Origin of the sequence: uncultured Serinicoccus sp. (assembly GCF_947487915.1) — a bacterium.
In the GTDB taxonomy this organism is placed as follows: Bacteria; Actinomycetota; Actinomycetes; order Actinomycetales; family Dermatophilaceae; genus Ornithinicoccus.
Genome location: NZ_CANKYH010000009.1, coordinates 227,612 through 275,176, shown reverse-complemented (window position 1 = coordinate 275,176; position 47,565 = coordinate 227,612). Strand labels below are relative to the sequence as shown.

Annotated in this window: 43 protein-coding genes and 1 other RNA gene (1 of these 44 running past the window's edge); 13 read left to right on the top strand and 31 right to left on the bottom strand. The window is 72.6% G+C overall.

What is annotated here, in order from left to right:
* The first annotated feature begins 12 nt into the window (after positions 1-12).
* Positions 13-243, top strand: coding sequence for an excisionase family DNA-binding protein (locus tag Q0795_RS14005; protein WP_298890619.1), 231 nt, complete (start codon positions 13-15; stop codon positions 241-243).
* Here the strand turns inward: Q0795_RS14005 and Q0795_RS14000 are convergent.
* Positions 240-1,319, bottom strand: a complete 1,080-nt coding sequence (locus Q0795_RS14000) for a tyrosine-type recombinase/integrase (RefSeq protein ID WP_298890599.1) — start codon at positions 1,317-1,319, stop codon at positions 240-242. The two genes, Q0795_RS14005 and Q0795_RS14000, sit on opposite strands and share 4 nt — an antisense overlap.
* 275 nt (positions 1,320-1,594) lie before the next feature.
* Positions 1,595-1,961, bottom strand: a transfer-messenger RNA (tmRNA) gene (ssrA, locus tag Q0795_RS13995).
* Positions 1,962-2,085: 124 nt separating this feature from the next.
* Here ssrA and Q0795_RS13990 point away from each other — a divergent pair.
* Entirely contained in the window at positions 2,086-2,520 is a 435-nt protein-coding gene (locus Q0795_RS13990; RefSeq protein WP_298890597.1) for a hypothetical protein, read from the top strand.
* On the opposite strand, the gene smpB is transcribed toward Q0795_RS13990, so the two are convergent.
* Positions 2,504-2,980 (bottom strand): SsrA-binding protein SmpB, encoded by a 477-nt coding sequence (smpB, locus tag Q0795_RS13985; RefSeq protein ID WP_298890595.1) that lies wholly within the window; start codon positions 2,978-2,980, stop codon positions 2,504-2,506. The genes Q0795_RS13990 and smpB overlap by 17 nt on opposite strands.
* Positions 2,981-3,106: 126 nt before the next feature.
* Here smpB and Q0795_RS13980 point away from each other — a divergent pair, with 126 nt between their 5' ends.
* Positions 3,107-3,526, top strand: coding sequence for a CBS domain-containing protein (locus Q0795_RS13980; RefSeq protein ID WP_298890593.1), 420 nt, complete (start codon positions 3,107-3,109; stop codon positions 3,524-3,526).
* Positions 3,527-3,536: 10 nt separating this feature from the next.
* Here Q0795_RS13980 and Q0795_RS13975 read toward each other — a convergent pair whose 3' ends face one another.
* The 3 genes from Q0795_RS13975 to ftsE are packed head-to-tail and all read right to left on the bottom strand — an operon-like array spanning position 3,537 to position 6,892.
* On the bottom strand, positions 3,537-5,261 hold the full coding sequence (locus Q0795_RS13975; protein ID WP_298890591.1) for a M23 family metallopeptidase: 1,725 nt from the start codon (positions 5,259-5,261) through the stop codon (positions 3,537-3,539).
* A gap of 15 nt (positions 5,262-5,276) precedes the next feature.
* Complete coding sequence (gene ftsX, locus Q0795_RS13970) at positions 5,277-6,200, bottom strand: permease-like cell division protein FtsX (RefSeq protein WP_298890590.1); 924 nt, start codon at positions 6,198-6,200, stop codon at positions 5,277-5,279.
* Positions 6,197-6,892, bottom strand: coding sequence for a cell division ATP-binding protein FtsE (ftsE, locus tag Q0795_RS13965; protein ID WP_298890589.1), 696 nt, complete (start codon positions 6,890-6,892; stop codon positions 6,197-6,199). The genes ftsX and ftsE overlap by 4 nt, the downstream gene beginning before the upstream one ends.
* Before the next feature lie 262 nt (positions 6,893-7,154).
* On the opposite strand from ftsE, the gene Q0795_RS13960 reads away from it, so the two are divergent.
* Complete coding sequence (locus Q0795_RS13960; RefSeq protein ID WP_298890588.1) at positions 7,155-9,578, top strand: ExeM/NucH family extracellular endonuclease; 2,424 nt, start codon at positions 7,155-7,157, stop codon at positions 9,576-9,578.
* 77 nt (positions 9,579-9,655) lie between these two features.
* Here Q0795_RS13960 and prfB read toward each other — a convergent pair whose 3' ends face one another.
* The 12 genes from prfB to Q0795_RS13900 all read right to left on the bottom strand — a co-directional run bounded on the left by prfB (position 9,656) and on the right by Q0795_RS13900 (position 20,546).
* The gene (gene prfB, locus Q0795_RS13955) at positions 9,656-10,768 is read right to left on the bottom strand and encodes a peptide chain release factor 2 (RefSeq protein WP_298890586.1); all 1,113 of its coding nucleotides are present in this window, start codon (positions 10,766-10,768) and stop codon (positions 9,656-9,658) included.
* A 111-nt stretch (positions 10,769-10,879) separates the two neighbouring features.
* Positions 10,880-11,437 carry a DinB family protein gene (locus tag Q0795_RS13950; protein ID WP_298890583.1) on the bottom strand — a complete coding sequence of 186 codons (558 nt, stop codon included), beginning with the start codon at positions 11,435-11,437 and terminating at the stop codon, positions 10,880-10,882.
* A gap of 69 nt (positions 11,438-11,506) precedes the next feature.
* Complete coding sequence (locus tag Q0795_RS13945) at positions 11,507-12,829, bottom strand: MFS transporter (protein ID WP_298890581.1); 1,323 nt, start codon at positions 12,827-12,829, stop codon at positions 11,507-11,509.
* Positions 12,830-12,946: 117 nt separating this feature from the next.
* Positions 12,947-14,455 (bottom strand): nitronate monooxygenase, encoded by a 1,509-nt coding sequence (locus Q0795_RS13940; RefSeq protein WP_298890579.1) that lies wholly within the window; start codon positions 14,453-14,455, stop codon positions 12,947-12,949.
* 554 nt (positions 14,456-15,009) lie between these two features.
* Positions 15,010-15,669 carry an HAD-IA family hydrolase gene (locus Q0795_RS13935; RefSeq protein WP_298890577.1) on the bottom strand — a complete coding sequence of 220 codons (660 nt, stop codon included), beginning with the start codon at positions 15,667-15,669 and terminating at the stop codon, positions 15,010-15,012.
* A 218-nt stretch (positions 15,670-15,887) separates the two neighbouring features.
* Entirely contained in the window at positions 15,888-16,310 is a 423-nt protein-coding gene (locus Q0795_RS13930) for a hypothetical protein (protein ID WP_298890575.1), read from the bottom strand.
* Between the two features lie 158 nt (positions 16,311-16,468).
* Positions 16,469-16,909: a pilus assembly protein gene (locus Q0795_RS13925; protein WP_298890572.1), complete on the bottom strand. Its 441-nt coding sequence runs from the start codon at positions 16,907-16,909 to the stop codon at positions 16,469-16,471.
* Complete coding sequence (locus Q0795_RS13920) at positions 16,906-17,292, bottom strand: TadE/TadG family type IV pilus assembly protein (RefSeq protein WP_298890570.1); 387 nt, start codon at positions 17,290-17,292, stop codon at positions 16,906-16,908. The genes Q0795_RS13925 and Q0795_RS13920 overlap by 4 nt, the downstream gene beginning before the upstream one ends.
* 1 nt (position 17,293) lies before the next feature.
* The gene (locus Q0795_RS13915; RefSeq protein ID WP_298890568.1) at positions 17,294-17,497 is read right to left on the bottom strand and encodes a hypothetical protein; all 204 of its coding nucleotides are present in this window, start codon (positions 17,495-17,497) and stop codon (positions 17,294-17,296) included.
* A gap of 24 nt (positions 17,498-17,521) precedes the next feature.
* Positions 17,522-18,451, bottom strand: a complete 930-nt coding sequence (locus Q0795_RS13910; RefSeq protein ID WP_298890566.1) for a type II secretion system F family protein — start codon at positions 18,449-18,451, stop codon at positions 17,522-17,524.
* Entirely contained in the window at positions 18,448-19,314 is an 867-nt protein-coding gene (locus Q0795_RS13905) for a type II secretion system F family protein (protein WP_298890617.1), read from the bottom strand. The genes Q0795_RS13910 and Q0795_RS13905 overlap by 4 nt, the downstream gene beginning before the upstream one ends.
* Positions 19,314-20,546, bottom strand: a complete 1,233-nt coding sequence (locus tag Q0795_RS13900; protein ID WP_298890564.1) for an ATPase, T2SS/T4P/T4SS family — start codon at positions 20,544-20,546, stop codon at positions 19,314-19,316. Before Q0795_RS13900 ends, Q0795_RS13905 begins: the two co-directional genes overlap by 1 nt.
* Before the next feature lie 208 nt (positions 20,547-20,754).
* Between Q0795_RS13900 and Q0795_RS13895 the strand changes: the two genes are divergently transcribed.
* A complete protein-coding gene (locus Q0795_RS13895; RefSeq protein ID WP_298890562.1) occupies positions 20,755-24,513 on the top strand; it encodes an FtsK/SpoIIIE domain-containing protein in 3,759 nt (1,252 codons plus the stop codon).
* Between the two features lie 6 nt (positions 24,514-24,519).
* Here the strand turns inward: Q0795_RS13895 and Q0795_RS13890 are convergent, their stop codons facing one another.
* The gene (locus Q0795_RS13890) at positions 24,520-24,747 is read right to left on the bottom strand and encodes a hypothetical protein (RefSeq protein WP_298890615.1); all 228 of its coding nucleotides are present in this window, start codon (positions 24,745-24,747) and stop codon (positions 24,520-24,522) included.
* Positions 24,748-24,841: 94 nt separating this feature from the next.
* Here Q0795_RS13890 and Q0795_RS13885 point away from each other — a divergent pair, with 94 nt between their 5' ends.
* On the top strand, positions 24,842-25,699 hold the full coding sequence (locus Q0795_RS13885; RefSeq protein WP_298890561.1) for a sigma-70 family RNA polymerase sigma factor: 858 nt from the start codon (positions 24,842-24,844) through the stop codon (positions 25,697-25,699).
* Positions 25,700-25,922: 223 nt separating this feature from the next.
* Here the strand turns inward: Q0795_RS13885 and Q0795_RS13880 are convergent, their stop codons facing one another.
* Entirely contained in the window at positions 25,923-26,360 is a 438-nt protein-coding gene (locus Q0795_RS13880) for a hypothetical protein (RefSeq protein WP_298890559.1), read from the bottom strand.
* Between the two features lie 106 nt (positions 26,361-26,466).
* A complete protein-coding gene (locus tag Q0795_RS13875) occupies positions 26,467-27,264 on the bottom strand; it encodes an N-acetyltransferase (protein ID WP_298890556.1) in 798 nt (265 codons plus the stop codon).
* A gap of 119 nt (positions 27,265-27,383) precedes the next feature.
* Between Q0795_RS13875 and Q0795_RS13870 the strand changes: the two genes are divergently transcribed.
* Positions 27,384-27,989, top strand: a complete 606-nt coding sequence (locus Q0795_RS13870) for a PGPGW domain-containing protein (protein WP_298890555.1) — start codon at positions 27,384-27,386, stop codon at positions 27,987-27,989.
* Between the two features lie 4 nt (positions 27,990-27,993).
* On the opposite strand, the gene miaB is transcribed toward Q0795_RS13870, so the two are convergent.
* Together miaB and Q0795_RS13860 are read right to left on the bottom strand one after the other, a co-directional pair.
* On the bottom strand, positions 27,994-29,541 hold the full coding sequence (gene miaB / locus Q0795_RS13865; protein WP_298890554.1) for a tRNA (N6-isopentenyl adenosine(37)-C2)-methylthiotransferase MiaB: 1,548 nt from the start codon (positions 29,539-29,541) through the stop codon (positions 27,994-27,996).
* Positions 29,542-29,569: 28 nt separating this feature from the next.
* Positions 29,570-30,316, bottom strand: coding sequence for a sulfite exporter TauE/SafE family protein (locus Q0795_RS13860; RefSeq protein WP_298890553.1), 747 nt, complete (start codon positions 30,314-30,316; stop codon positions 29,570-29,572).
* Between the two features lie 111 nt (positions 30,317-30,427).
* On the opposite strand from Q0795_RS13860, the gene Q0795_RS13855 reads away from it, so the two are divergent.
* On the top strand, positions 30,428-30,838 hold the full coding sequence (locus Q0795_RS13855) for a hypothetical protein (protein ID WP_298890552.1): 411 nt from the start codon (positions 30,428-30,430) through the stop codon (positions 30,836-30,838).
* A gap of 136 nt (positions 30,839-30,974) precedes the next feature.
* Here Q0795_RS13855 and Q0795_RS13850 read toward each other — a convergent pair whose 3' ends face one another.
* From Q0795_RS13850 to Q0795_RS13840, 3 genes are all read right to left on the bottom strand, one after another.
* Positions 30,975-31,604, bottom strand: a complete 630-nt coding sequence (locus tag Q0795_RS13850; RefSeq protein ID WP_298890551.1) for a regulatory protein RecX — start codon at positions 31,602-31,604, stop codon at positions 30,975-30,977.
* A complete protein-coding gene (gene recA, locus Q0795_RS13845; protein ID WP_298890550.1) occupies positions 31,604-32,698 on the bottom strand; it encodes a recombinase RecA in 1,095 nt (364 codons plus the stop codon). Before recA ends, Q0795_RS13850 begins: the two co-directional genes overlap by 1 nt.
* 247 nt (positions 32,699-32,945) lie before the next feature.
* Positions 32,946-34,043 (bottom strand): NYN domain-containing protein, encoded by a 1,098-nt coding sequence (locus Q0795_RS13840; protein ID WP_298890548.1) that lies wholly within the window; start codon positions 34,041-34,043, stop codon positions 32,946-32,948.
* A gap of 279 nt (positions 34,044-34,322) precedes the next feature.
* On the opposite strand from Q0795_RS13840, the gene Q0795_RS13835 reads away from it, so the two are divergent.
* Entirely contained in the window at positions 34,323-35,594 is a 1,272-nt protein-coding gene (locus tag Q0795_RS13835) for an aspartate kinase (protein ID WP_298890546.1), read from the top strand.
* Positions 35,591-36,727, top strand: a complete 1,137-nt coding sequence (locus Q0795_RS13830; protein ID WP_298890544.1) for an aspartate-semialdehyde dehydrogenase — start codon at positions 35,591-35,593, stop codon at positions 36,725-36,727. Before Q0795_RS13835 ends, Q0795_RS13830 begins: the two co-directional genes overlap by 4 nt.
* A gap of 558 nt (positions 36,728-37,285) precedes the next feature.
* On the opposite strand, the gene Q0795_RS13825 is transcribed toward Q0795_RS13830, so the two are convergent.
* The 3 genes from Q0795_RS13825 to Q0795_RS13815 form a co-directional block, all read right to left on the bottom strand.
* Positions 37,286-37,936, bottom strand: coding sequence for a bifunctional 2-polyprenyl-6-hydroxyphenol methylase/3-demethylubiquinol 3-O-methyltransferase UbiG (locus Q0795_RS13825; RefSeq protein WP_298890542.1), 651 nt, complete (start codon positions 37,934-37,936; stop codon positions 37,286-37,288).
* 95 nt (positions 37,937-38,031) lie between these two features.
* On the bottom strand, positions 38,032-38,259 hold the full coding sequence (locus tag Q0795_RS13820) for a DUF3046 domain-containing protein (protein WP_298890540.1): 228 nt from the start codon (positions 38,257-38,259) through the stop codon (positions 38,032-38,034).
* A gap of 14 nt (positions 38,260-38,273) precedes the next feature.
* Entirely contained in the window at positions 38,274-39,194 is a 921-nt protein-coding gene (locus Q0795_RS13815; RefSeq protein WP_298890538.1) for an AEC family transporter, read from the bottom strand.
* A gap of 63 nt (positions 39,195-39,257) precedes the next feature.
* Here Q0795_RS13815 and Q0795_RS13810 point away from each other — a divergent pair, with 63 nt between their 5' ends.
* Positions 39,258-41,222 (top strand): carboxyl transferase domain-containing protein, encoded by a 1,965-nt coding sequence (locus Q0795_RS13810; RefSeq protein WP_298890536.1) that lies wholly within the window; start codon positions 39,258-39,260, stop codon positions 41,220-41,222.
* A gap of 60 nt (positions 41,223-41,282) precedes the next feature.
* On the opposite strand, the gene Q0795_RS13805 is transcribed toward Q0795_RS13810, so the two are convergent.
* Together Q0795_RS13805 and Q0795_RS13800 are read right to left on the bottom strand one after the other, a co-directional pair.
* The gene (locus Q0795_RS13805; RefSeq protein ID WP_298890534.1) at positions 41,283-43,232 is read right to left on the bottom strand and encodes an ABC transporter ATP-binding protein; all 1,950 of its coding nucleotides are present in this window, start codon (positions 43,230-43,232) and stop codon (positions 41,283-41,285) included.
* On the bottom strand, positions 43,229-45,208 hold the full coding sequence (locus tag Q0795_RS13800) for an ABC transporter ATP-binding protein (protein ID WP_298890532.1): 1,980 nt from the start codon (positions 45,206-45,208) through the stop codon (positions 43,229-43,231). The genes Q0795_RS13805 and Q0795_RS13800 overlap by 4 nt, the downstream gene beginning before the upstream one ends.
* 184 nt (positions 45,209-45,392) lie before the next feature.
* On the opposite strand from Q0795_RS13800, the gene Q0795_RS13795 reads away from it, so the two are divergent.
* Both Q0795_RS13795 and Q0795_RS13790 read left to right on the top strand, forming a co-directional pair.
* Positions 45,393-45,614, top strand: coding sequence for a hypothetical protein (locus Q0795_RS13795; RefSeq protein WP_298750414.1), 222 nt, complete (start codon positions 45,393-45,395; stop codon positions 45,612-45,614).
* Between the two features lie 42 nt (positions 45,615-45,656).
* On the top strand, positions 45,657-47,565 hold the 5' portion of the coding sequence (locus Q0795_RS13790; RefSeq protein WP_298890531.1) for a DEAD/DEAH box helicase. It continues 3,266 nt past the right edge of the window; the window shows 1,909 of its 5,175 coding nt (coding positions 1-1,909); the start codon lies at positions 45,657-45,659; its stop codon lies beyond the right edge, outside the window.

The window sequence follows — 47,565 nt, the reverse complement described above, 5'->3', positions numbered from 1 at the left end:
TGTACTTCCTCGGTGCTGGCATGGTGCTCATCATCCTTCCCAGGGTTGAGAGCCTCCATCAGACCCGGGGCGATTCACGCCGAGGCCGCCGAACGGACAGGGCTAAGCACCTGCACACTGCGCCGCCGGATCGCCGACGGTCTGTTACCTGCCTACCGGAGTGGAGCGCGCATCATCCGAGTAGACCCGGATGACGTCGACAAGCTGCTCACGCGTATGCAGACGGTACTGAGGCAGGGTTAGAGGGCGATCTGCCTGCTCAGTCGCTCGGTCAGCGCCCTGTCCCGCGCTGCCGTCGCGTGCTGGTAACGCAGAGCCACGGTCACGTCAGTGTGGCCACCCCTGTGGAGCAGCTCGGCCAGGGTCGCCCCTTGCACGGCATACGCGCTCAGACCGGTATGCCGGAGGTTGTGAAAGTGGAAGCCTGGACGTCCGGCCTCGGCTCGGGCGGCTCGCCAGTGCCGGTCCAGTGTGGTCTGCGAGATGCGCTGGCCCGATGGCCCGGCCAGAACGGGGCCGGTTCGAGCGGCGGGCGTGTATGCATCCAGGTGCTGACGCAGAGCGGGCAGCAACGCCGCAGGGATGGCGATGGTCCGGGCGCTGTCGGCCTTCGGCGGGGTGAGCGTGTTCGCCTTGACGTTGAACTGCCGGCGGACATGCAGAACCGCCTTCTCGGGGTCGTCAAGGTGCTCGAGGTCCCGACGTTCCAGCCCAAGGACCTCCCCCAGCCTCAGGGCGCACCACGCCGCGAGGGGTACAGCGATGCGCAGGCGGTCGGGCATGGCCTCAGTCATGGCCCGGACCTCTTCGGGAGTGGCGACGTCTCCGTGCTCGTCCTCGGGGCGGACCCGACGGTGCTTAGGCGCCTCGGGGAAGGTAAATGACTCCAGGCCTCCTGCCTTGGCCTTGACGGCGGCGTTGATGCAGGAGCGGAGTGCGATCACCACGTTGGGTGTCACACCATTGACCCTGGCTCGGGGGTGACGTTTGCTGGGGCGGCTCGCAAGAAGCCCCAGGTGGTCCGCGACCTGCTGCGTCGTCAGATCCCGCAGACGAACTTCTCCCAGCTCGGGCCAGACGTGGTTCTTCATCACCGAGCGGTATGACAGCACTGTGGCGCGGGATCTCTCAGGGTTGGCCTCCAGCCGCGCCAACCAGACCTCCGACCACTCCCTAAGGGTGACCGCCTCGGCGTCCGCCTTTTCTTCGTTCGCTCGCTTGACCGCGCGACGTTCCGCCGGCGGGACGAAGACGCCCCGAGCCGCATCAGCCTTGGCGATGCTGAGAGCCGCCTTGGCATCCGTGATGGTGTCGAACACCCCGAGGGAGTGGGTCTTCCCTTGGTAGTCCATCCGGACGCGGTACCGGTCGCGGAACCTGACGATCCCCCGCGGGAGCGGCCTGCCGGGTTCTTTGACGCGCAAGTTACCCATCCATCGAGCCTTCCGACTGCTGTGTCAGCTATGTGTCAGTTTGACTGCTGGAAAGAGCCTACATCTGCTCACACGTGCTCACATGACAAACCCCCGGAATCCGCGTGGTTGTGCGGAATCCGGGGGCTGATGTGCGACAACTCGCACAGCGTGAGACACATTCGTGGAGGTGGCGGGAATCGAACCCGCGTCCGTTACCGGGAAATCAGGGCTTCTCCGGGTGCAGTGCGCTATGGATTTTCTCGGCCCCAGGGCTCGCGCGCACACGTTCCCTGACAGGCCCAGTCGAGTAAGAGTCCCACGTGATCCCTCGACATGATCACGCAGCAAGTCACCTAGCTGATGCCAGGCACTGAGTCGGTGACGCGCTCAGGCTGACAGACTTCGGGCTCGCTCAGGCGGCGAGGGCGAAGTCGCTGCGCTTGGAATTGGCAGCTATTGGTTTCGCAAGGAGCGTTGACGAGATGACCTTGCATCCTCGACCCGCTTCCCCTGAAGTGCCGTGCAACGTCGAAACCGATCACCCCCATGGGGTGCCTCACGCTGTGCAGTTGTCAACCAACCCGGGCGACCGGGCGACTCCGACGAGTCTACGTGGTCCAACGGCTCGACCACCACGGAGATTCCCGAGGACCGTGAGAGGCTGCCCCGCATGAGCTTCTCCGGGGCCTCGGCCGATGATCAGCACCGCGACGCACTGCGACCGCTGGCCGTCGTCGTCGCCGCGATGGCGGGCGGGCTCGTCATGCTTGCCGTGGTCCTGGTGCTCATCGGGGCCCGCCTGGAGACCCCCGCCACCTGGCAGCTGCTCGTCGTGGGACTGGCGACCCTGGGCGCCTGGGGACTGGCCATGGCAGCGCCCCTCCCCCGGCAGAGCGGTATGCCGCTGCTCGCCCAGGTGCAGCCGTTCGTGGTGCTGCGCGCCGCAGTCATCGAGGCGCCCGCGATGATCGGGCTCGTCCTGGCCTTCGTCAGCCAACCCATGAACCTGTTGATCTACCTGCTACCCGCCGTGTTCTCCCTGGCCGGGCTGTGGCTGTTCGCGCGCCCGTCCGTGGTGGTGCGTCGCCTCAGCCGTGCCTCTTGAGGTGCGCTGACATCGCCCGATCCGCCTCGCGGCGGTCCTGACGCTCGCGGAGGGTCTGCCGCTTGTCGTGCAGCTTCTTTCCCTTGGCGAGGGCGATCTCGACCTTGGCCCGTCCGTCGACGAAGTAGAGCGAGAGCGGCACGATGGTGTGGCCGGCCTGCTCGGCCTTGGCGACCAGCTTGTCGATCTGCTCGCGGTGCAGCAGCAGCTTGCGTCGCCGCCGCGCCGCGTGGTTGGTCCACGTCCCCTGGGTGTACTCCGGGATGTGCACCCCCTCCAGCCACAGCTCGCCCTGGTACTGCGTGGCGTATCCGTCGACGAGGCTGGCCCGCCCCATCCGCAACGACTTCACCTCGGTACCGGTCAGGACGAGGCCGGCCTCGACGGTGTCCTCGATGAGGTACTCGTATCGGGCCTTCTTGTTGCTGGCGATCAGCTTGCGTCCGGTCTCCTTGGGCATGGCCGGTCAAGTGTAGGCGACCAGCGCCGCGCGTACATCCGGCTTTCCGGGCACCGCCCGGAGTTGCCGCCTCGTCGAGCCCCGGGCAGGGTGGGCGCAGACAGACACGACCTCGAGGAGTGCGGTATGACGACAGCGCGCGACATCATGACGCCCCAGGCATACACGGTGCAGGAGAGCGCCTCCTTGGTGGAGGCAGCCACGCTGATGCGCGAGCACGGCGTGGGCGCCCTCCCCGTCGTCTCGACCGACGGGGTGCTGGTCGGGATCGTGACGGACCGCGACATCGTCGTGCACGGCGTAGCCGCCCTGCCCGACATGGGGGCCGTCAGCGTCACCAGCATCACCAGCGGCATCGTCTCGACCGTCCAGCCCGACGAGGAGGTCGAGCGCGTCGTCGACGTCATGGGCGACCAGCAGATCAAGCGGCTCGTCGTGGTCGAGGGGCACGAGATCCTCGGCGTCATCAGCGAGTCGGACCTGGCCCGGCACGTCGACGAGGACAAGGTCGTCGACTTCGTCCAGCGGGTCTACGGCCGGGGCTGAGCGACCCGGCTCAGAGCCACGTGCGCGGGTTCACCGGGGTGCCGTTCTCCCGGGTCTCGAAGTGCAGGTGGCAGCCCGTGGACGACCCGGTCGTGCCGACATACCCGAGCAGCTGACCGCGGCTCACCGCCTGACCGGGTGACACCACCGCGGCGCTCTGCAGGTGCAGGTAGCTCGACGTGAGGTTCACCCCGCGCAGGACCCCGTGGTCGACGATGACCATGTTGCCCCCGCCCGCATCGAAGCCGGCGGTGTAGACGACGCCGTCGGCCGCCGCGGTGACCGGGGTCCCGCAGCCCGGACCGAAATCGATCCCGGCGTGCAGCCGCCAGGTCTGGAAGACCGGGTGGAACCGGTCACCGAACTCGCTGGTGACCGGGCCGCTGGTGGGGGCGGACAGGATGCCGCTGGACGCCGCCGCCGCGGCCTGGCGCTCCTCCTCGGCCTGACGCGAGGCGCGCTCCTCCGCGGCCTGACGCTCGGCAGCCTCCCGGGCTGCAGCCTCCTGGGCCGCCTGGGCGGCGGCCGCCGCCTCCGCCTCGGCGGCCTCGGCCCGCCGCGCCGCCTCCGCGGCAGCTGCCTCGTCGCGCAGCCGCTGCGCCTCGGCCTCGGCCTCGCGCTGGCGCTGAGCCTCCCGCTCGGCCGCCCGCTGCCGGGCGGCCTCCTCCTGCGCGGCCCGCTTCGCCGCGGCCTCCGCGGCCGCCTGCCGCCGGGCCTCCTCCTCCGCCTTGCGCCGCGCCTCTTCCTCGGCCTGGCGCCGGGCCTCCTCGATGCGCTCGAGCTCGGCCTCCTCCTGCTCCTTCAGTCCGTCCTTGGTCCGCGCCAGCTCGGCCAGCTCCTGCTCCAGGGCCTGCGCGCGCTCCTCCTCGGCCGCCAACGACTCCTCGACCTTGGCCTTCTCGGTCTCCAGGTCGGCCTTGGCCTGCTCCTGCTCGGCCTCCCGCTGCTCGAGCTCGGCCTTGGCGGCGTCCGCCGCGGCGCGCGCCTGCTCCTTGGCGACGACATTGGCCTCCGCCTTGGCGAGCAGGTAGGCGATGTCGGAGCGCACCCCGGCGAGCCGGTCCTGCTCGGCGACCTGCTCGGCGGCCTGCGTGGCCAGCTGCCGGATCTGCTGGTCCTGCACCCGCAGGACCGTCCGGGCCATCGACATCTGGTCGACCGCGTCCGCCTCGCCGGACAGCAGCTCCAGCGTGGTGGCGAGCGAACCCATACCGCCCTGCTTGTAGCTCTGTCTCGCGATCGCCCCGACCGTCGCCGACGTGTCCGCCCGGTCGTCCGCGACCTGCTGCAGCGAGTCCTCGATCTGCGCCTCGTTCTCCCGCGCCAGCGCCAGCTCGCCCTCGATCCGTGCGGTCTCGGCCTCGGCGTCGGCGAGGTCGAGCTCGGCCTCCTCCAGCACGACGCGCGCCTGGTCGACCTGGGCGGTGGTCTCCTGCAGCCGCTGGTCGGCAGCCACCAGCTCGGCGCTGGTGTGCTCCAGCTCCTCGCCGAGCTCCTGCACCTGCTCGGCCGAGCTGTCCCGGTCCGTGCTGGCCCGCTGCCGCTCGTCCTCGACGCTGCTCAGCCGGTCGCGGATGTCGTCCAGCTCACCGGAGGCGAGCGCCGGGGTGGCCACGCCGATCGCGCCGACGAGGGCGAGCGCCAGGGCACGGCGCACGCGCGGCCGGTATGCCGTGACGCGCCGCACCGGCGCCGCGCCGTCTCGCCCGGATCCGGGTCGGGGGGTTCTCACCATGGTGTCTTCTCCTTGTCAGACCCTGACGTGGCGCCGCAGCGCGGTCCAGGCGGTCACGACGGCGAGCAGCACTGCCCCACCGACGAGGAACGGGGTGATCAGCCACAGGTCGCGCTCCCCGACCAGGCTGACCAGGCCGCTCTCCCCCGCGAGCAGCTCGGACAGGAAGCCGCTGATCCCGAAGCGCACAGTCGCCCAGAGCAGGGCCACGGCCAGCGCGGCGCCGAGCAGGGCGGCCACGACGGTCTCGAGGATGAACGGCAGCCGGATGGAGAAGGCCGAGGCCCCCACCATCCGTTGGATCGCGGTCTCCTTGCGACGGGTCCAGGCGGTGAGCCGGATCGTCGTCGAGATGAGCAGGACCGCGCAGACGACCATCGCCACGGCGAGCGCGAGCGCTCCCCAGCTCAGGGCGCCGAGGAAGGCGAAGAGTCGGTCGACGACCTCCCGCTGGTCCTCGACGCTGTCCACCCCCGGCGCCTGCTCGAAGGCGGCGCGGATGACGTCATACCGCGACGGGTCGGACAGGTTGACCCGGAAGGAGGCCGGGATGGACTCCTGCGGCACCGACTCCAGCGCCGAGGAGTTCCGGAACTGCTCGGTGAACCGCTCGTAGGCCTCGGCGTTCGACTCGTAGAAGTACTCGGTGACCAGCGGTTCGAGACCCTGCAGGTCGCTCTCGATCTGGTCCCGCTGCTCAGGCGTCACGGCACCGGCCGTGCAGCCGGGTGCGTCCGTCGAGTCGGGGGTGCACAGGAAGATCGAGACCTGGACCCGGTCGTACCACTCGCCCTTGGCGGTGCTGACCTGGGCCTGGGCGAGCAGGCCCACCCCGAGGAAGAAGAGGGAGACCATGGTCACCAGCACCACGGAGACGAACATGGAGAAGTTGCGGCGCAGCCCGTTGCCGACCTCCCCGAGGAGGAAGCCGGGCCTCACGGCAGCACCGCCTGGCGGTAGCCGCCCTCGGCCTGGTCGCGGACGACCTGGCCGTCCTGCAGCTGGACGACCCGCTTGCGGAAGTGGTCGACGATCGTCGTGTCGTGGGTGGCCATCACCACGGTCGTCCCGGCGCGGTTGATCCGGTCGAGGATGGCGACGATCTCCTCGCTGGTGTCCGGGTCCAGGTTGCCGGTGGGCTCGTCGGCGAGCAGGATCGGCGGCTTGTTGACCATCGCCCGGGCGATGGCGACCCGCTGCTGCTCCCCGCCGGACAGCTCGTGCGGCAGCCTCCTGCCCTTGCCCTTCAGGCCCACCAGGTCCAGGGTCTCCGGCACCCGCTGCCGGATCTCGTGCCGGCTCGCCCCGAGGACCTGCAGCACGTAGGCGACGTTCTGGTGGACGGTCTTGCCCGAGAGCAGGCGGAAGTCCTGGAAGACGGTCCCGATCTGCCGGCGCAGCAGATGGACGCGGCGGGGGGCCAGCTCGCCCAGGTCGTGGCCGGCGACGAGGACCCGCCCGCGGCTGGGTCGCTGCTCCAGGATGACCAGGCGCAGGAGGGAGGACTTGCCCGACCCGGACTCCCCCACGACGAAGCAGAACTCGCCGCGCCGCACATCCAGGTCGACCTCGTCCAGCGCCCAGGGGTCAGCCTTGGCGTAGCGCAGGCTGACGCGCTCCATGGTGATCATCCGGGCGGGACTCCAGAGGTGTGTGGGACGGCTGTGGCGAGTGGGTGAGGAGTTTCGACCGCGACACACGGTAGCCGACGTGTAGGTGGGGTCAAGGTCTCCCACGCCGCGAGCACCCGGATCGTGGGAGCCGGGCGAACTCGGGGTGACAACTGGGGCCGCGCACGCGGGTCGGGGCGCGTCTGTCGGCCCCACGGGCTACGGTCGTGGAGCCGTCACAGCGGCACACGCCAACCGTCCCTTGCCCATTGGAGTGCACCACATGCAGAACGTCCCCAGGCGCGCCGTGGCCGCCGCGTCGACGGCAGCCCTGGCCGTCACCGGCCTCGTCGCCCTCTCCCCCGCGGTCCAGGCCGCCGGCCCCGGCCTCGTCGTCAACGAGGTGTACGGCGGCGGCGGCAACAACGGCGCGGTCTACACCCACGACTTCGTCGAGCTCGTCAACTCGACCGACGCCCCGGTCGACCTCGACGGGTATGCCGTCTCCTACTACTCATCGTCCGGCAACCTGGGCAACGAGTGCTTGCTGTCCGGCACGCTCGAGGCGGGCGCCTCCTACGTCATCCAGCAGAACCCCGGCTCCGGCGGCACCACCCCCCTGCCCGACCCCGACCTCGAGTGCGGCGCCTCCATGTCCGGCTCCAACGGCATCGTCGAGCTGACCCTCGACGGCGAGGTCGTCGACCTCGTCGGCTACGGCTCGGCCTCCCGCTTCGAAGGCAGCGGCGCGGCTCCGGGGCTGTCCAACACGACCTCGGCCAGCCGCAGCGACGCGGTCGACACCGACGACAATTCCGCCGACTTCACCCGGGGTGAGCCCACGCCGACCGGGAGCGGCGGGGGCACCGACCCCGAGCCGGAGCCCGACCCGGAGCCGGTCGATGCGACGATCGCGCAGATCCAGGGCACCGGCGCCACCTCCCCCCTGGAGGGCCAGCCGGTGAACACCAGAGGCGTCGTGACCGCGGCCTACCCGACCGGCGGCTTCAACGGCGTCTACCTGCAGACACCCGGCTCCGGCGGCGCGCCCAAGGCACCGGGAGAGGCCTCGGACGGCGTCTTCCTCTACAGCTCCTGGGCGGCCGACAACCTGGAGATCGGCAACTGCGTGGAGGTCGAGGACAGCGAGGTCGTCGAGTACAACGGCCTCACCGAGATCTCCGGCGGCTTCGTGACCGTCGTCGACGGCTGCGACGCGGTCTCCCCGACCGCGCTGAGCACGCTGCCGGTGACGGAGGAGGAGAAGGAGGTCTACGAGGGCATGCTGGTGCAGCCCGAGGGGACCTACACCATCACCAACAACTACCAGCTCAACCAGTACGGCCAGCTCGGGCTGGCGGTCGGTGACGAGCCGCTCTACCAGGCGACCGACCAGGTCCTCCCCGGCCCGGAGGCAGAGGCCTACGAGGCGGCGAACCAGGACAAGTACATCACCCTGGACGACGGCTCCAGCTGGGACTACCTCCGCAACAGCACCGCCCAGGACTCGCCGCTGCCCTACCTGTCGGCGCAGGAGCCGCACCGCACCGGCTCGCAGGTCACCTTCAGCTCCCCGGTGATCCTCGACTACCGGTTCCAGTGGAACTACCAGCCGGTGGGCCAGGTGGTCGGTTCGGACAGCCCCGTCGACCCGATCAGCAGCGAGAACGACCGCGAGTATGCCGCGCCCGAGGTGGGCGGCAACATCCAGATCGGTGCGTTCAACGTCCTCAACTACTTCTCCGACCTCGGTCAGGACGAGGAGGGCTGCGACTTCTACGCCGACCGCTTCGGCAACCCGGTCGGGACGGACTTCTGCGAGGTCCGCGGTGCCTGGTCCGAGCAGGCCTTCGCCGACCAGCAGGCCAAGCTGGTGACCGCCATCAACGGCACCGACGCCGAGGTGCTGGCCCTCATGGAGATCGAGAACTCTGCGGCGCTGTCCTACATCGACCACCCGCGCGACAAGGCGCTCGCCGACCTCGTGGCGGCGCTCAACGCCGAGGCCGGTGAGCAGCGCTGGGCCTTCGCCCCGTCGCCGACGGTGACGCCGCCCAACGAGGACGTCATCCGCACCGCCTTCATCTACGACCCGGAGCAGGTCCAGCTCCTGGGGCCGTCGTTGATCCAGCTGGACGACGCCTTCGCCAACGCCCGTTACCCGCTGGCCCAGAAGTTCAAGGCCAGGGGCACGGGTAAGCCCTTCGTCGCCGTCGCCAACCATTTCAAGTCCAAGGGTTCGGGCGAGGACGACGGCACCGGCCAGGGCAACGCCAACCCCTCGCGCATCGCGCAGGCCGAGGCGTTGACCGCCTGGTCGGAGGAGATGTTCGAGGACGAGGCGATCTTCCTCATGGGCGACTTCAACGCCTACAGCCGGGAGGACCCGGTCCGGATCATCGAGGACGAGGGCTACACCAACCTGGCCCGGGCCGACGAGCCGGACTCGATGACCTACCAGTTCAGCGGCCGGCTCGGCTCCCTGGACCACGTCTTCGCCAACGAGCAGGCGCGGCGCCTGGTCACCGGTGCGGGCGTGTGGGACATCAACGCCGACGAGTCGATCGCGTTCCAGTACAGCCGGCGCAACTACAACGTCGTCGACTTCCACAGCGACGACCAGTTCGCCAGCTCCGACCACGACCCCGTCCTGGTCGGCCTCGACACCGGCAACCGGGGCAAGGGCAAGGGCAAGGGCAAGAACTGACCGGCGCACGCCCCTGACGTGAGCGGGCGGCATACCTCATCGCGAGGTATGCCGCCCGTTCCGCGTGCGAGGTGCGCTCAGGCGTCCTGGCGGTCGGCGGAACGCTTCCAGCGGATGCCGGCGTCGATGAAGTCGTCGATGTCGCCGTCGAGGACCGCTGCGGTGGAGCCGACCTCGTGCCCGGTGCGCAGGTCCTTGACCATCTGGTAGGGGTGCAGGACGTAGGAGCGCATCTGGTCGCCCCAGGACGCCTTGACGTCGCCGGCCATCTCCTTGCGCGCGGCGTCCTCCTCGGCCTTCTTGAGCAGCAGCAGCCGCGACTGCAGGACCCGCAGGGCGGCGGCGCGGTTCTGGATCTGGCTCTTCTCGTTCTGCATCGAGACGACGGTGCCGGTCGGGAGGTGCGTCATCCGCACGGCGGAGTCCGTGGTGTTGACCGACTGCCCGCCGGGGCCGCTGGAGCGGAAGACGTCGATCTTGAGGTCAGCCTCGGGGATCTCGATGGTGTCCGTGCTCTCGATGAGCGGCACCACCTCGACGGCGGCGAAGCTGGTCTGCCGCCTGCCCTGGTTGTCGAAGGGGCTGATCCGCACGAGGCGGTGCGTGCCGGCCTCGACGGCGAGGGTGCCGAAGGCGTACGGCACCTTGACCTCGAAGGTCGCCGACTTCAGCCCGGCCTCCTCCGCGTAGGAGGTGTCGAGGACGGACGTGGGGTAGTCGTGCCGCTCGGCCCAGCGGAGGTACATCCGCAGGAGCATCTCGGCGAAGTCGGCGGCGTCGACCCCGCCGGCGCCGGAGCGGATGGTGACGACCGCCTCGCGGACGTCGTACTCCCCGTTGAGCAGGGTGCGGACCTCCAGCAGCTGGACCGCCTTGCGCAGCCCGGTGAGCTCCTTCTCCGCCTCCTGCATCGTCTCGGCGTCGTTCTCCTCCCGGCCCAGCTCCACGAGGGCCTCCAGGTCGCCGATCCGCGCGTCCATGCCGGTGACCTTGTCGTGCTCGGCCTTGGCCCGGGAGAGCGCGGAGGTGAGCTTCTGCGCCCGCTCGACGTCGTCCCAGAGGTCGGGCGCGCTGGCCTCGGTCTCGAGGTCGGTGATCTGGGCGCCCAGCCGCTCGAGGTCGGTCACCTCCCGCACCGACGCCATGGTCGTGCGGAGCTGCTTGATCTCGGTCTCGAAGTCGACTGCCACGATCCACCAGCCTACGCCAGGGGCGCACCTACCCGGGCCGTGCCCGCAGGGCGCACCTACCCCGGCCGCGCCTGCAGGGGCGCACCTACCCCGGCCGCGCCTGCAGGGGCGCTACTCCCCCGTCTGCCCGTCGACCAGCTCGCGCAGCACGTCCGCGTGTCCGTTGTGCCGGGCATACTCCTCCACCATGTGGGCGAGCACCCACCGCACCGACACCTCTGCCTGGCCGCCCCAGGCCGGGTGCGTCGACCCGAGCGGGTCGGCGACGTCGGCGGCCAGCGCCTCGGTGAGCGCCGCGCGGGACCGTTCGACCGACCGGACCCAGATCTGCCGAAGCGCCGCCGGATCGTCGTCAGCGGCGCTGGACCACTCCCAGTCCTCGTCGGCGGGCCAGTCCACGGTGTCCCAGGGGGCGGGCATGGGGGCGTGGGAGAGCACCTGGGTGAACCAGTGGTCCTCCACCCACGCCAGGTGCTTGAGCAGGCCGCCGAGCGTCAGCCCGCTGGGGTGGCCGGGCAGGCTCAGGCGCAGCCCGTCGGCCTCCAGGTCGCGGGTCTTCCACTCCAGCGTGGCCCGCTGGTAGTCGAGGAAGCCGGCCAGCGTGGCGGCCTCCCCCGCCGCCAGCGGGGGTTCGGGGCGGCCGACGTCGTCGATGGTGATGTCGCTCATGACCGGCACCCTAGGGCTGCTCACGGACAGCGGACGACCGGTTTTCGGGCCGAGGTGTGCGGTCGCGGGTCAGGTGCGGGCCGACTCCTCGAGGTGCAGGTCGGAGTCCTGGAGCGACTTCGGCACCATGGACACGGCGGCGAAGGAGATGATCGCCAGCACCGCGATGTAGACCCCGATGCTCCAGGACTGGCCGGTGCGCTGCAGCAGCAGTTCGGCGATGAGCGGGGCGAAGGCGCCACCGATGATCGAGCCGAGGGCATACCCGATGGAGACGCCGGAGTAGCGGACCCGGGCCGGGAACATCTCGGCGTAGAGCGCCGACTGCGGGCCGTAGGACGGGCCGAGACCCAGGGTCAGCACGAGGATCGCCAGGGTGAACAGCGGCAGCGAGGCGGTGTCGAGCAGGAACCACATGGGGATCGCCCAGAGGATGATGATGCCGTAGCCGATCTGGAAGGTCAGGACGCGACCGATCCGGTCGGAGATGTGACCTCCGTAGAGCGTGAACACCAGCCAGCCGACGCCGCCGATCAGGGAGGCGATGAGCGTCTCGGTGCGCTCCATGCCGAGGGCGTTGACGCCGTAGCCGTTGAAGTAGGCGATGACGAGGTAACCGGCGGCGTTGTTGGCGGCGAAGATCAGTGCGGCCAGCATGACGTTCTTGCGGTGGTGCCGGAAGAGCTCGCCGAGCGGGGCCGACTCCTTCTGCCGCAGGCGCGCCATCTCGGCGAAGACCGGCGACTCCTCGACGGCCCGCCGGATCCAGTAGCCCACGCCGATGAGCAGGATCGAGAAGAGGAACGGGATGCGCCAGCCCCAGGTGAGGAACTGCTCGTCGGTCATGAAGGTGCTGAGCCCGAACATGAACAGCGTGGCGAGGATCATCCCGATCGGCACCCCGATCTGGGGGTAGGCGCCGAACAGCCCGCGCCGCCCCTTGGGTGCGTGCTCGACGGACATGAGCGCGGCGCCGCCCCACTCGCCGCCGGCGGAGAAGCCCTGCAGGAGCCGCATGAGGATCAGCAGGATCGGCGCGGCGACGCCGATCTGGGCATAGGTCGGGAGCAGCCCGATGATGGCGGTGGCGCCGCCCATGCCCACCAGCGTGAAGACGAGCACGACCTTGCGCCCGAAGCGGTCACCGAGGTGGCCGGCGACGACCGCACCCAGCGGGCGCACCAGGAAGCTGATGCCCAGCGAGGCCCAGGCCGCGAGCTGCGCCCCGCCCTCGCCCATCGGCGCGAAGAAGAGCTGCCCGAGGACCAGTGCCGCGGCCTGGGCGTAGATGAAGAAGTCGTACCACTCGATGGTGGTGCCGACCAGGGTGCCGGCGAGGACCCTGCGCTCCTCCCGGGTGCGGTCGGCCTGCCTGCTCGTGACTCCGGTCATCCTCGACCCCTTCCAGACGTGCACGCCCGGAAGCGACCCCCCTGGGTATGGGCCGACGCGGCAGTGCGGTGACCGCATCATAAGCAGGGCCACCCGGGCCGGGGCGGCTGGGACGCGTCAGGCGGTGTGCCGCAGCCGCAGGCCCGCGGCCACCTGCTCCTGCAGGTAGTCCAGCGCCTCCAGGGCCGACCAGCCGTCGGGGTGCCGCTCGATGAGCGCGGTGGCCCCGGCGAGGTCCTGACCCAGGGTCACGAGGGTGTCCTCGGCGTACCCGTCCTTGCGCTCCTGGCCCAGGCCGATGTTGGCCATGAGCCCGTTGCACAGGCACTTGCGGCCGACGGTGTCGGCCTCCTCGCCGCCCTTCTTGAGGTACATGTGGACCGGCTCGGAGGCGCAGCGGTAGCCGACCTCGCCGTCCTCGCGCTCGTAGGGCTGGCGCAGGTAGGACAGGTCGCACAGTCGCGGGCGCGCCTCGTAGACCTCGACCTGGCTCGCGGTGCCCTCCAGGGTGGCGACCTTGAAGGGGAAGCCGGTGGGGCTGGCGCGCGGGTCGTTGCGCACGGCGAGCTCACCGGTGCGCAGGCGGCCGATCAGCTGACCTCGCGGGCCGTCGGCCAGGCCCGACTCGTGCGACAGGGCGAAGAGCGTGCCGACCTGCACCCCGACGGCGCCCGCGGCCAGCGCCTCGGCCACCTTGTCGGGGGTGGAGTAGGCGCCGGCCATCCAGAACGGCAGCCCGATCTGGGTCATCTTGGCGAGGTTGGCCTCGTCGCGGTCTCCGTAGACGGGCTCGCCGGCGTCGTCGAGCTGCATCTTGCCGCGCGGCGGCGCGGAGTGGCCGCCGGCCGGGGGGCGCTCCACGACGAACCCGTCCGGGCGGATCTCCGGGTCGCGGTGGAGATAGTTGGCGAGCTGGTCGACGGAGATGATGGCCAGGAAGTCCGGCTTGGTCAGCGTCGGCAGGTCCTCACCGAGCAGGTCGGCCGGGTCCACGGTGACGTGCCGGCGCAGGGAGCCCCCGGCGACGTCGGCGGAGATGCTCCCCGGCTCACCTGAAGCCAGCGAGCGCAGGAGCTGCGGGATCTCCCGCGGGATCCCGGCGCCCATGAGGACGTAGTCCACCCCGGCCAGCATGGCGCCCAGGATGGCCGTCGGGTTGGCCATCTGGATCTTCTCGAGGCAGTTGATGCCGACCGCGCCCTCGGAGGAGTGCTCGGCGAGCTCCTCCTTGGCGAGCCACACCTCGGCGAAGTTGCCGACCACGCCCAGCTCCTGCCCGGCCCGGGCGGTCTCCAGGGTGAGCTTGGGGATGGGCTTGTAGGGGGTGCCCGAAGCCCTGCCGCCCTCGACGAAGTACTTGTCCAGCACCCGCTGCGCCATGTCCTGGCTCGGGAAGGCGGCCAGCGCGCGGCGGTAGTGCCCGCCGGGGTCGCCGTCCTGGAGCACCCGGCTGATGACGGCGTCCATCGCGGTGCCGGAGACCACCCCGAGGTGGCCGGCGCGCGCCACCTGGCGCGCCAGGCGCCAGCCGGAGACAGCCACGCCCATACCGCCCTGGATGATCGTGGGGCGGGGGCGGTCGGTCTGGGTGGGCAGGTCGATGGGTGCGGCGGGGAGTGCGGCCATCCGAGGGGACACCTCTCTGGTCGGGGGAGCAACCTACGGCGACGTAGGTTTCGCTTGCGTAGGTTACGGTAACGTAGGTTGGTACCCCTTGTCAGGCTCGACCGGATCGCCGCAGGTCAGCGCGTGGCGGCAGTCGAGCGATCAGCGGTCTCAGCCGCGTTCCGGCCCGCGTGCCGGCGTACGGCCCCCTCGTCTCCGCCCGGCCGGCTGATTCCCGTGTGCAGTCCTGGCCCCCAGAGGGCCACCACCGCGCACAGCCACCCCGCGCCGCGGACAGGCCCGCCTGCTTGTGTGCAGTCCTGGCCCCCAGAGGGCCACCACCGCGCACAGCCACCCCCGGCCGCACGGCACCCTCGCCCTGCGTGTGCAGTCCTGGCCCTCAAGGGGCCACCACCGCGCACAGCCACCCCGCCGCACGGCACCCTCGCCCGCCGTGTGCAGTCCTGGCCCCCACGGGGCCACCACCGCGCACAACCACCCCCGGCCGCACGGCACCCTCGCCCTGCGTGTGCAGTCCTGGCCCTCAAGGGGCCACCACCGCGCACAGTGCGTCGTCAGTCCTGGCGCAGGTGCACCCGGACCCCCGCGTCGGTGACCTCCAGCCGCACGTCCGCCAGCGAGCCCACGGTGAGGTCGGCGTGATCGGCGACCTCTTCCGGGCTGCTCGTGGTGAGCACTGCGAGGGTCGCCGCCCCGGCGGCCCTGCCCGACTCCAGCCCGGCGACGGCGTCCTCCACGACCAGGCACCGGGCGGGGTCGGCCTCGAGGCGGCGGGCCCCGACGAGGTAGGGCTCGGGGTCCGGTTTGCCGCGGCTGATGTCGTCGGCGGTGACGAGGACCGCGGGGGCGCTCAGCCCGGCCGCGTCGATGCGCAGCACGGCCAGCTCCCGGCCGGCGGACGTGACGATCGCTGCCCGCGGGCCGACGGCCGCCAGCGCGTCCACGGCACCAGGGAGGGCGACGATGCCGTCGAGGTCCTCCAGCTCGCGCCGATCGATGTCAGCGGTGGCGGCATCGGCGTCCAGGTGCGGCGCCACCCGCTCGACGATGCCGCGGCTGGTCACCCCGTGGAAGTTGCCGAACCGCGCGAAGTCGACACCGTGGTCGACCGCCCAGGAGCGCCAGGAGCGCTCGACCGGGCCTCGGGAGTCGGTGAGGGTGCCGTCGTTGTCGAAGAGGACGGCCTCGAAGGTCTCCTGGGTGATGTCGCGCATGCCGACATGCTTCCAGGCCACCGGAGCACCCCGCTCAGGAGGTATGCCGACGCTCGCGCCCGCGCGGCGTGGGCACGAGGAGCTTTCGCCGCCCCGGGCGGCGTGGAGAAGGCGCCTGCCGCCCGGGCGCCGTCGAGAAGGCGCCTGCCACCCGGGCGCCGTGGAGGAGGCGCCTGCTGGCGGCGTGGCGTCCAGGTGGCGCCTGCCGGCGTGCGCGGTCAGGGGTCGATGTCCGACCGTGCCGTCGAGGTGACCGTGATGGAGACTCCCCCGCCGAAAGCGCCGAGCACGGGGCTCAGGACGGGGATGTCGGCCTGCCCGGTGACGGTCACCACAGCGGTGCGGCCGTCGGGGGTGCCCGTGCCGGACCCCACGGCCCAGGAGACGACGCGCGTAGGCCTGCTGCGCTGCTCCAGATGGGCTGCCGCGGCCTCGATCACCGTCGTGTCGCTCACCGGCAGGCCGGAGCCGATGCCTCCCTCGTAGACCTGTGCCTGCGCCAGGGCGTCGCTCGCGTCCAGGGCTGCCGCATCCGCGGCGTCCAGCAGCTGGATCCGGCTCAGCTGCACCGAGGTCACCCCCACGACGGCCATGACGACCGTCAGGGTGATCGCCACCATCCCGACGAGCAGGATGCTCATCTGACCGCCGTCCCTGCCCGGAGGAGCCTGGCGGCCTTCTCGGCCCGGACGGGCCTGGCGGCCGCGGTCCCGGTCCTGGAGAACCCGCCGACGCAGACCCCCGTGCGGGCGGTAGGCACGCAGTGGTGGCCGCGCCGGCTCCTGGGCGCAGACGGCCCTCACGGGGCACCCGTCCGGAACTCGTCCACCGTCTCCAGGTGGGTGGCGGTCAACGTGACCGCGGTCGGCAGCCGCTCACGCATGAAGTCGGGCACCAAGGGGAGCTCCACGCTGACCTGCGAGTCCACCCTCACGCTCCCCCCTGGGGTGAGGCATCCGTCCTCCGCGCAGGTGAGCTGGACGCTGCCCACCTGCGGATCGAAGCCGTGCGCGCGGTAGACGAGCCCCGCGGCCACCTGCGCCCGGCCCGGGGCGGCGGACGCGTCCTCCGCGGTCACGTACGCCCGCCCGGCCTCCCGCGCGGCGGCGGTGACGGCATACGCCCCGGCCTGGATGCGTCCTACCGTTCCGACGAGGTAGAAGAGGGGCACGACGAGCAGGACGAGCAGGAAGGCCACCTCGACCGTCATCGACCCCCGGTCGCCGCCGTTGGTCTTCACTGGTCCTCCGCGTAGGCGTGGCCGACGACCGTCATCGACTCCCTCGGCCCGAGCGGGCCGACGATCGGGAGCGGCATGGTCGCGCTGACCTCGACAACGGTGACGCCGTCGACCACGGTGCGCCTCGCGGACACGGTCACCCCCGGGCCGCCCCCGGTCAGACTGGAGGACAGCAGCTCCTGTGCCCGGCGGGCGCCGTCGGCCGGGGAGGCGTCCGCCCGGGCACCGGCCCTGGCCCCCTCGACGACATGGGCGGTGGCCGTGTTGTGCAGGTGCAGCCCGAACGCCAGCTGCACGACGGCCAGCATGAGGACGCTGACCAGCCCCGCCAGCATGGCGAACTCGGCGGCGGCAGCTCCCCGCTCGGCAGAGCCGCCGGCCATCTCAGGGACCGGTGACGGCGCTGACCGCGTTGGAGAACAGACCGGTCAACAGCGGCTCGGCGACGAGCCAGAGGGCGGCGACCAGCCCGGCGGTCATGATGGTGATGAGCACCCACCCGGGGACGTCTCCCCGCTCGGGCTGCTCGGCCCACCGTCGCACACGCTCGATGAGGTGTGCTGGCGTGTGCCTGAATCGTCGGATCATCGGACTCTCCTTGGTGGTGGACCTTCACATCGCCAGGCGCAGCATGGTGGCGCCTGGAAAGACGGCGAACAGCACCGTCACGGGCAGGATGAGGAAGACGACGGGGACCATCATGCTGATCTCCCGTTTGCCGCCCTCCTCGATGAGCTCCTGGCGGGCCGCCTCTCGGGCGTCCGCGGCCTGCGCCCGGAGCACCTCGCCGAGCGGGGTCCCGCGCTGCAGGGCCACGACGAGACCGTCGACGAACCGGATGATCGGCCCGATGCCGGTACGCCGGCTCAGCCCGTGCAGGGCCTCCGGGAGGCTGGCCCCCGTCCGGGCCTGGGCGAGGCACAGGTCGAGCTCCGCGGCGAGCTCGCCGCGGGACAGCCTGGCCACCCGCTCCAGCGCCTGCGCCGTGCCCTCCCCGGCCGTCACCGACAGGGCCAGGAGCTCGGCGACGGCCGGGAACTCGGCCATGATCTGGCGCTCGCGACGCGACGCGGCGCGGCTGAGGAGGTGGTCCCGCAGCATGACCCCGGCCAGGAAGGCGCATCCGACCAGGAGCAGCACGACGCCCGGGCTCGTGCCTCGCGCGAACCACAGCAGCACGCCCAGGAACACGGCGAGGGAGGCGCACAACACGCCCCACACCACCTGCTGCACGCGGAAGGCCTCGACGTCTCCCGTCCGGCCGGCCCGGTGCAACCGGGTCCGCACCGACTCCTCCCCGCCGAGCATCTGGTCCAGCAGTCGAGCGGCCCTGGTGGCCACCGGAGCGAGCAGCTCACCGGCACGCCACGGACGAGCCTCGTCGAGGGCCAGCAACCGGGACTGACGAGGAGCCCGGTCGAGGTAGGGCTCGACCCGGTCGGCCAGCCTGACCCGGCGAGCGACCGGGAGGCCGGCCCAGGCCAGCAGCAGCCCGCACGAGAGCATCAGCCCCAGGACGGCGCCCCACCACGCCACGTTCATCGCAGCACCCTGCTCTCCTCGGGCAGGCGTCCGATCGCGACCATGACCCGGTAGGCGACGAGGGACAGGCCGGCACCGATGGCGAGCACCAGGGCGCCGGCCGGTGTTCCGTACGCCTGCAACGTGCTCCCTCTCGTCGCCAGGAGGAGCAGGACCGCCCACGGCGCCGCCATGGCCAGACGCGCCGCGTTGACGGTCCAGGACTGGCGCGCTTCCAGCTCCGCCCTCGCCCGCGCGTCGTCGCGCAGGAACGTGGACAACGTCCGGAGCACGCGACCGAGGTCGGTGCCCCCGACGTCCCGCGCGATCCTCAGGGCCTCGATGAGCCGGTCGGCGACGGGGTCCGCCATACGTTCCTTGAGCAGGTTGAGGCTCTCCGAGAACCGCCCGGTGGCACGGTAGTCGTGCGCGAACTCCTCGAACGCCGGCCGCAGCTCCTCCGGGCCTCGGTCGGCGAGCTGGACCAGGGCCTCCGGCAGAGCCAGCCCCGCGCGGACGGCGGACTGCACATGGTCGACGGCGTCCGGCCAGACCGTCCGCAGTCGGGTCCGACGTCGACGGGCGCGGGCCGTGACCACCGCCACAGGCAGCCAGCTCGCCATCAGGGCGAAGCACACGCTGACCGTCCACACCCGGGTGACCGCGAACATGACCAGCAGGACCAGGAGAGCGGCCGTGAAGCACAGGACCAGCAGGGTGCGGGCCCCCAGACCACGGACCCCTGCCAGGACGATCTGGTCCTGCAGGCGCTCCAGCCTCCTTGCTCCCGGCCGCCTGCCCACGCGGGTGCTCCGTGGCCAGAACGACCACCAGATGCTGGCGAGCCCGAGGCCCAGCAGAAGACCCCAGCCCGCGCCCTGCATCATGATCCTCGCCCCAGGAGGCTGCCGAGGTCGAACCCCGCCCGGGCGAACCTGTCGACGTGCGGCGGGAAGCCGTCGGCGCGCACCAGGTCCGAGCCGGACCGGACGAAGAGGTCGGCGATCTCGACGATCTCCCCCTCGGTGCGGCCGGGCAGGGCGACGATCTCCCGGACCTTGCGCGCGCCCTGGATCTCCAGCGCCAGGTGCACCACGATGTCCACCGAGCTCGCGACCGTCGGCACCACGAAGCTGCTGCTGACGTTGGACCCCGCCAGGAGCGGCAGGGTGCACATCTTGGTGACCGCCTCCCGGGCGGAGTTGGCGTGGATGGTGCACATGCCGGGCAGACCGCTGTTGAGCGCGATGAGCAGGTCCAGGCTCTCCTCCTGACGCACCTCACCGACGATGATGCGCCCCGGCCGCATCCTCAGTGCCTCCTTGACCAGGCGCCGCAGAGGGATCTCTCCCGTGCCCTCGAGGCTGGGCTGCCGACACTGCAGCGCCGCCACGTCCCGGAGGTTGACCTTGAGCTCGAAGACCTCCTCGCAGGTCACGACCCGCTCACCCGCTGGGATGGCGGCCGTGAGGCAGTTCAACATCGTCGTCTTGCCGGCCTGGGTGCCGCCGGCGACGAGCACGTTGAGGCCAGCTGCCACGGCCGCCTCCAGGAACCTCGCCGCCTGCTCGGTCAGCGTCCCCAGCCGCACCAGGTCGGACAGCTCGTCGGCGGCGACGACGAACTTGCGGATGTTGACCGCCCAGTGCCGGCGGGTGATGTCCGGGATCGCCACGTGCAGCCGGCTGCCGTCGGGGAGGCTGGCGTCGACGAAGGGGCTGCTGAGGTCGACCCGACGACCGGAGCTGCGCAGCATCCGCTCCACCAGGTCGTGCACCTGCTGCTCGGTGAGGAGGGTGGGCGTGAGCTCGGAGCGACCGTTGCGCGCCACGAAGACTTTCGTCGGTTCATTCACCCAGATCTCCTCGACCGAGGGGTCGTCGAGGTAGGGCTGCAACGGGCCGAAACCGGCCACCGACTCGAGCAGCGCCCGATGGGCTTCCTCGCGGTCGGCGAGCGGCACCAGCCCACCGACCAGGGACCGGTCGTCGTAGTCGTCCAGGACCTCGCCGATGAGGTCGCGGACGGCCTCGTCGTCCCGCGACGGGTCCAGCCGGCGTCGGCGGATGAGTTCGCGGACGTCGTCCTCGAGCAGCTGCAGCGCTGTCGCCGGCATGCCCCTGCACCCCTGTCGCTGGCGTAGCGGTGCCCGCCCGGCACCCTGCGCCCCGCTCGTCCGACCTGTCGACGCCGGGCCCAGAGCGAGGCCCCGACGACCCTCTGCCGCATCACTGTATGACGTTCCTCAGGTGAGCGGAACCTCTTCACCACAGCCTGTGGACAACGTCGGCGGCGCAGGAATCGACCTGCGCACCATGGGCCTCATGAGAGTCATCGTGACCCGGGTCGCGGACCGCCGGGTCGAGCATCTCGCGGTCCAGGCGCCTGACGACGCCACCGAGCAGGAGCTCGCTCGCCGCCTCGGCACGTCGGCGCACGCGCAGGCGGTCGGTGCGGACCGCGGCCCCCGGACGCCCTTGGTCCACGGCGCCGACCTCGACCCCGCCCTCGGTGCCTCCACGCGGACGACACCGGGTGCCACGAGCGTCGGCGTCCCCCGCCTGGTCGTCGCCACGGGCCCCGACGCCGGCGGCACGGCGCCGCTGCCACCCGGCCGCTGGGTGACCCTCGGGCGGGACCCCCGGTGCGACCTGACCATCGCCGACCCGGGCCTGTCACGACGGCACGTCCGGGTCCGGCAGGACCGCGACGGCGTGCGCGTGGAGGACCTCGGATCCACCAACGGCATGACCTGGGAGAGCGGGCTGGACGACGAGGACTCGCGGTGGCCACCCGGCGACCGCCTCCTCGTCGGCGGCTCCGGAGTGGTGCTCGTGCCGCGTCCGCCCGCCCCGATCCGTCAGGTGCTCGTCGGTGGTCGTCTCGAGGTGGAGCCGTGGCCCCGGCCGACCACCACCCTGCAGACGCGGGACTTCTCCACCCCTGCGGCACCGGACCGGCGGCAGGTCCGGGCCCCGAGCGCCTGGACGTGGACGCTCCCGCTGGTGGTCGCCCTGGCCGTCGCCGCGGTGCTGCGCATGCCCTGGCTCCTGCTGTTCGGTCTGCTGGGTCCGGCGATGGTGCTGGGCCACCACCTGGGCGACCGGCGGACCGCCCGCCTCGAGCACGAGGAGGGCCGCGCCGCCCACGAGGCGGGCCGCGCGGCTCACCGCGCCCAGGCCGAGCTGTGCCTCCGGCAGGAGCTCGACCAGCTCAGGCGGCAGCACCCGGGGCTCGTCGGGGTCGTGACCAGCCTCAGCCCGCACCCGTCCCTGGCCCTGTGGCAGTGCGCGGCGGAGCCGCTGTCCGTGACCCTCGGGGAGCACGTGTGCGACTCAGGTGTGCGGCTCGAGGGGCAGCCGCTCCGGCACCAGGCCGCACCCCTGCCCCTCCCGCTCGACGGACCCCTGGTGCTGACCGGCGACCGGGCCACCCGCGACGGGCTGGCCCGCGCGCTGCTGCTGCAGCTCGCCACGGCATACCCGCCGGGCACGTGGACGCTCGTCGTCGACGCCGACCGCCCGCCGGGCACCGCGTGGGACCTGCTGGCCTGGCTGCCGCACACCCACACGGCCGGCGAGCGCGTCGACGGGGTGCCGGTGGTGTGGGGCCGTGACCTGGTCCTCGTCGAGGACCTGTCCCAGGCCCCCGCCGGCGCGACCCGGGTGCAGCTGCTCGGGCCCACCGACGCCGTGCTGCAGCTGCCCGGCCAGCCCGACCTGCCCTTCCGCCCCACCACCCTCGGACCGGCGAGGGCGCGCAGCCTGGCGCGCGCCCTCGCGCCGCTGCAGGGACGCCGGGCCGCAGACGCGGACGACGGCGCACCCGCCCTGCCCGGTGAGGCCCCACCGCTGGGGGCGGTCATGCCCTGGCCCACGACCCCGGACGAGGCGGTCTCGGGCTGGAGCCGGCCGGGCACGGACGTACCGCTCGGCACCGACGCCTCGGGGTCACCGGTCACGGTCGACCTCGTGCGCGACGGACCGCACGCCCTGGTCGCCGGCACCACGGGCGCCGGGAAGTCCGAGCTGCTGCGGACTCTGGTCACCGGTCTGGCGCTGCGCTCCTCCCCTGCCGACCTCGCCCTGCTGCTGGTCGACTTCAAGGGTGGCTCCTCCCTGGGCGACTGCGCCCGTCTGCCGCACGTGACCGGGCTGGTGACCGACCTCGACCCGCACCTGGCCGCGCGGGTGCTGACCTCCCTGCAGGCCGAGCTGACCCGCCGGGAGGCCCGGCTGACCGAGGCCGGTGTCAAGGACGCCCGTGACCTGCCGGGCCTGCCCCGCCTCGTCGTCGTCGTCGACGAGTTCCGGGTGCTGGCCGAGGAGGTGCCCGAGGTGATGTCCGGTCTGGTCCGGCTGGCGGCGGTCGGTCGCAGCCTCGGTGTCCACCTGGTGCTCGCCACGCAGCGGCCAGCCGGCGTGGTGGGCGCCGATCTGCGGGCCAACGTCAACCTGCGCATCGCCCTGCGGGTCCGCGACGGCACCGACTCCCAGGACGTCATCGAGACGCCGGCCGCTGCGCTGCTCCCCGAGGGGCGTCCCGGGCTCGCCCTCTGGCGCACGGGCGTCGACGCCCCCCGGGCGGTCCAGGTGGCACAGGTGGGCCCGCCCGCGCAGGAGGGACGGTCGGCGTGGCGGGTGACCACCACCGACGACGTGTGGGCGGCCCGGCGGCTGCTCGACCGGCGCGAGGAGCAGGGGCAGGGCGAGGACGGTCTCGGCACGGTGGCCGAGGTGCTCCGGGCCGCTGCCCGGCAGCTGGGTGCGAAGCCACCGGTGGTGTGGCACCCACCGCTGCCTGCACGGGTCGATGGCGTCCCCGACGCACCGGGCGCCTGGGGCCTGGCCGACCTGCCCGCCCGTCAGTGCCGGGAGCCGATCTCCTGGTCGAGGGCGGAGCACCTCGCGGTCATCGGCGCCGCCCGCTCCGGCCGTTCGACCACGCTGCGCTCGGTGCTCTCGCGCACGCCCGGTGTCTGGGTGGTCGTCCTGGACCTGGGCCGGACGCTGGAGGCCACCGAGGTGCGCCAGCACCCCGGGCTCCTGGCCTGGGTCGAGCCGGACGACCTCGCCCACGGGTTGAGGGTTCTGGACCGGCTCGACGACCTCGTCCGTTCCCGCTTGGCCGAGGGTGCCACGCGCCGGGACCCGGTGGTCCTCGCGATCGACGGGTGGGACCGGCTCGTCGACCTCTTCGAGGGGCTCGAGCGTGGTCGGGCCGAGGAGGTGGCCCTGCGCATCCTGCGCGAGGGCCCCGCAGCCGACGTCGTCGGGCTCATCACCGGTGACCGCAGCCTGCTCTTCGGCAAGGTCGCCTCCTTGCTCCCTCACACCTGGGCCCACCGGCTCAACGACCCCGGCGACCTGCTCATGACCGGGCTGCGGCCCCACCAGGTACCCGTCGACCACCCACCGGGACGACTGGTCGGGATGCGCGACGGGGTCGAGGCGCACGTCGCGCTGCCCGTCGGCGTCGTCGTCGGCGCCCCGCCCGCGGGACCTCCTCCGTTGGTATGCCGCCCGCTCCCCCGACGCTGGTCGCCCCCGGGTCCGCGTCCTGCCTGGGCGGTCGGGGGTGACGAGGCGGGTCCGCTGCCGCGACCGGACGGGTCGGTGCTCGTGCTCGGGCCGCCCGGGTCCGGGCGGTCGCACGCCCTCGCGCTGCTGCAGACCGGGCACATCCCGGTTGTCGTCGACCCCGCAGCCCCGCCGGAGCGCGACGAGCTCGAGGGCCTGCTCGCCGGCGCCGGACCGGGCGGGCTCCTCGTGGTGGACGACGCCCACCTGCTCTCCGGCACCCCGCTGGAGGACGTCCTCGTGCAGGCGGTCACGGCATACCGGCTCGACCTGGTCGTCGCCGCCGACATCGACGCCGCCGCCAGCGCCTTCCGGGGTCTGGTGCCGCTCGCCGCGCGTCACCGCACCGGGCTGCTGCTGCAACCGACCTCGCCGGGCCAGGGGTCCCTGCTGGGCGTCGGCGTCCCCGTGGGCGACCTGCCCCTACCCGGGCGCGGTGTGCTCATCCAGCGGGGGCGCTGCACCCGGGTCCAGCTGGCCGCCCCTGACCCCGCGGGGAGCTGACCTCGCTCAGTCCTCCGGCAGGGCGGCGAACTGCTTCTTCATGCTGAAGTACCACCCCAGCGACTTCGCCGGCCGCTTCCAACGACCGCGCATGTCGGCGTCGGCCTGCTCGTGCTCCGTGTCGCCGGCGGCCACGGCGTCCTTGAGGTGCTGGTCCTGGGCGTTGATGACCTCGTCGGCGTTCTCGCCGCGGTGGGCCAGGTCGCAGGGGCCGCCCAGCTGGCGGCAGGTCATGGTCTTCACGTCCGGTCCTCTCTGTCCTGCGGTCACAGGTCGGCTCCTGTGCTCGTCACCAGGGTGACGGATCCCGACGTGGAAGTGTGACCTCATGGACCAGACCAGCGCCTTCGAGGCGGAGCGGCCACGGCTGACCCGCATCGCCACCCAGGTCCTGCGCGACCCCGCCGAGGCGCAGGACGTCGTCCAGACCGCGTGGCTGCGGCTGCGCACCGGCGAGCACGCGGACGAGATCGAGAACCTGCCAGCCTGGTTGACCACCGTGACCGTGCGGCTGTGCCTGGACCGCCTGCGCGCCCGGGTGCCCCAGCCGCTCGACCCGCACGAGGCACGCGACGGCGTGGAGAGCAGCGGGCCCGGCCTGGTCCCGGACCCTGCCGAGGACGTCGTGCTCGCCGACACCGTCGGTGTTGCGCTGCAGGCGGTGCTGGACCGGCTCACGCCGAGCGAGCGCGTGGCCTTCGTGCTGCACGACACGTTCGGGGTGGACTTCCCGACGATCGCCCGCATCCTCGACCGCACCCCGCCCGCCGCGCGCAAGCTGGCCTCGCGGGCCCGCGCCAAGGTCCGGCACCCGGTCGACCCCGGCCGGCGCGCGGACGCCGTCGTCGTGGACGCCTTCCTCGCCGCGGCGCGGCAGGGGGACTTCGCCCGGCTGCTGGACCTGCTGGCACCCGGGGCTCTCGTCGTGGGGGACGCGGCCGCGGTCGAGGTGGGCACATCCGCCCGCATCGAGGGGCGCGAGGCCGTCGCGCGGATGTTCGACGGAGGGGCCGCCGCGGCGCTGCCGGTGCTCGTCGGGGACCGGCCGGGGGCCGCCTGGTTCCTGCGAGGTATGCCGCAGGTCGCCATCGACTTCACCGTCCAGGACGGGCTGGTGCGCCGCATCGACTTCCGCGCCGAGCCCGGGCTGCTCGCCTCCCTCCGTCGGCGCACCACCGCCTCCTGACGGCTGAGGGGCGACGGCTGAGGGGTCGGCGACTGGGGGGCGACGGCTGAGGGGTCGGCGACTGGGGGGCGGCGTCTGGGGGCCGGTTCGTCAGCTGGCAGCCGCCTGGTCATCTGACAGCCTCCTCGCCGGGGTTGTCAGATGACCTACCGGCCGATGGACGACACCGCGGCTGCCAGTGGCGCCGGGGAACGGCCCCCTGGAGACCTGGGCGGACCTGGCCTCAGCGCTCCTCGAGGCGCCCCATGAGGAAGGTGGAGACGACGGCGGCGACCCCCAGCACGAGCACGCCGGACCCGACCCACCAGGGCGCGAGCGGCAGCAGGGCGATGCCGAGCGGCACCATGAGGAAGTTGAAGGCGATCGCGGGCGCTTGCGACCGCGGGTGCCGCCGCAGCAGGCCGAGGGAGGTGTAGGCCAGGCCGATGACGAAGACCACCATCGTCACCACCGACATGATGACGACGATGAGGTCCTGGCCCTCCCCCAGCGCCAGCTCGACGAGGTAGAACACGGCGAACCCGGTGACGACCAGGGCCTCCAGGGCGACCAGTCCCGCGGCGACGCGGCCGGCGGTGAGCTGGCGCGGGGTCGGCGGGTCCAGCGGCCGGGGCCCAGGCTCCGGCTCGGGTCCGGGCGATGACGGGGAGGACGCGCTCACCCTCCCATCGTAGGTTCGTGCTGCGCGGCATCGTCCGCCGGTTCGGCGCCGTGCAGGCGCCCCCCGCCCCAGCGGGCGCGGCCCTGACCAGGTGGTCGGGCTGGGCCTACCCCGGCTCCGCGACCGCGGCGAGCTCACGGGTGTGGAAGCGGTGGGCCACGGCATACCCCAGCCGCTCGTAGAGCGCCAGCGCCTCCCGGTTGTCGGTGCGCACGCCCAGGGTCGCCACCCCCGCCTCCTGGACCGCGCGGGCGGTGAGCTCGAGGGTGAGCAACTCGCCGACGCCCTGCCCGCGCCGGTCGGGCCTCACGAGGATGCCCGCCAGGTGCGGCATGCCGGAGGCGAGCTCGTGCAGCGCCCCGACCGCCACCGTGTGCCCGGCACGGTCCTGCACGGCGAGCCACGTCGTGGCGAACCCCCACCCGGGGAAGCCGAGGTAGCGGCCCTCGGTGTACGCCGCCCCGAAGGCCTCGATCGCCTCCGCGTCGTCGCGGTCGACGAGCTCCTGGACCCCCAGCCCCCGCTGCGCCAGGAGCCCCTGGGCGTCGGTGCCGGGAGCCTGCTCGGTCCACAGGAACGACCAGCGTTCCGAGCCGCAGCAGGCGTAGGGGTCCGGGATCGACAACGGCCGCTCCTGTCCGGTGGAGAACCACTCCAGGGCCAGGTCCGTCCCGCCCGCTTCCACGATGGCCTGCAGGGCGCGGGTCTCGGCAGCCGACCCGGACCCGGCCCCGACGACCGCGGCCCCGCCCCAGTGGCCGGAGCCGGGGCGCCACGGCCCGACGCACGCCCAGCCCTCGGGCGCGGCGACCGCCACGATCTCGTTGCTCGTGGCGAAACGCACGAACGGGTCGTGGCGGGAGATCTCGAGCAGCTCGTCACGGTCGACCTGGCTCCATGTCACGGGCGGTAGCCTGCCACAGCCCGGTGACACGGCGCCGATCCCCCAGGGGTATGCCCGCAGATCCGCGGCGGGCGGGCGCGGCTCGCGCCGGGGCGGCGGCTCGCCTAGGCTCGACCCTTGTGAACGCCGCCGCCAAGAGGATCGCCCTGGAGACCCTGGGCTGGATCGTCCTCGTCGCCGGCATCCTCATGCTCCTCCTGCCCGGTCCCGGCCTGCTGGGCACCTTCGCCGGGCTGTGGATCCTGTCGACCCAGTACGCCTGGGCCCGCCGGTGGACCAACCCGGTGAAGATCCGCGCGCTGCGCGCCGCCGCCGAGGGGGTCGAGACCATCCCGCGGATCGCCCTCTCGGTCCTCATCACCGCGGGCCTGGTCGGTGTCGCGGTGGTGTGGCTGATGGCCCCGCCAGCCCCGGGTTGGTGGCCGCTGGACGAGCGTTGGTGGCTCTTCGGCGGCCGGCCGGTGGCCATCACCATGCTCGCCTCGTGCGCGATCGCCATCGGTCTGCTGGTCTACAGCGTGTGGCGGTTCTACGGCAAGCCGCAGGCGCGGGCCGAGGTCGACCGGATGGAGGCCGACCACCAGGCGGCGATCGCCCGGGAGCAGCGCCGCGAGGCGCGCGAGGAGCACCTGGAGGCGCGGGAGGCCACCGCGGAGGCCGCCGAGGCCGACCGCGTCGCCGACGCCTCGGAGGAGGAGGCCAGGCGGCGCGAGAGGTCGGCCTGAGCCCTCAGTCCGTCGGGCAGCAGGGGGCAGCGGCCGCCGGCACCGGGGTCGGCGCGCCCACCGTGGGGATGCCGAGGCTCACCGCCGGTTTCTTCACGGCACCGGGGGTGCCGCCCTCCTGGAGGGCGGCCCAGGCGTCGCCGCCCGCGGTGCGGCGCACCGCATACCTGCCGCCCTGGACACCGGAGTCGGCGACGAGGTGGTGGGGTGCGCCGTAGGTGACCTCGACCGTGACCATGTCACCGGGCCGTGGCCGGTCCGCGCCCTCGGGCACGGCGAAGTGGACCAACCGGTTGTCGCGGGCCCGGCCGGACAACCGGTGGGTCTCGGCGTCCTTGCGGCCCTCGCCGGGCGCGACGAGCACCTCGACCTCGCGACCCTCGATCTCCCGGTTGCCGGCCCAGGAGACCTCCTCCTGCACCTCGATGAGGCGCTCGAAGCGCTCCTGGACGACCTCCTTGGGGATCTGGTCGTCCATCTCGGCCGCCGGGGTGCCCGGGCGGATGGAGTACTGGAAGGTGAAGGCGCTGGAGAAGCGGGAGGCGCGGACCACGTCCAGGGTGCCCTGGAAGTCCTCCTCGGTCTCCCCCGGGAAGCCGACGATGAGGTCGGTGGTGATCGCGGCGTCCGGGATCTGCTCGCGCACCCGGTCCAGGATCCCGAGGAACTTCTCGCTGCGGTAGGAGCGGCGCATGGACTTGAGCACCCGGTCGGAGCCCGACTGCAGCGGCATGTGCAGGCTGGGCATGACGTTCGGGGTCTCCGCCATCGCGGTGATCACGTCGTCGGTGAAGGCAGCCGGGTGCGGGCTGGTGAAGCGGACCCGCTCCAGGCCCTCGATCTGCCCGCACGAGCGCAGCAGCTTGCCGAAGGCAAGCCGGTCGCCGAACTCCACACCGTAGGTGTTGACGTTCTGGCCCAGCAGGGTGATCTCGACCACGCCCTGCGCCACGAGCGCCTCGATCTCGGCCAGGATCTCGCCGGGGCGGCGGTCCTTCTCCTTGCCCCGCAGCGCCGGCACGATGCAGAAGGTGCAGGTGTTGTTGCAGCCGACGGAGATGGACACCCAGGCGGAGTATGCCGAGTCGCGCCGGGTCGGCAGCGTGGAGGGGAAGGTCTCGAGGGACTCGAGGATCTCGACCTCGGCGGCCTTGTTGTGCCGGGCGCGGTCGAGCAGCGCCGGCAGCGAGCCGACGTTGTGGGTGCCGAAGACGACGTCCACCCAGGGCGCCCGCTCCACGATGGTCGAGCGGTCCTTCTGCGCCAGGCAGCCGCCGACGGCGATCTGCATGCCGGGGTTGGCCTGCTTGGCGGGGCGTAGCTGCCCCAGGTTGCCGTAGAGCTTGTTGGCGGCGTTCTCGCGGACAGCGCAGGTGTTGAAGACGACGACGTCGGCGACCTGGGGACGATGCTCCCCCGGGAGGCTGGCGAGGTCGACGTAGCCGGCCGTCTCCAGGAGGCCGGCGAGCCGCTCGGAGTCGTGGACGTTCATCTGGCACCCGTGGGTGCGCACGTCGTAGGTCCTGGTGCTGGTGCTGGTCGTCGTGCTCATCGCAGGTCCAGGGTACGCGCCCCAGGGCTCACCCGAGCCAGGCCAGCAGACCTCGCACGAGCGCGACCAGACCGCCCGTGGCGGCGACAGCGATGGCGACCCGGCGGGCGGTGCCCATGCTCACCCGGTCGCTCACCGCGGAGCCGGCCCCGATCCCGACCGGCACCGCGGCGCAGAGCACCACCCAGGTCCACGCCGGCACGACCCCGGCGGCCGGGGTCGCACCAACGGCGACCTTGGTGATGACCGAGGCGGTGTTGGCCAGCAGGAAGATGGGCTGCAGGGTGGCCGCGAACGAGCGCTGGTCCCAGCGGGAGGCGACGGCATACACCGCCATGGCGGGCCCGGCGACACCGGAGGTGGTGTTCATGAAGCCCGCGACCGCCCCGGACACGACCACGGCGCCACGGCCGGTCACCGCCAGGCGTCGCCGGCTGCCCACGACGGCGGCGATCGCCACCAGCACGCTGGCGCCGAGGACGACGTCGAGCACGGCCGTCGACACGTGCCGGACGACCAGGGCCCCCGCGACCGAGCCGACGAGCAGCAGCGGCACCAGGGTCCGGAAGCGGCGCCAGTCCACGTCGCCGCGCAGCAGCACGGCGAGGATCGCGGCCGCCACGATCGCCGCCACGTTGGAGACCATGACGCCGGCCACGGGTCCGATGAGCACCGAGGCCACCGGGGCCACGCTCATCCCCAGCCCCATGCCGGCCACCCGCTGCAGGGCGGCGCCGAGCGCCACAGCGGCGATGACGAGCACGGCGAAGGTCATACCGCGCAGTCTGCTGCACGGTCAGGCTCGGGCTGCCACGGGGAGCGTCCCGGCGCTACTGTGTGCCAGAGCAGTCGCGAGCGAAGGAGCCGCGAGCGAAGGAGCACCGCCATGAGCGACCAGGCCGACCGCGAGACCATCGGTGACGACCTCGGGGTGTGGAGCATCGACGCGGAGGACCAGCTGCAGCCCGAGGACACGCTCGACGGGGAGGGCGATGTGCTGGACCGCGGCTATCAGACCGGCGAGCACTACGTCGGCTCGTCGGCGTTCGGGGTGACCGCGGACGAGCAGTCCCACGAGGAGAGCATCGCCCAGCGCGAGCGTCAGGAGGAGTCACCGCGGTGGGCCGACCGGCACCGCCCGGACGGGGAGGCCCGGGAGATCGCCCGGGAGTGCCGCACCACCAGCTGGGACTCCCCCGAGGAGTCGGCCATGCACTACCTGAACGAGGAGGACGAGGAACTCACCGAGGTGGAGTGGATGCCCTCGGACGAGCCCCAGCGCAGCGAGGACGAGTAACCGCCTGGTGACCTGCGGCCCCCGGTGGCACTCAGCCCCTGCCGTGCCGGAAGACCCGCCCGACGACGTGCTCGCAGAGCTCAGCGCCTGACCTGCCGTACCCGGGGGCGGTTCACCTCGCGCCGCGCTCGGGAGCTCAGTCCTTCCCGTGCTCGGGCAGGTCGTCCAGCGCCTCCCGGACGACCTGGTAGGACACGCCGGCGCCATAGCCCTTGCGGGCGAGGAAGGCGGCCAGCCGACGGGTCTGGACCTCGCGGTCGAGCCCCCGCATGGACCGCAGCCGGCGCGCCACCAGGGCTCTCGCCTGCTCCTTCTCCTGCTCGGGGTCGATGTCCTGCAAGGTGGCGTCCACCAGCTCGGCCGCGACGCCCTTCTGCCGCAGCTCCTGGCGCAGCGCGGTGGCCGCCAGTCCCTTGGTCTCCTGCTTGGACCGGACATACATCTCCGCGTAGGCCTCGTCGTCGACGAGGCCGACGTCGCTCATCCGGTCCAGCACGCGGGCAGCCACCTGCGGGTCGCAGTCGCGGTCGCGCAGCTTGTCCTCGAGCTGACGGCGGGTGCGCGGGCCCATGGCGAGCTGACGCAGGACGATCTTGCGGGCGACGGCGTGGGGGTCCGGCTCGGCCGAGGACGCACCCGGCCCGTCCGACGACCTCTCCCGACCGGACCGACCGGGGTCGGCCGACCCGAGCCCGTAGGCGCTGGCGGCGTCCTCGGCCGCCGCCAGCGCCGCCCGTGCCTCGGACAGCCGGTCTGCGCCGGGCATCAGAAGTCGACCGAGACCTCACCGGTGACCGGGTCCACGCCGTCCGGGAGGTCCTCGGTGGCCGGGGCGGCACCGATGCCGAGCTTGGTCTTGATGTTGCGGTCGATGGTGTCGGCGATGTCCGGGTTGTCCTTGAGGAACTGGCGGGCGTTCTCCTTGCCCTGCCCCATCTGCTCGCCCTCGTAGGTGTACCAGGCGCCGGACTTGCGGACGAAGCCGTGCTCGACGCCCATGTCGATGAGACCGCCCTCGCGCGAGATGCCCTGGCCGTAGAGGATGTCGAACTCGGCCTGCTTGAACGGCGGGGACACCTTGTTCTTGACGATCTTGGCCCGGGTGCGGTTGCCGACCGCGTCGGTGCCGTCCTTGAGCGTCTCGATGCGTCGCACGTCGATGCGCACCGAGGCGTAGAACTTCAGCGCCTTGCCGCCGGTCGTCGTCTCCGGGGAGCCGAACATCACGCCGATCTTCTCGCGCAGCTGGTTGATGAAGATGGCCGTGGTCCCGGTGGTGCTCAGGGCCCCGGTGATCTTGCGCAGGGCCTGGCTCATGAGCCGCGCCTGCAGACCCACGTGGCTGTCCCCCATCTCGCCCTCGATCTCCGCGCGCGGCACCAGGGCCGCCACCGAGTCGATGACGATGATGTCGAGGGCGCCGGAGCGGATCAGCATGTCGGCGATCTCCAGCGCCTGCTCACCGGTGTCCGGCTGGGAGACCAGGAGGGCGTCGGTGTCGACACCGAGCTTCTTGGCGTACTCCGGGTCGAGGGCGTGCTCGGCGTCGATGAACGCCGCGATGCCGCCGCCCTTCTGTGCATTGGCCACGGCGTGCAGGGCGACCGTGGTCTTGCCGCTGCTCTCCGGGCCGTAGATCTCCACGACACGGCCACGAGGCAGCCCGCCCACACCGAGCGCGACGTCCAGCGCGATGGCCCCGGTCGGGATGACCTGGATCGGCGGACGCTCCTCGTCCCCCAGACGCATGACCGAGCCCTTGCCGTGCTGCTTCTCGATCTGCGCCATCACCGTGTCGAGGGCCCTGAACCGGTCGGTGTCGACCCCGGTCGTCCTGCTCGTCTTGCTGGCCTGTGCCATGCGGTGCTCCTTCGTCTCGTGGCGGGCGCGCCTACCTTCGACCGACCCGCGGACCTCCCCCGATGGGCGATCCGATGTCTGCGTCAGACGCTAGGCGCCACCCCCGACATACCTCGCCGTCCACCCACCGATCTGTGGACGACGGTGCCGGTCGGCGACACCATGTGGACACCGTAATCGAAAGCCTGTACGACATCACGCAGCGTGGGCCGCGCGTGTCGCCGCCCCCGCCCACCGGGGTCGATCCTCAGACGACCGTGACGACATACCCCGTCCCGCGACGGGTGAGCTCCACCAGCCCCGCCGCCGCCGCACCCTTGCAGAACTGCAGGAACGAGCCGTAGCCGAGCGGCTTCTCCGAGAACCCCTCGCGACGGGCCCGCACGTGGTCCTTGAGCCCGGACAGCTCCACGCCCGATCCGTCGTCCAGCTCGGCCACCGTCTGCCGCAGCAGCGCGAACGCCTCCTGCCGCCCGCCCTCCTCGGGCAGCGTCACCTCGGGGTCGCCCTTGGCCGGGCCGGGGCTGAGCTCGATGATGCCGCGCCCGGCGAGGTGGTCGAGCAGCTCGCCGAACGCGCGGAAGCCGTAGGCCGCCTCGGAGAACGTCGAGTCCTTGCGCACCAGGGTCCGCTTGAGGACCGAGGCGGTCACCGCTCCCCCGGAGCTGCGCTGCAGCCCGGAGACGGTCTGGGCCACCAGCGAGGCGAGGTCCGTGGCGGGCTCCTCCTCGGCCTCCTCGTGCTCGGGCTCAGGCTCCGGCGTGGTCCGCTCGGCCGGCGGGGCCGAGGCGCCCTTCCCCTGGCCACCGCGCCCGCGACCCCGACCACGGCCCGTGGAGGTGTCACCCCGTGGCGCCCCCGCCTCGGCCGGGACCACCCCGTCGAGGTCGTCGTAGTAGAGGAACTCGTCGCACGCCGGCGGCAGCATCGTCGACGTCGAGTCCCGGACGCCGAAGCCGATGACCCGCTTGTTGAGCTCGCGCAGCTTGTGCACGAGCGGGGTGAAGTCGCTGTCCCCGGTGCAGATGGCGAAGGTCGTGATGTAGTCGCGCTCGTAGGCGGTCTCGATCGCGTCGACGGCCATCTTGATGTCCGCGGCGTTCTTGCGCGAGGCCCCCATGCGCTGGGTCATCTCGATGAGCTCGACGTGGTTGCGGGTCAGCATGCGCCGGTCCTCGTCGAAGTAGGACCAGTCCGCGTAGGCTCGCCGCGCCACCACCCTGCCCCGCTCCGCGAGCGCGTCGGCCACCGGCCGCAGGTCGAAGGGCACCCCCAGGTGGTCGCGCGAGCCCAGCGCGAGGTTCTCGTAGTCGATGAGCAGCGCGATCCGGTCCTCGTCATCCATGTCCCGAGGGTATGCCCCGCCCGCCCGGCAACCATCCGCGACGCCCGGTCGGGGTGAGAGCAACCATCCGCGACGCCCGGTGCGGGTGAGGACAACCATTCGCGACGCCCGGTCGGGGTGAGAGCAACCATCGGCGACGCCCGGTCGGGTCTGAGAGCGGGGGTGCGGGATTCCCCTGCGTCAAGGCCGGGGCGCCCGACGGCCTAGACTGGCCGCTCGACCCTTCGGTCAGGACGCCGCCGTCCGGCTGCCACGTCATACCCCTGCACAGGAAGTCCCATGGCTCTGCTCGTGATGAAGTTCGGCGGGTCCTCCGTCGCCGACGCCGAGGCGATGCGCCGCGTCGCCCAGCGCGTCGTCTCCGCGCACCGCGCGGGTGACCGGGTCGCCGTGGTCGTCTCCGCCATGGGCGATACGACCGACGACCTGCTGGACCTCGCCGGGCAGATCACCTCCGGCACGCCGCCGGAGCGCGAGATGGACATGCTCCTGTCGGCCGGCGAGCGCATCTCCATGGCCCTGCTGGCCATGGCCATCGAGCAGCTGGGGGTGCCGGCCCGCAGCTACACCGGCGCCCAGGCCGGCATGCGCACCGACACCGCGCACGGCCGGGCCCGGCTGCTCGACGTCCAGCCCGACCGGGTGCGCCGCACCCTGGAGGACGGCGCGGTCGCGATCGTGGCCGGCTTCCAGGGCATCTCCACCGACGACGACATCACCACCCTGGGCCGCGGCGGCTCGGACACCACGGCGGTGGCCCTCGCGGCCGCGCTCGGGGCCGACGTCTGCGAGATCTACACCGACGTGGACGGCCTCTACACGGCCGACCCCCGCATCGTGCCCAGCGCCCGGCGGGTCACCCGCATCACCATCGAGGAGACCCTCGAGATGGCGGCCCACGGGGCCAAGATCCTGCACCTGCGCGCGGTGGAGTACGCCCGCCGCTTCCAGGTGCCCCTGCACGTCCGCAGCAGCTTCTCCGACCAGGAAGGCACCTGGATCCTGGTCGGGCGACCCCTCACGGAGGACACCATGGAAGAGCCCATCATCTCCGGCATCGCCCACGACAAGTCCCTGGGCAAGGTGACGGCCGTCGGCGTCCCCGACCGGCCCGGCGCCGCCGCGGCGGTCATCGGGGCCGTGTCCGAGGCCGGTGTGTCGATCGACATGATCGTCCAGAACGTCTCGACCTCCAACGCCGAGACGTCCGACATCTCCTTCACGCTCCCGGAGACCGACGGCCAGACGGCGGTCGCCGCGGTGCGCGCGCTGCAGGAGCAGATGGGCTTCTCCGACGTGCTCTACACCAGCCACGTCGGCAAGCTGTCGCTGGTCGGTGCGGGGATGCGCTCGAACCCCTCGGTCGCCAGCCGCCTCTTCTCCGCGCTCGCGGACGCCGGGGTCAACATCGAGATGATCAGCACCTCGGAGATCCGGATCTCGGTCATCTGCGACCAGACCGACCTCGAGGCAGGGGTCCGCGCCGTGCACACGGCGTTCGACCTGGACGCCGAGGTCGAGGCCGTGGTCTACGGCGGGACGGGACGGTGAGCACCGTGAGCGGTGAGCAGCAGGAGACCGGCGCGTCGGGAGGACGACGGCTGCACGTCGCGGTGGTCGGCGCGACCGGCCAGGTGGGCGCGGTCATGCGGCGGTTGCTCGCCGAGCGGGACTTCCCGGTCGCCTCGGTGCGCTACCTCGCCTCCGCCCGCTCCGCCGGGACGACGCTCGCCTGGGCCGGGTCCGCCGCCGGGGCACCCGGGTATGACGTGGCCCGCGACATCGAGGTCGAGGACGTCGCGACCGCGGACCTCTCGGGCATCGACGTCGCCCTGTTCTCCGCCGGGGGCGGTGCGTCGAGGGAGCACGCACCGCGGTTCGCCGAGGCCGGGGCCGTGGTGGTCGACAACTCCTCCGCCTGGCGCATGGACGACGCCGTGCCCCTCGTGGTGAGCGAGGTCAACCCCGACGACCTGGTGCTGGCGCTGGGTGACGGCGGACGCCGCATCGTCGCCAACCCCAACTGCACGACCATGGCCGCCATGCCGGTCCTGCGGCCGCTGCACGCGCAGGCCGGCCTCGAGCGGCTGCGGGTCGCGACCTACCAGGCCGTCTCCGGCTCCGGGCTGGCCGGCGTCACCGAGCTCGCCGACCAGGCGCGGGCCGCCCTCGGCGGCGACGTGCCGGTGGAGACGCTCACCCACGACGGTGACGCCGTGTCGATGCCCCCGCCCGGGGTATACCTCGCCCCCATCGCCTTCAACGTCCTGCCCATGGCCGGTGACCTCGGCGCGGACGACGAGACGACCGAGGAGATCAAGCTGCGCCAGGAGTCGCGCAAGATCCTCGGCATCCCCGACCTCGCCGTCTCGGGCACCTGCGTGCGGGTGCCGGTCTTCACCGGGCACAGCCTGGCCGTGCACGCCGAGTTCGCCGAGCCGATCACCCCTGGGCAGGCGCGCGAACTCCTGGCCGACGCTCCGGGCGTCGAGCTGGCGGACGTGCCCACGCCGCTGGGGGCCGCGGGTCAGGACCCGTCCTACGTCGGGCGGATCCGGGTGGACCAGTCGGTCCCGGACGGCCGCGGCCTCGTGCTCTTCATCTCGAGCGACAACCTGCGCAAGGGCGCCGCCCTGAACACCGTGCAGCTGGCCGAGGTGCTGCTCGAGCGCGACCTGCTCTGAGACTGGCCGGAGGCGAGCCGGCCCGAGGGCGAGCGGGCGAGCCGGCCCGGAGGCGAGCCGGCCTGAGAACGAGCGGGCCTGAGAACGAGCGGGCCCGAGGGCGAGCGGGCCCGAGGGCGAGCCGGCCTGAGGGCGAGCCGGCCCGGAGGCGAGCGGGCCCAGCGAGGGCGCCACGCGTCCCCGTGCGTCACACAAGGCTCACGCGCACCCCGCTGCGGAGATGTGCTCATCTGCACGGGTTATTTCCCTGCCTCCCGGACATATCGGCGCAGGCTGTGAACGCTGGGACGGGTGTGGTCCGCCCGACTCCCCCGCCTATCCCTCGGTCGGGTCGCGCAGCTCTCTGCGGATCTCGGCAGCCTGCTGCCGCCGCGGACCTCGGTGTCGCGCAGACGTACCGGCGCGTCGGCCAGCAGCTCGTCCAGCTGGTCGCCGGGCGCGGTCAGCGGCACCTCGGAGCCGTCCGCCAGGCGTGCATACAGGACATCGAGGTCACGGCCCTGCCGACCGGACCCCACCACGTCGTCCTCCGTCCCTGACCCGCGCGCAGGCACACCCTCAGACCGCAGGCCGCTGGGCGACGACGACCGCCTGGGGGTCCAGCTCCGACCCGACGGGGCCGCGCTCCAGCCGGGCGACCACCGGCATACCCTGCCTCTCGAGCCGGGACGCGACGTCCGGGACACTGCGGTGGTACCTGTTCAGGGTGACCCGGTGGCCGTAGGCCGTGAAGCCTCGGCCGACGTCGCGCACACCGTCTCCGACCTGGAAAGCCAGCAGGACATGGCCCCCCGGGCGCAGCACCCGCGCCAACTGTGACAGCACGCGGTCCAGGTGGTCGTCCGGGGTGTGGATGGTCGAGTACCAGGAGAAGACCCCGTCGAAGAGCTCGTCGGCGAAGTCGAGGTCGCTGAGGCTCCCGAGGGCGGACGGGTATGCAGGGTGGTCGGCCCGCGCCCTGCGCACCATCTCCGGCGACAGGTCCACCCCTCGTGGCCGGCAACCGCGCGCCGCCAGCTGGGGAAGCATCCGACCGGCACCGCAGCCGGCGTCGAGCACACTGGGCCCGTCGCCGAGCAGCGCCACGAAGTGGTCGATCATCGCGAGCTCGAGCGGCTGCTCGGGTTCGGTGGCCGTGAACGTGTCGGCGTAGAGGTCGGCCACGGCGTCGTAGGCGGCCCTGGTCAGCTCCTCCCCGTGCTGCGACATGCAGGCATCATGCCCGAGGGCGGGGTGGCTGCGGGTGGTGGGAGCGACCCACGGCCAGCACACGTCAGGCCGGGGCCGGGTGGACGACCCGAGGGCTACTGCTCCTCGGCCTGGGGCGGGTCCGGCAGGTAGTGGTGCTCCGGGGGCACGTCCATGTCGGAGCAGATGGCCTCCCACACCCCGCGAGCGGACTCCCCCTGCTCGAGGGCCTCGTCCGCCGTGCGGCCACCCAGGCTGCCGAGCGACTGGGTCCGCGTGACGACGGCGCCGTAGCCGGAGCCGAACTCCTGCTCGACGAGGTCCCAGAACTCGCTCACCCGCATACCTCCAGGTTAGGTCACCCGAGCACCGCCATGACGACGAGCATGACCGGCAACGAGAGGACCGTGGTGAGGAAGACGCCGTCCCGCGCGATCCGCTCGCCGTGGCCGTAGGCCAGGGCGAGCACGTAGACGTTCTGCGCGGTGGGCAGGGCCGCCATGACGACGGCCGCCAGCACCTCCGCGTCCTGCAGACCGAGGACGGGGCCGGCGACCAGCCCGGCCACCACCGGCATGACGAGCAGCTTCACCAGCACCACGGCCGCCGGCTCGGCCAGACCGCCCTCGCGGCCCGGCAGCGGGGAGAGCCGCAGCGAGATGCCGAAGGCGAGGAGCATGCAGGGCACCGCGACCCCGGCCACGAGCTCGACCGGGGCCAGCAGCAGGTCAGGGGGCTGCCAGCCGGAGAGGTTGACCAGCAGCCCCAGGACCGTCCCGATGGTGAGCGGGTTGGTCACCGGGGAGCGCAGCACCCGGCCCCACGACACGTGCCCCGCCCGCGTCGCGTCGAGAGCGGCCAACCAGCCCGGCTGCAGGAAGAGGAGCTGCATGAACAGCACGGGGGCCGCCCAGGAGGCGTCACCGAGCACGTAGATGGCGATGGGGATGCCGAGGTTGTTGGCGTTGACGATGCTGGCCGCCATGCCGCCCACCACCGCGTCGGCCCACCGTCTGCGCAGCAGCCGGCGGGCCAGCACCAGGTAGAGCACCGCGCACGCGGCGGTCGCGGCGACGGTGGCGACGAGGAACCCGGAGAAGATGACGCCGAGCTCCGCGCGCGCCACGATGAGGAAGAGCAGGGCAGGCGAGCCGACCCAGAACGTCAACCGCGCCAGCATCCGTTGCTCGTCGCGACCGAAGATGCCGGCCTGCGCCAGCAGCCACCCGACGGCGATGACCGCAGCGATGAGCGAGAACCCCTCCAGCACCGACAGCACGGGCCCATTATCAGCGTCCGTCCTGTCGGGTCGGCGGGTGCCCTGCTGCTAGCGTTCCACCCCATGGCCGACCCCCGCGACATCCCCGACCCGGCGGACTCCGACGTCGATGTCGACGACGTCTACGGCGACAGCGGGGTCACCCCGGACCTGCTGGACCGTCGCCCGGTCGTCCCCCGCACGGTGGCCAGCCTCTACGAGTCGCGACCCGGGCTCAACCCCACCCAGGCGGCCAAGACGTTCGTGGAGTCCGTGAACCTGCAGGAGCGGTACGGCCACCTGCGGGTCGTCGACGACCTCATCGGCCTGCAGCGGCGCGTCGGCGACACCATCGAGCGCTACACCGACAAGCTGCGCAACGCCGAGGCCCGCTCCGGCACCAGCGAGTCCGCCCGCTTCGGCATCGGCCACTTCGGTGGCGAGCGCGCCGTCGTGTATGTCGTGGACTGGTCCTTCTTCGCCGGCTCCCTGGGTGAGGTGGCCGGGGAGAAGTTCGTGCAGGCCGCCGAGCTCGCCGAGCGCGAGGGCCTGCCCCTCATCAGCATGGGCGCCTCCTCCGGCGTCCGGCAGCACGAGAACGTCCTCGGCCTCGTGCAGATGCAGCGCATGGCGGCCGCCGCCAACAAGTTCCAGCACACGACGAACCGCCCCTACATCTCGGTGCTGGCCGGCCAGGTGTGGGGTGGCATGTCGGCCAGCGCCGTGCCGGTCGCCGACCTCATCGTGGCGCTGGAGGGCACCGACTACGGCTTCGCCGGCCGCCGGGTCATCGAGACCTTCGAGGGTCGGGAGGTCCCGCGCGGGCTGCAGAGCGCGGAGGCCAACTACCTCGACCGCAACGTGGATGTTCTGGTCAAGGATGTCGGGGAGCTCATCGCCTTCATCGGGCAGGTCCTCACCTCGGGGCGCCACACGCACCGGCTGAAGGTCGCCGACCCTGACGAGACCAGCGACGGGAACGGTTCCCGGACGGTGACGGCCGGGCCGGAGGGCTTCTCCGCCGCGCTGTGGGACCACCAGCAGGTCGAGCAGTCGGTCGAGATCCCCCGGGAGCGCCGCGACCGCGACAGCGCCAGCACGCGGGACTCCCTCATGGCGCGCTACAACGAGATCGCCGCAGGCGCCGGCCGACTCGACACGGAGTACTTCCTGCGGCACGTCTTCGACGCCGCCGTCCCGTTCTACAACCACGTCCGGTTCGAGGACCAGAAGGCCTACCCGAGCATCATCGCCGCGCTGGCCACGCTGGGCGGTCAGTCTTTCATGGTGATCGGAGACCAGCCGTCCTACAGCATCTCCGGGGGGTACGTCGGCAAGCGCCCGGCGAACCCCAGCCCGGAGGACTTCGAGTACGCCGTGCGCATGATGGCGGCGGCCGAGCGCTGGGAGCTGCCCATCGTCTTCTTCACCGACACCCTCGGCGCCATGCCGTCCATGGCGGCCGAGCGCCGGGGTCAGTCGCGCGCCATCGCGCAGAGCATCAAGCGGGCGGCCTCCCACCCCTACCCCACGATCTCGGTCATCTCGGGGGCCATGGGCTCCGGGGGCGGTCTGGCGACGACGCCCTTCGGCCGGGAGACGATCATGCTCGACAGCGCCCTGGGCTTCGTGTCCGAGCCGCGTTCGACGGCCTCGATCCTCTACAGCGTGGCCAACCCCACGGTCGAGCAGGTCGGCATGACGCTGGAGACCATGAAGGCCTCCGCGCTCGACCTCAAGGCCCAGGGGCTGGTGGACACGATCGTCCACGACGCCGACGACCCCGCGGCCACCGCCCGGGAGCTGCGGGCCGCGATCGTCAAGGGGTACAACGCCCAGCACGGCCTCAACCCGCGCCGCCTCCGGCGCCAGGCGGACGACCGGCTGCGGCCGCGCACGCTCGGCAAGCTGGCGACCGTGGAGGAGCGGCACGCCGGCAACCACGAGGAGCAGCCGCAGCACCAGCACCTCGGTGTCGACCAGGCGCACCCGCGGCACCGCGACGACGAGTCGGACCCCCGCCCCGCACCGGAGCAGTCGTCCGGCTGACGGCGCCCCGGCGGGCCTGACCCCCTGCAGCCGAGCCACCGGCCGGACGCCGGTGGCGGCTCAGCTCGTCCAGGCCCGCCAGAGCGCGGCGTACTCGCCGTCGGCCGCCATGAGCTCGTCGTGGCTGCCGAGCTCGACGACCCGACCGTCCTGCACGACCGCGATGCGGTCCGCGTCATGGGCGGTGTGCAGCCGGTGCGCGATGGCGACGACGGTCCGCCCGGTGAGCAGGGCGTTCATTGAGCCCTCCAGGTGGCGTGCCGTGCGCGGGTCGATGAGGCTCGTCGCCTCGTCGAGGACCAGGGTGTGCGGGTCGGCCAGGATGAGCCGGGCCAGCGCGATCTGCTGCGCCTGCGCCGGGGTCAGCTCGTGGTTGCCCGAGCCCAGCACCGTGTCCAGGCCCTGAGGCAGGGCCTCGACCCAGCCGCGCGCGTCCACGGTGGCGAGCGCGCGCCATACCCCGTCCTCGCCCGCGCCGTCGCGCGCCAGCTCGACGTTGTCGCGCACCGACCCGCGGAAGACGTGGTGCTCCTGGGTGACGAGCGCGACCTCGGTCCGCAGCAGCTCCAGCGGCAGCTCGGTCACCTCCACGCCGCCCACGGTCACCGTGCCGCCGGTGGGTGCGTGGATGCCGGAGATGAGCCGGCCCAGGGTCGACTTGCCCGACCCGGAGGGCCCGACGATCGCGAGCCGCTCCCCCGGCTCCAGGGTGAGGTCGATGCCGTGCAGCACGTCATGGCCGGGCCGGTAGGCGTAGCGCAGGTCGCGACCGACGAGCGTGCTGCCCTCGGGCCGGTCCTCGCCCGGCGTCCGGTCCGCGGGCACCTCGGCGATGCCGAGCAGGCGGGTCGTCGACGCCACGCCCACCTGCAGCCGGTCGATGGTGCCCACCAGCCGGTCGAAGGGTGCGTAGAACATCTCGATGAAGAGCATGGCCGCGGTGATCTGGCCGAGATCCACGGCGCCGGTCGAGTACAGCCAGGCGCCCATGACGAGGGTGATGACCCGCGGCAGCGAGAAGGCCATGTCCATCACGGCGAAGAGCACGTTGCGCAGGACGAGGCCGTAGCGCTCGGCCTGCGAGGACACCTCGATGTCGTCGACGCCGACCGAGCGGCGGGTGTGCTGCATCCGGTAGGCCTCGACCGTCCGGACGCCCTCGACGGTCTCGGTGAGCGTGGTGTTGATGTCGCTGTAGGTCGCGCCCTCCAGGAGGTAGCCGGCCGGGGCCTGCTGGAGGTAGCGGCGGACCTGCCACAGCGAGAGCGACGCGGTCACCAGGGTGGGCACCGCCAGCGCCCACGAGTTGAGGACCATGAAGACCACGGTGAGCAGCACCGTGACGACGCCGATGATGAACTCGGGCAGCGCCCAGCGCACGGCGCCGCTCATCGAGCCGACGTCGCGGGTCACCCGGGTGACGAGGTCACCGGTGCTGGCCGACTCGACCTTGCCCAGAGGCAGCCGGAGCACGGCCCGGATGACGTGCTCGCGGGCCTGCGCGAGCACGCCCTGGCCGAGGACGGCCGCCAGGCCCTTCGCGGCGTAGGTGAGGACCGCCTGCGCCACCAGGACGAGGACGACGAGGAGCACGATGTCGCGCACCAAACCAGGGGCGGGGGCACCGCCGGTCTGCTCCACGGCGTTGACCAGGCGACCGACCAGCAGCGGCACGGCCAGACCGGCCGCTGCCGCGAGGCCGTTGGCGAGGGTGACGAGCACGACGAGGCGCGACCGCTCCCGCAGCAGGCCCCGCAGGTAGGCCATGACCGTGCGGGACGTGGCGACGGGCATGCCGCGGTCGGGGTCGAGAGCGGTCATGAGATGGGCGCGGGCCCGCTCACGGCGCAGCGCGTGCCGCTGCCACAGCAGGCGGTGCCGCTCGCGCAGCCCCACCGACCCCGGGGCGGGCGGCCGCAGGAGGTCGGGCACGACGGGGGCCCGGTCGTCGGCGTCGCGCCAGGTGCGCGCGGAGCGCTCGCGCAGGTCGGGGTCGAGCAGGCTGGTCATGGGGCCACCTCCCTGGTGCCGGTCGTGGTCGTCGTCGTGGTCGTCCCGTGGGTCGGCGTGTGGGGCGCGTCGCCGGTGGTCGTCGCCCGGTCACCGGCCTCGCCCCGGAGCACGGTGGCGCGGTATGCCGCGTGCCCGGTGACGAGGTCGTCGTGGGTGCCGGTCGCGACCACCCGCCCGTCCTCCAGGAAGGCGACCTCGTCGGCGTGGTGCAGCAGCAGCGGCGAGGCGGTCATGACCACGGTCGTGCGACCCCGTCGGTGACCGGGCAGCCGGTCGGCGATCCGCGCCTCGGTGTGCGCGTCCACCGCCGAGGTGGGCTCGACCAGGACGAGCACCGGCGGGTCCGCCGCCAGCGCCCGGGTCAGGACGAGGCGCTGCCGCTGACCGCCGGACAGGCCGCGCCCGCGCTCGTCGAGCACCCCCTGCCAGCCGCCGGGCAGGATGTCGTAGACGTCCTCGGCCGCCGCCGCGTGCAGCGCGGCCTCGGCCTGCTCCCGGCTCAACCTTCGGTGCGGGTCGACGGCGTCCTGCAGGGTGCCCGCGAAGACGTGCGCGGCGGTGTCGCTGACGAGCACGAGCGAGCGCACCTGGTCCAGCGGCAGGTCGGCCAGGTCTCTGCCGCCCAGCGTGACGCCCCAGGAGCCATGGGCGCGCAGGGTGTCGCGCCCCTCGAGCTCGGTCCGGACCCGGGAGCGCTCCGCAGCGGCCCGTCGGGCCACCCTCCCGGTCGCCTCGTCGTCGCCGACGGGCACGGTGTCCCCGGCGGGGAGGTAGCGCCCGAGCCGGTCGGCGAGCCGGGCGCTCTCGTCCGGCAGCCCGCTGACGACCATCGTCAGCCGGCCGGGACGCACGCGCAGCCCGGACCTCTCGTCGACGAGCTCGCCGGCCGCCAGGGAGCGCAGCTGGTCGGGCTCGAGCGGCGCGCGCTCCGGCCACGGGTCGGTGGTGCCGAAGACCCCGACGGTCTTGCGGGCCGAGACGACCGAGCGGGTGATCTGCTGGGCCGCCTCGAAGACGACGCGGATGGGCTGGACGAGGAAGAGGGCATACCCGAGGAAGGTGATGAGCTCGCCGATCTCGATGTCGCCCTGGCGCACGCGCTGGACGCCGAGCACCATGAGCGCGACGACGAACAGCCCGGAGAGCAGCACGCCCACCCCCTCGACGAAGGCGCCCCAGGCCCCGGCCTGGACGCCCGCGTGGCGCACCCGCTGGCTCTGCCGGGCGTAGTTGTCGCCGAAGATCCGCTCGCCCCCGATCCCGCGCAGGATGCGCAGCCCGGCCACGATGTCGGTGGCCATCGAGGTCAGCTCGGAGTCCCGGCTGCGCTCGCGCGTCTGCGCGGCGGCCAGCGGCCGCAGCAGCACCGAGGAGATGAGCACGAGCACCGGCGCGACGAGCAGGACGACGAGCCCCAGCGGCACCGAGATCTGCAGCACGATGACGGCGACGAGCAGGTAGGCCACGACATTGCCGACCAGTCGGGAGAAGATCTCGATGAACTGGCCGAACTGGTCGCCGTCGCTGCCGTTGACGCTGAGCACCTCACCGGTCGGGGCCCGGCGGGGCAGGACGTGCCCGAGCCGGGTGGCCTGGTGGGTGACGAGGCGGGTCTGGCCGTACGCGGCATACAGCCAGGAGCGCACGACGACGGTGTGGTAGAAGACGCCGCTGCTGGCGCCGACGAGGGTGACGACGAGGAGCATCCCGCACCACAGGGCGGTGCGGGTGCTGTCACCGGCGAGGATCCCCTCGTCGATGGCCTGGCCGAAGATCCACGGCGTCAGCGCGGTCGGCAGCATCCACAGCAGGCTGCACAGGCATCCGACGAGCACGAGGTCACGCTGCTGGCGCAGCAGCCACCAGAGGAAGCGACCCGGTCCCCGGGTGTCGGGCACGCCGATGCCGGCCCGATGACCCTGCTGCGTCGAGGCGGGGGTCCAGGCGGTGACGATGGGTGGGAAGTCGCGCATGGCGTGGGTCAGCCTAGGACGCCCGCCCGACACACCTCCACCGGTTTTCCGTGCACGTCAAGGCACCCGGGAGGGTGGGTCCGGGTATGCCGTGCCGCCGCGTGCCGGAGAGGTCTGGGACGGCTGGCCCGGGGATGAGAGGATGAGGGTCGAAGCATCCGTCCCGGCGTCCTGGAGGAACCTCGTGAGCACCCAGCAGAACCTGGCCTGGTGGCAGAAGCTGCTCGTCGCGCTGAAGCTGTGGCGCCCGGAGCACCGCACGGACCACCACGTGCGCAAGGAGATGGAGCGTCCCGAGATGCCGCCGGTGACCGGGGCCTACGGCAACCGGCTGGTGACGGCCACGCGGCGCCGGTTGGTGCCGCAGCGGGGGGACGACGCCCCCATCACCAGCACGATGGACTGAGTCTCGCGAGCGTCTGTCGGTGGCGCGTGGCACAGTGACCGCGTGACCGGCAGCCAGCAGCGGGACAGCAGCCCCGCGCCCCCGGACCCGGCGACGGTGCTGGGTCGTTTCTCCGGGCCGACCCGGGCCTGGTTCGAGGCGTCCTTCGCCGGGCCCACCGCCGCGCAGCTGGGTGCCTGGGACGCCATCAGCCGCCGGGAGCACACGCTCGTCGTGGCGCCGACCGGCTCCGGCAAGACCTTGTCGGCCTTCCTGTGGGCCATCGACCGGATCGTCAGCGAGCCCCGGCCCGACGCCCGGCCCCCGTCCCGCCGGCGCTCGTCGGCCGCCCGTGGGTCCTCGGCGACGCCGGGCGACCCGGAGCCCGAGCAGCGGGGTCGGTGCCGCGTGCTCTACGTCTCCCCGTTGAAGGCGCTCGCCGTCGACGTGGAGCGCAACCTGCGCTCGCCCCTCGTCGGCATCGGCCACGCGGCGCGACGGCTCGGGGGCGCCGCGCCCGACGTGTCGGTGGCGGTGCGCTCGGGCGACACCCCGGCCGCCGAGCGGCGGGCCTTCGCCAAGGACGGCGCGGAGATCCTCATCACCACCCCGGAGTCGCTCTTCCTCCTGCTGACCTCGCAGGCCCGCAGCGCCCTCACCGGGGTCGAGTCGGTCATCGTCGACGAGGTCCACGCCGTGGCCGGGACCAAGCGCGGCACCCACCTGGCCCTCACCCTGGACCGCCTCGACCACCTGCTGGAGCGCCCGGCCCAGCGGATCGGGCTCTCCGCGACCGTGCGGCCGGTCGAGGAGGTCGCCCGCTACCTGGCCGGCGGCCGCCCGGTGACCACCGTCCAGCCGCCGTCCACCAAGAGCTGGGACCTCGAGGTCGTGGTGCCGATCCCGGACATGTCGGACCCCGGTGCCGCCGACCGTCCCGACGCCCCGGGCGCCGAGGTGGCGTCGCGCAGCGGCACGCCGCCGCCGGGCAGCGAGGACTGGGAGCACGAGGACCACCGGGGTGAGGGGGGCGAGGGCCCGGTCCTGCCGGAGCCGGACGACGACGACGACGCACCGAGCGTGGGGACGGGCCCGGTCCTGCCGGACCTCGACGGCACCGGGACGGGCCCGGACGAGGACGTCTGGGCCCCGGCCGTGGACCCCGAGGAGCGTGCCTCGATCTGGCCGCACATCGAGCGGCGGGTCGCCGACCTCGTCTCGGGTCAGACCTCGACGCTCGTCTTCGCCAACTCGCGTCGGGTGGCCGAGCGCTTCACCTCGCGGCTCAACGAGGAGTGGGAGGACCGGCACCCCCGTCCCGGCGAGGAGGACGACGGCGACCACCACGACGGCGACCACCACGACGGCGACGACGCGGGAGGCGGCCGGGGGCGGCATACCTCACGCGCCCCGGCGCAGGTCATGGCGCAGTCCGGCGCGAGCGCAGGCGCCGCACCCGTGCTCGCCCGCGCCCACCACGGGTCGGTGAGCAAAGAGCAGCGCGCGCAGATCGAGGACGCCCTCAAGACGGGCCAGCTGCCCGCCGTGGTGGCCACCAGCAGCCTGGAGCTGGGGATCGACATGGGCGCGGTCGACCTCGTCGTCCAGGTCGCGAGCCCGCCCAGCGTCGCCTCCGGGTTGCAGCGGGTCGGTCGGGCCGGCCACCAGGTCGGGGCCACCAGCCACGGCGTCTTCTTCCCCACCCACCGGTCCGACCTGGTGCAGACCGCGGTCGTGGTCGGCCGCATGCGCAGCGGCGCGATCGAGCAGCTGGCGGTCCCCACGAACCCGCTGGACGTCCTGGCGCAGCAGGTCGTCGCCATGCTGGCCATGGAGGACTGGTCCGTCACGGACCTCTTCGAGCTGGTGCGGCGCAGCGCCTCCTACGCCGCCCTCCCCCGCTCCCTGTTCGACGCCGTCCTCGACATGCTGGCCGGACGCTACCCCGGCGAGGACTTCTCCGACCTGCGCC

What these genes read in the sequence shown, in the direction of transcription:
- Q0795_RS13990 (WP_298890597.1), top strand. Translation starts at nt 2,086, where the DNA reads ATGAGCTTCTCCGGGGCCTCGGCCGATGATCAGCACCGCGACGCACTG.
- smpB (WP_298890595.1), bottom strand. Translation starts at nt 2,980, where the DNA reads ATGCCCAAGGAGACCGGACGCAAGCTGATCGCCAGCAACAAGAAGGCC.
- Q0795_RS13980 (WP_298890593.1), top strand. Translation starts at nt 3,107, where the DNA reads ATGACGACAGCGCGCGACATCATGACGCCCCAGGCATACACGGTGCAG.
- Q0795_RS13975 (WP_298890591.1), bottom strand. Translation starts at nt 5,261, where the DNA reads ATGGTGAGAACCCCCCGACCCGGATCCGGGCGAGACGGCGCGGCGCCG.
- ftsE (WP_298890589.1), bottom strand. Translation starts at nt 6,892, where the DNA reads ATGATCACCATGGAGCGCGTCAGCCTGCGCTACGCCAAGGCTGACCCC.
- Q0795_RS13960 (WP_298890588.1), top strand. Translation starts at nt 7,155, where the DNA reads ATGCAGAACGTCCCCAGGCGCGCCGTGGCCGCCGCGTCGACGGCAGCC.
- Q0795_RS13950 (WP_298890583.1), bottom strand. Translation starts at nt 11,437, where the DNA reads ATGAGCGACATCACCATCGACGACGTCGGCCGCCCCGAACCCCCGCTG.
- Q0795_RS13945 (WP_298890581.1), bottom strand. Translation starts at nt 12,829, where the DNA reads ATGACCGGAGTCACGAGCAGGCAGGCCGACCGCACCCGGGAGGAGCGC.
- Q0795_RS13940 (WP_298890579.1), bottom strand. Translation starts at nt 14,455, where the DNA reads ATGGCCGCACTCCCCGCCGCACCCATCGACCTGCCCACCCAGACCGAC.
- Q0795_RS13935 (WP_298890577.1), bottom strand. Translation starts at nt 15,669, where the DNA reads ATGCGCGACATCACCCAGGAGACCTTCGAGGCCGTCCTCTTCGACAAC.
- Q0795_RS13930 (WP_298890575.1), bottom strand. Translation starts at nt 16,310, where the DNA reads ATGAGCATCCTGCTCGTCGGGATGGTGGCGATCACCCTGACGGTCGTC.
- Q0795_RS13920 (WP_298890570.1), bottom strand. Translation starts at nt 17,292, where the DNA reads ATGGCCGGCGGCTCTGCCGAGCGGGGAGCTGCCGCCGCCGAGTTCGCC.
- Q0795_RS13915 (WP_298890568.1), bottom strand. Translation starts at nt 17,497, where the DNA reads ATGATCCGACGATTCAGGCACACGCCAGCACACCTCATCGAGCGTGTG.
- Q0795_RS13910 (WP_298890566.1), bottom strand. Translation starts at nt 18,451, where the DNA reads ATGAACGTGGCGTGGTGGGGCGCCGTCCTGGGGCTGATGCTCTCGTGC.
- Q0795_RS13905 (WP_298890617.1), bottom strand. Translation starts at nt 19,314, where the DNA reads ATGCAGGGCGCGGGCTGGGGTCTTCTGCTGGGCCTCGGGCTCGCCAGC.
- Q0795_RS13900 (WP_298890564.1), bottom strand. Translation starts at nt 20,546, where the DNA reads ATGCCGGCGACAGCGCTGCAGCTGCTCGAGGACGACGTCCGCGAACTC.
- Q0795_RS13895 (WP_298890562.1), top strand. Translation starts at nt 20,755, where the DNA reads ATGAGAGTCATCGTGACCCGGGTCGCGGACCGCCGGGTCGAGCATCTC.
- Q0795_RS13890 (WP_298890615.1), bottom strand. Translation starts at nt 24,747, where the DNA reads ATGACCTGCCGCCAGCTGGGCGGCCCCTGCGACCTGGCCCACCGCGGC.
- Q0795_RS13885 (WP_298890561.1), top strand. Translation starts at nt 24,842, where the DNA reads ATGGACCAGACCAGCGCCTTCGAGGCGGAGCGGCCACGGCTGACCCGC.
- miaB (WP_298890554.1), bottom strand. Translation starts at nt 29,541, where the DNA reads ATGAGCACGACGACCAGCACCAGCACCAGGACCTACGACGTGCGCACC.
- Q0795_RS13860 (WP_298890553.1), bottom strand. Translation starts at nt 30,316, where the DNA reads ATGACCTTCGCCGTGCTCGTCATCGCCGCTGTGGCGCTCGGCGCCGCC.
- Q0795_RS13855 (WP_298890552.1), top strand. Translation starts at nt 30,428, where the DNA reads ATGAGCGACCAGGCCGACCGCGAGACCATCGGTGACGACCTCGGGGTG.
- Q0795_RS13850 (WP_298890551.1), bottom strand. Translation starts at nt 31,604, where the DNA reads ATGCCCGGCGCAGACCGGCTGTCCGAGGCACGGGCGGCGCTGGCGGCG.
- recA (WP_298890550.1), bottom strand. Translation starts at nt 32,698, where the DNA reads ATGGCACAGGCCAGCAAGACGAGCAGGACGACCGGGGTCGACACCGAC.
- Q0795_RS13840 (WP_298890548.1), bottom strand. Translation starts at nt 34,043, where the DNA reads ATGGATGACGAGGACCGGATCGCGCTGCTCATCGACTACGAGAACCTC.
- Q0795_RS13835 (WP_298890546.1), top strand. Translation starts at nt 34,323, where the DNA reads ATGGCTCTGCTCGTGATGAAGTTCGGCGGGTCCTCCGTCGCCGACGCC.
- Q0795_RS13825 (WP_298890542.1), bottom strand. Translation starts at nt 37,936, where the DNA reads ATGTCGCAGCACGGGGAGGAGCTGACCAGGGCCGCCTACGACGCCGTG.
- Q0795_RS13820 (WP_298890540.1), bottom strand. Translation starts at nt 38,259, where the DNA reads ATGCGGGTGAGCGAGTTCTGGGACCTCGTCGAGCAGGAGTTCGGCTCC.
- Q0795_RS13810 (WP_298890536.1), top strand. Translation starts at nt 39,258, where the DNA reads ATGGCCGACCCCCGCGACATCCCCGACCCGGCGGACTCCGACGTCGAT.
- Q0795_RS13805 (WP_298890534.1), bottom strand. Translation starts at nt 43,232, where the DNA reads ATGACCAGCCTGCTCGACCCCGACCTGCGCGAGCGCTCCGCGCGCACC.
- Q0795_RS13800 (WP_298890532.1), bottom strand. Translation starts at nt 45,208, where the DNA reads ATGCGCGACTTCCCACCCATCGTCACCGCCTGGACCCCCGCCTCGACG.